The following is a 50,678-nucleotide window of genomic DNA, read 5'->3' as shown; positions in this document are numbered from 1 at the left end:
GCGGACGCGCTGCAGGTTGTTGCCGATCTCGGTCAGCGAGCCTTCGGCGACCTGGGCCAGCGAGATGCCGTCGTTGGCATTGCGGATGGCGACGTCGGTACCGCGGATCTGCGTGCCGAAGCGCTCGGAGATCGCCAGGCCGGCGGCGTCGTCCTTGGCGCTGTTGATGCGCGAACCGGAGGACAGGCGCTGGATGGTGGTAGCCAGCGAGCTGCCGCTGGTGCTCAGGTTACGCTGAGCATTCAACGACATCGTATTGGTGTTGATGACTTGTGCCATGAGGAGAGGTCCTTGAGCGGTTGCACGTGAGTTGGGTCAGACGCCCCCGACGTGCCCCGGGGGCGGCTCATGTCAGCGCTGCAACAGGCTGAGCACGTTCTGCGGTACCTGGTTGGCCTGGGCCAGCATGGCCGTACCGGCCTGCTGCAGGATCTGGGTGCGGGTCAGTTCGGCGGTTTCCTTGGCGAAGTCGGTATCGCGGATGCGGCTGCGCGATGCGGACAGGTTCTCCGAGGAGGTCTGCAGGTTGGCGACCACCGAGGTGAAGCGGTTCTGGATCGCGCCGAGGTCGGCGCGGACGCTGTTGACCGATTCCAGGGCCTTGTCGACGATCGACATCGCCTTCTGTGCGCCTTCGGCGGTGGTGACGTTCAGGTCCTTGACGAAGCTGGCTGCTGCACCGGTCAGGGTGCCGCCGTTGGTGCTGGTCTCGGTCAGGCCCAGGCCGGCGATGGTCGCGGCGGTGACGCCGGCCGGCGGGGTTGCCGCGCTGACGCCCAGGGCGAAGGTCTGGCCATCCTTGACCGAAGCCAGGCTGATGACGCCGGCATTGACCGAGGCCACCACGCCGGTTTCACCCAGCTTGTTGTTGATCGCCGCAGCGGTGGCCGAGGTGATCGACTCGCCGGCCTTCACGGTGAAGTCGCTGATGGTGACCGTGGTGGCGGTGCCGCCCGGCGGGGTGACCGAGACCTGCAGACCGGAGTAGGTGGTGTCGGCCGTGGCCTTGTCCACCGCCAGCGCGGTGCCGGTGTAGCCGTTGGCGAAGGTGGCAGCCCCCAGCGAATCGGCCTTGGCGTTGACCACGCTGTTGATGGCAATGGCCTGGCCGGCGTTGGCGCCCACCTGGAACAGCTGGCTGGTGAAGCTGCCGTCCAGCAGCTTGGTACCGTTGAAGTCGGCCTGCTTGGCCACACGATCGATTTCCGAGACCAGCTGGGTCACTTCCGCCTGTAGGGCCTTGCGGTCGCTGGCCGAGTTGGTGGCGTTGGAGGCCTGCACACCCAGTTCGCGGATGCGCTGCAGGTTGTTGCCGACTTCGTTCAGCGAACCCTCGGCGACCTGGGCCAGCGAGATGCCGTCGTTGGCGTTGCGGATGGCCACGTCCAGACCGCGGATCTGGGTGGTGAAGCGCTCGCTGATGGCCAGGCCGGCCGCGTCGTCCTTCGCGCTGTTGATGCGCAGGCCGGACGAGAGGCGCTGGATGGTGGTAGCGAGCGAGCTGCCGCTGGTGCTCAGGTTGCGCTGAGCGTTGAGCGACATCGTATTGGTGTTGATTACCTGTGCCATGGGGTCGTCTCCTCTTATATGGAACCCGTTGGTGAATGAAACGAAGCGCCGCCTGTTTTTTTGTGTGGCTGTGTGCTTCGCCGTTGCCAAATGAATAACGGCGCTTTGTCAACAACCTTTAGCCGTGAATTCCGCTGAAGCCGGAATTCGTTGCCTGAAGCTGTTTTCCCGGGGTTTTCAGCCCTGTTGCCAGTATGGAAGCGACCCCGGGAGGGGCGGTCGGGCAGGGCCTGACCAGCGCTGATGAAGGTATCGGCGAGGTGCGACCCGGCTTGATGGGCAATCACGGAAAATCGGCCGGAGATGGCCAGAGGGCCGCGTGGCGGCGGGCAGGCGCGCAAACCAAAAAGGCCGCGATGCAGGGCATCGCGGCCTTTCGGGAGTGACTCGGGCGTGGCGTCAGCGCAGCTTGTTGAACAGCGACATCGACTGCATCTGCGAGAAGATCGTCTGCGCCGCCTGCAGTGCGGTGCTCTGCAGCTGGTACTGGCTCAGCGCATCGGCGTAATCCAGGTCGCGCATCTGCGACAGCGTGGTTTTCAGGGTCACGCCATTGGCCTCGCGCATGTCCGCCGCGTTGTCCAGTGCCTTCAGCTGCGCGCCTCCCGCAGCGCGCGAATCGATCATCCGCTCCGAGGCGCGCGCCACGTCGCGCAGTGCGCTCTGCAGCTGATTCTGCTGCGCAGTCATCTGCGCGGTGGTACCGGTGTCGGCACCCAGCGCGGCGACTAGGTTGTCCATGGTGGCGAAGATGTCGCGGCTGCTGGCGGCCTGTACGCTGAAGCTGTCGCCCGCTGCGGGTGCACCCGTGATGCGCAGGCGTACACCGTTCACTTCCAGGTCGTCGCCAGCCTTGTAGGTGCCGGTGCCGGTCACGTTGCCCGCACCATCCACCACCTCGTACTGGGTGCCGGTGGTGAAGCGCACGCTGAAGCCCTGGCCGTTCCAGCTGTCGCTGCCGTCGCGGGTGATGTTGGTCAGCACGCCGTTGCCGGTGTTGCCGGCCGCGGCGCTGCCGTCAACGAAGCCGTCGCCGGTGGGAATACGCATGAAGATCTCGCTGCCGGGCAGGGCGTCGCGCACATAGGTATCGGGGCCGACTTCAACCTGGCGCTGGGTCTGGTCGCCGCGATAGACGACCTTGCCGTTGATCTTGGCAAACGGCGGGTCACCGTCGTTGGTGCCACCGAACACATAGCGGCCGGTACCATCGTCGGCGTTGGCCAGCGAAAGCAGGCCATCGCGGATCTGGTTGACTTCGGTGATCAGCGTCTTCTTGTCCGCCGCGCTCAGCGCCGGATTGCTGGCTTGGATGGTCAGATCATTGACGCGCGCCATCAGGTCGTTGACCTGCGCCAGGGTGTTTTCCTGCACGCCCAGGCGGTTCTGCACATTGCCGGCGTTGAGCTTCATGCGGTCCAGTGCGGCCAGGCTGCGGTCAAGGCCGACTGCAGTGCCGGCGGCAACCGGATCGTCCTTGGCGCTGACGATCTTGCTGCCAGTAGCAATCTGCTGCTCCAGGTGGCTGAGCTTGGCCTGCTTGGCCATCATCAGCGACACCGACTGGTTGAACATCATGCTGGTGGAGATTCGGCTGCTCATCGGCGGACGGCTCCCAGGATGGTCTGGAACATGCTGTCGGCGGTGGAGATCAGCTGCGAGGCGGCCTGGTAGGCCTGCTGCAGGCGCAGCATGTCGGCGGCCTCTTCGTCCAGATTCACGCCGGAGACCTCGTCGCGGGCTTCCTGTGCCTTGTCATTGATCACCAGCTGCGCATCGAGCGAGTACTCGGCCGAGCGGGCGGCGGCGCCGACCTGGGTGGTCAGGCCACCCAGTGCACCGTTCAGTGTCACCGTTCCGGCGTTGAAGGCCTTCGTGCTTTCCACCTTGACCAACCTGGAGGCGTTGCTGTTGTCCGACGAACCAGCCGGGGTCGGGGTGATGTTGAAGGTATCGCCCACCTTCGGCGCACCGTCCAGTACGAAGCTCCAGCCGTTGGCACTGATGGTCTGGCCAGGCGTATAGGTCTGGGGCGGGCCACCGTCGATGGTGTAGGTGGTCGCCGAGGTGAACACGATCGCCGACGGATTGCGCAGGTTCGCGTTGGCCGAATCGGTGACGGTGACGCCGCTCAGTTTGCCGGTACCGGTGTTGGCGGTGGCGGCTGCGCCCTTGACTGCGGCGGCCGCGGCAATGCGCGACGGATCGGTGATGGCCATCTCCAGGCTGCCGGCCACGCCGGCGGTGGGCTGCAGCAGGAAGCGGTCATTGGCCGCCGGGGTGCCGCCGACGACCAGGTTCACGCCGTTGATCACCAGCGGATCGGCGGCGGTGCCGGTACCGGTCAGGGGAATGCTGGCGCCGGTGTCGGCGCGGCTGGCCTTCCAGGTGGTGCCATCGAACTGCAGCACCACGTTCTGCGCGTCCAGTTTGCCCAGGTCGCCATAGGTGGCGCTGAGGCTGGCGGTTCCGGTATTGCTGTTGTTGCCGGTCACGCGCGGGCTGCCGATGTTGAAGAAGTCCCCGCCCATCTGGCCATACAGATCCACACCCTGGTGGTGGACCTGGTTGAAGCTTTCGGCCAGGCCCACCGCCAGCTTGCCCAGTTCGGCCTGCGCAGGCGTCAGCACGGTGTCGCGGAATTCCAGCAGGCCACCGATCTGGCCACCGACCGCCTTCGGGTCGAGACGGATGGTGTTGCCCTGGGTCTCCAGTGCCAACTGCAGGCGCTCGGGCTGGTAAGGATCGGCCACGGTGGTGACCTTGGTGGCCGTGGTACCCACCACCAGCGCGTTGCCGCCGGCAGTGTAGACATTCATGATGCCGCCGTCCTGGATCACCGCGGTGCCACCGGTGTAGCCGATCAGCTGGGTGATCAGCTGATCGCGGCGGTCGAGCAGGTCCGGTGCAGCCGAGGCAATGTTGGTGCCGATGGCACCGTTGATCTGCGCGATCTCCTGCGCAAGGCGGTTGACCTCGGTCGCACCGGCCAGCAGGCCGTTGTTGACCTCGCTGTTGAGATTGTTCAGGTGCGTGTTGAGCTGCACGAATCGGTTGGCCAGCGCCTTGCCACCGTCGAGCATGTTCTGGCGGTCGGCGGTGCCGGCCGCGTTGGACGACAGGCCACTGACCGAGTCGAAGAAGTTCGACCAGACGCCGGCCACGTTGGTGGCAGCATCGGAGAACAGGGCGTTGACCCGGTCGGCCATGCCCGAAAGCTGCTTCAGGCGCGCCAGCTCACCGCTGCTGTCGAGCAGGCGCGAGATCGCCAGCTGGTCGGCCGTGCGACGGATGTCGGTGATGCGGGTGCCGTTGCCGACCGTGCCGTAGCCATAGTTCTGTGGATCGGCGGTGGCGAAGTTGACCTTCTGCCGGCTGTAGCCGGGTGTATTGAGGTTGGCCACGTTGTGGCTGGTGGTCGCCAACGCTCGCTGGAAGGCGAGCAGGGCACCGGTACCGGTGGAAAGTACGCTGGACATGGTGTTCCTCAACGACGGGTGATACCCAGCGCCGCGGTCGCGGTGCTGGCGAAGGTCTGGCCAAGGCGCGAGCCGGCGTCGGCCACGGCGGCTACGGCGCGCTCGATGGTCGGGCCGCCGGCGATCGCAGCGATCTTGGCGGCGTAGCGCGGATCGGTGGCGTAACCGGCGCGCTGGAGGCCACGGGCGAAGCCCTGCACGTCGGTGCCGGCCTGCAGGGCCTGCTGGTAGCGCGGGCTGGTCTTCAGCAGGCGCACGTAGTCGGCAAAGCTCTCGGCCGCTGAACCGTAGGCGCGGAAGCTGGCGGTTTCGTTGCGGCGCACGCCATCGACATATTCATGGGTGCCGGCCGTGGCGCGCTGGCCGTTCCAGCCAGTGGCCTTGATGCCGAACAGGTTGTGCGAGGTGCTGCCATCGGCATGCTTGATGTGGCGCTTGCCCCAGCCGGTCTCCAGCGCGGCCTGCGCGACCAGGGCGCGGGCATCCACGCCCAGTTCCCTGGCCGCGCTCTGTGCGTGCTGCCAGATACTGGCGACGAAGCCCTCCGGGGTATGCTCGCCGAGCTGGGCGACCGCGGTGCGCGTGGCCAGGGCATCGGCCGGGCTCACGGCCGTGCCGCGATTGCTGGCCGTCGCCGTCCACTGGTCGCTGTTGGCGGCCCAGTCCTCGCCCTGCAGGCTGCCGATGTACGGATCCTCGGTGCCCAGCGAGCGGTGCAGGCCGCTGCTCTCACGGCCGGCGATCAGGTCCAGTGCCTGCTCCATCGGTGCCAGCGCGGCCTGCGCACCGTGCTGCGCGCCTGCGGCCATCTGCTGCAGCATGCGCACGGCCTGGCTGCCATCTTCCAGGGGCAGCGACGGTGCCGGCCTGGCCGGCGCGTTGAGCTGGTAAGCGCGGCTGGCCTTGGCCGGATCCACGCGGGTATCCAGTGCCGGACCTTCGGCGGCCTGGCCGGACAGCTGGCGGGTGATCATGCCGGACAGGCCCAGGCCCTTGCCGCGGGTCATCGCCTCGGCAATCTTCTGGTCGTACATGTCGCGGAACATCTTGTTCTCGCCGGGAAACAGCGAGTCGCCGAAGCTGGCATCGCGCATGCTCTTGACCAGCATCTGTGCGAACTGGCCTTCCAGCTGGCGAGCGACCTTGTCGATCTTCGCCGGATCGTTCTGCTGCGCCGGGTGCAGGTCGAATGCGGGATTGATGCGCATGTCAGATCACCTCAAGCTCGGCACTCAGTGCGCCGGCCTGCTTCAGGGCTTCCAGGATCGCGATCAGGTCGCCCGGTGCCGCGCCTACGGCGTTCACCGCATGCACGATCTCGTCCAGGGTGGTGCCGCCGCTGAACTTGAACATGCGGCTGCCGTCGTTGGTGGCGGTGATGGTGGACTGCGGGCTGGCAACGGTACGGCCGCCCGACAGCGCATTGGGCTGGCTGACGTTGGTGTTTTCCTGGATGGTCACGGTCAGCGAACCATGCGATATCGCGGCCGGCCCCACGCGCACCTGCTGGCCGATGACCACGGTGCCGGTGCGTGAATTGACCACCACCTTGGCCGGGGCGCTGCCCGGGGTCAGTTCCAGGTTCTCGATGCGCGCCAGCAGGCCGATGCGTGCGCCCGGATCGGTCGGTGCGGTGACGGCGACGGTCACGCCATCGATCGCGCGCGCCGCGCCTTCGCCGAATGCGTTGTTCAGCGCGGCGACCATGCGCGAGACCGTGGTGAAATCGTTGTTGTGCAGGTTCAGGGTGATGTCGCCGCCGTTGGCCAGCGGATCGGGCAGGGCACGCTCCACGGTGGCGCCGTTGGGAATACGGCCGACGCTGGGCACGTTCACCGAGACACGGGAGCCGTCCTTGCCCTGCGCGCCAAAGCCACCCACGATCAGATTGCCCTGGGCGATGGCATAGATCTGGCCATCGGCGCCGCGCAGCGGGGCCATCAGCAGCGAGCCGCCGCGCAGCGACACCGCGTTGCCGATCGAAGACACCGTGATGTCGATCGGCTGGCCCGGCTTGGCGAACGGCGGCAGTTCGGCGTGGATCGCCACGGCGGCCACGTTCTTCAGCTGCGGATTGACGTTCGGCGGCACGTTCACGCCCAGCTCGCCAAGCAGGTTTTTCAGGCTCTGCACTGTAAAGGGTGCCTGGCTGGTACGGTCGCCGCTGCCATCCAGGCCGACCACCAGGCCATAGCCCACCAGCGCATTGCCGCGCACGCCGCCGACCTGGGCCAGGTCCTTGATGCGCTCGGCGCTGGCAGGCGCAGCCATTGCCAGCAGAAGGAAGAATGATCCGTAGAGCGACGCCATGCGTCGCTGCCACGTAGAAGAGAAGAGAGCTTTCATGGCCATACTCAGAACGGCGTCAGGCCGGAATTGAAGAAGCGGCTCAGCCAGCCCATCGCGTTGGACTGCGCGACCGGGCCGCGGCCGCCGTAGACGATGCGGGCCTCGGCCACGCGGCTGGACGGAATGGTGTTGTCCTGGCTGATGTCGCCCGGGCGCACGATGCCCTGCACCTGCACCAGTTCATCGCCCTGGTTCAGCCGCAGGTTCTTCTGCCCCTGCACCACCAGGTTGCCGTTGGGCAGGCGCTGGATCACCGTGACCGTGACGCTGCCCTGCAGGCGGTTGCTCTGCGCGCTGTTGCCCTTGCCGGTGAAGTCACGCGCGCCCTTGGCCGTCGCACTGAGGATGTCCTTGCCGCCCAGGGTGACCGGCGCACCAAGGATGGACGGCGTGCCCAGGCTCAGGTTGGATTCCTTGTTGGTGGCTGTGTTGGCGCTGGTCTGCGCGGTGGTGTTTTCCAGCAGGGTGATCGTCAGCAGGTCGCCGACATCGCGTGCGCGGCGGTCCGAATACAGCTGCAGGGTCGGGCCAGCGGCGTAGATCGCACCGGCGGTGGGCGCGGCCTGCGGCGGCATGATCGGCTGGATCGGTGCCATCGCCGGATAGGGGCGCACGTCGCCCGCGATCACGCAGCCACCGAGCAGGGCGACCACGGTGCAGGCGAGGGCAGTACGGGCGAGGTTGGAAATGGGCGACATGGCGGTTTCCCGGTTGGGCCGGTCAGATCTTGTTGTTGAGATAGCCGAGCATCGAGTCGGTGGTGGAGATCGCCTTGGCATTCATTTCGTAGGCGCGCTGGGTTTCGATCATCGACACCAGCTCTTCCACCACATTGACGTTGCTGCCTTCCAGCGCACCCTGCACCACGGTGCCGAGGCCGTTCAGGCCGGGATTGCCGTTCTGTGCCGGGCCCGAGGCCGTGGTCTCCAGGAACAGGTTCTCGCCACGCGCCTGCAGGCCGGCCGGATTGACGAAGTCGGTCAGGGTCAGCGCACCGACTTCCACCGAGGCGGCGTTGTCGGCCATCTTCACGCTGATGGTGCCGTCGCTGCCGATGGTGACCGACTGCGCGCCCTCGGGAATCTGGATGCCCGGCTGCACCGGGTAGCCGCTGTTGGTAACCAGCTCGCTGTCCTGGTTGATCTTGAACGAGCCATCACGGGTGTAGGCCGAGCTGCCGTCGGGCATCTGCACTTCGAAGAAGCCGCGTCCGTTGACCATCACGTCCAGTGCGCGGCCGGTCTGCTGCTGGCCACCCTGCTCGAAGTTCTTGGCGGTGGCGACCACGCGCACGCCGGTACCCAGCTGCAGGCCGGTCGGCAGCTGCGTCTGCGCCGACGAAGAGCCGCCCGGCTGGCGCACCTGCTGGTACAGCAGGTCCTCGAAGCTGGCGCGGTCCTGCTTGAAGCCGGTGGTGTTGGTGTTGGCGAGGTTGTTGGAAACCACCGACATGCGCATCTGCTGCGCATCCAGTCCGGTTTTCGCGATCCACAATGCCTGGTTCATCTTCGGAGTCCTGTCTGGGTGAAGCCGGCCGCGCAATGCGGCCCTTGGTAGCGGGTGTGCAAGCGGTGTGCCAGCGCCGCGCCCGGGCGGCGCCGGAAATCCGTCAGCTGCCCAGGCGGAGCAGGCTGTTGGCGCTGCGCGCGTTGTCGTCGCCGTGCTTGATCACCTGAACCTGCATTTCGTACTGGCGCTGCAGCTGGATCATCTGCACCAGCGCACCGGCGGCATCGACGTTGCTGCCCTCCAGTTGCCCGCTGTGCACGGCAGTGCCCTGTGCCGGTGCGAACGGCTGGCGCGGGTCGGTGTTGCGGAACAGGCCATCCAGGCCGCGCTCGAGGCGCTCGTCCGGCGCCTGCACCACCTTGATCCGGCCGATCTGCGCCATCGTCTGCGGGCCTTCGCCCTGCGGGATGATCGAGATCGTGCCGTCGGCGCCGATCTCCATCGCCTGGTAGGGCGGAATGGCGATCGGGTTGTTGTTGTCATCCAGCACCGTGCGGCCGCCAGAGGTCACCAGCTGGCCGTTCGGCGTCACCGACAGGGCTGCGCCACGCGTATACGCTTCGCTGCCATCGCTCGCCTGCACCGCCAGCCAGGTGCCGCTCTGCAGTGCAAGGTCCAGCGGTTTGCCGGTGATGTGCTGCGCGCCGGGCCGGCGGTTGAAGCCGGCGTCGACGTGCAGCGCATCCACCCGCGAGGCAAAGCCCGGACCCTTGATCGGGAAGGCTTCGGTGTTGGCCAGCGCTTCCTTGAAGCCAGGAGTGTCCGAGTTGGCGAGGTTGTGGCTGAGCGTTCCCTGCGCCTGCAGGGAGGCGCGGGCACCGGTCATCGCCACGTAAAGGGCTTTATCCATGGGGGGAGTTCCGTGACAGGGTCAGCAGCTCATCAACGGATGTTGATGACGGTCTGGGTGATCTGGTCCTGCGTGGTGATCATCTGCGCGTTGGCCTGGAAGTTGCGCTGCGCGGTGATCATGTTGACCAGCTGCTCGGTGAGATCGACGGTGGACGCTTCCAGCGAGCCGGCCTGGATCTTGCCGAGATTGGAGGTGTCCGGCATTCCGGTGCGCGGCGTGCCTGACTCGAAGGTCTCCACCCACAGGTTGTTGCCCTTCGATTCCAGTCCCTGGGTGTTGTTGAAGGTGGTCAGTGCGACCTGGCCCAGCGGCTTGTCGTCGCCGTTGGAGTAGCGCGCATAGACCACGCCCGACTCGGACACAGTGATCTCGTTGAGCTTGCCGGCGGCATAGCCGTCCTGCTGGGTGTTGCGCAGGGCGAACTTCTCGCCGTACTGGGTCGAACCGCTGATGTCCAGCGTCATGTTCAGCTGGCCAGCGCCCGTGGTCGGGGTGAAGGTGCCGAGGCCAACCTTGCCGTTGGCCGGGGCGGTCAGCTTGCCGCTGTTGTCGAAGGTGACCGCGGTCGGGGTGCCAGCGGGCTGGCCATCGACATAGTTGTGCACGGTCCATTCGTTGGGGTTGGCGCCCTTCACGAAGTACGAGACCTGGATGTGGCTCACGCCCAGCGAGTCGTACACGGTGATGCCGCCGCTGGAGTGGTTGTAGCTGTTGGAGTCGGTCGGGTCGAACGTGGCCACGGTCGGCTGCTTGGCGTTGGCCGGCAGGGTGAAGCCCACCTTCACTTCGCTGGTCTGCTTCGGCGGGCTGTCGGTGGTCAACAGCTGCAGGTCGACCAGGCGGCCGGCATCGAAGTTGGTGCCATCGGCATTCGGCGCGAACACCTGCAGGCGCGCGCCCTGCGGATTGACCACATAGCCGGCCGAATCGGTCTGGAAGTTGCCGGCACGCGAGTACACACGCGAACCGTTCATGTTCATGGTGAAGAAGCCCTCACCGGAAATGGCCATGTCCAGGCTGCGCCCGGTCTGCTCGTTGTGGCCCTGGATGAACTGCTGGGCGACGTTGGAGACGCGCACGCCCGAGCCGGTCTGGTTCTTCGACAGGCCATAGCTGGTGGAGGCGAACAGATCGGCGAACTCGGCGCGCGACTGCTTGAAGCCGGTGGTGTTGACGTTGGCGACGTTGTTGGCGGTGACGCTCAGGTCGGTGTTGGCAGCATTGATGCCGGACAGCGAGACATTGAAGCCCATGGGATGCTCCTGGTTGATGCGGGATGTGCGGCTCAGCTGACGCGGAGCACGTAGTCGATCGGGGCCGTGCCCAGGCCCTTGAGGTTCAGGTACAGGCCGTCGGATCCGACGGTCACGCTTTCCACCGGCGCCTGCACATAGGTGGACAGCTTGGTGCTCTTGCCGGCGGTATCGACATGGTTGGCAACGATGGAATACTTGCCCGGCTCCATGCGCTTGCCGTTGGCGTCCTTGCCGTCCCACTGGAAGGCGGTTTCGCCTGCTGCCTTGGCTTCCACGCTCAGCGAGGTGACCTTGGCGCCGGTGGCATCGGTGATATCCACGGTGATGATGCCGGCCGACGGCGCGGCCACCGTGCCCTCGACGCTGCCTTCCTTCTCCAGCACCAGCTTTTCCGATGGCACCAGCACCTGGTGGCCGACCAGCGCCGCGCCACGCAGCACCTGGTCGCTGGCCATCGATTCCTGGAAGCCCTTCACCGTCTTGTTCAGATCGGTGATGCCCTGCACGGTGGACATCTGCGCCATCTGCGCGACCATCTGCGTGTTGTCCATCGGCTTCAGCGGATCCTGGTGCTGCAGCTGCTCGGTCATCAGGCGCAGGAAGTCGGCCTGGTCGAGCGTATTCTTCTTTTTCGTGGCGTTGCTGTTGGGGGCGTTCAGGCCCAGCGCGGAATAGACGTCCTGGCTGGTCTGGTTGTTGACGGCGGTGGTCATGGCGGTATCCGGTGCTGCGGGCCTCAGCGGCCCATGGTCAAGGTGGCCAGGGCCAGTTCCTTGGCGGTGGTCAACATCTCCACGCCGGCCTGGTAATTGCGCGAGGTCGAGATCAGGTTGACCATCTGCGCCACCGGATCGACGTCGGGCTGGTAGATGTAGCCATCGGCGTCTGCCAGCGGGTGGCCCGGCTCGTAGCGCTTGATCGGCGCCGCCTCGCTCTGGGTGATCTCCTTCACCTTCACCGAGGTGATGTTGGGATCGTTCTTGCTGGTGACGGCCTGGAAGATCGGCTCCAGCGGCTTGTACACGGCGTCGGCAGAACCGGCGACGGTGTCGGCATTGGAGAGGTTGGAGGCGATGGTGCTCATGCGCACCGACTGGGCCTGCAGCGCGGAGCCGGCGATATCGAAGATCGGCAGGTTGCTCATGGCTTATTGCCCCGTGATCGCGGTCAGCATGGAACGCACCTTGCTCTCGACGAAGCTGAGCGAGGCGCGGTACTCGAGCGCGGCTCGGCCATAGGCGGCACGCTCGGCATCGGGATCGACGGTGTTGCCGTCCAGGCTGGGCTGCACGCCCTCGCGCGCGATCTGGAACGGGTTCAGGCCACTACTGATTTCGTAGTGCTGCTCATGGGTGGTGGCCATCAGGCCGTTGGCATCCTGCCCCTGGGCATGGCGCAGGGCGGCATCGAAGTCCAGGTCCTGGGCCTTGTAGCCGGGCGTGTCGGCATTGCCGAGGTTGCTGGCGATCAGCTTCATCCGCTGTTCGCGCAACGGCATGGCCTGGGCGTGGACGCCCAGGTAGTCGGTAATCAGGTTGCGCACGGTGCACTCCCACGGGAACGTTGCCCGGGAAGCTGCAAGGGGTGTGCCAAATTCGAGAGGGTAGTGCCGGCCGCTGGCCGGCTCCCCGATGGATCTGCGAGTGCCGGCCGCTGGCCGGCACTACCGGATCAGTGGCCGTCAGGCCGCCATCGCCACCTTGCGCAGGCGGTCCAGCACGAAGTCAGCCAGCTCGTGCGGCGAGTACTTGGCGACGAAGGCGTTGGCGCCGACACGCTCGACCATGGCGTTGTTGAAGACACCCGACAGCGAGGTGTGCAGCAGCACGTAGAGGCCGGCCAGGCCCGGGTGGCGCCGGATTTCCGTCGTCAGCGTGTACCCATCCATGGCCGGCATCTCGATGTCGGAGATGACCATGGCATAGCGTTCGGCGGGGTTTTCGCCCGAGGCTTGGATCTGCAAGAGGTGGTCGAGAGCCTGCTTGCCGTCGGAAAGCAGGGTGGCACCCACGCCCAACTGATCCAGCACGCTGCGGATCTGCTGGCGGGCCACGCGCGAGTCGTCCACCACCAGCACCTGCAGCTGGGGGCCATCGGCGGGCATTGCCATCGCCGGATCGAGTACGGCGTCACCGCGGACCTGGGCGATATCGGCCAGCACGCTTTCAACGTCGATCACCTGGATCAGCTCACCCTGGAAGCGGGTTACCGCGGTCAGGTAGCTCGACTCGGCGCCAAGCTCCGGCGGCGGGTGGATGTCTTCCACCGCGATGTTGACGATGCGTTCGACGCCGCTGACCAGGAACCCCTGGATCGAGCGGTTGAATTCGGTGACGACCAGGTAACCCGGCGAGGTATCGGCATCGGGCTCACGTTCGGGGTGGCCGATGGCCAGGCCCAGGTCCAGCACCGGCACCGAGCGGCCGCGCACGTCGGCCACGCCGGCGAACTGGCTGGGCAGGCCGGGTACCTGGAACAGCTCCGGGCGCCGCAGGACTTCCTGCACCTTGAAGACATTGACGCCAAAAAGCTGACGTCCGCCGAGACGGAACAGCAGCAGCGCCAGGCGGTTGTGGCCGGCCAGGCGGGTCCGCTGGTCGATCCGGTTGAGCAGGTCATGGGACATGGCTGCTGTATCGGCGCGTTGGGCGCCAAACTTGAGGGCGCTCTGCCACTGCGCGCTCCGCACCGCAATTGTGGCGTCGCCCCATGTTCGACCGGGGCTCTTGTAGCGTCGAGCGATGCTCGGCTGGCTGTTGGGCGCAAAGCGGTCGAGCATGGCCTGACTCTACAAGTGCCCCTCTGGCACACCCCTTGCACGCACCTGGGCCAGCTCTTGCCGATTGAAGGAGGCGCCATGTGCCGGGTCACATCTCTATTCGCCATCGCGCTGGCCGTGGCCTCGCCGTGGGCGGCTGCCGCCGACTGGCAGCCGGTGGCAAGCATCCGCGCGGCGGCCTTGTCGACGCTGCCGGCGGGCAGCGAGGGCGAGGCCCAGGTGGCCGATGCGCTGCGCCTGCCGAAGTGCGGGGGGGCGTTACAGGTGCAGCCCACCGCCAACACCACGGTGGAAGTCAGCTGTCCGGATGCGGGCGGCTGGCGCCTGTTCGTGCCGGTAAAGGTGCGGCGCAACCAGACCGTACTGGTGCTCAACCGCGGAATCGGCACTGGAGAAACCCTCACTGCCGCCGATATCACCACTGCCCAGCGTGACGCTGCCCGGATTGCCGGCGCGGTGCTGTCCGATCCCAATGCAGCGATCGGCCGCGTCGCCCGCCGCCCGTTGCAGGCCGGAGCCCTGCTGTCGAACAACGATCTGGTGGTGCAGCGTCTCATCAAGCGAGGAGACAATGTGGCCCTGGTGTCGCGTCGCGGCTCGGTCGAGGTCCGCATTGCCGGCCGTGCGATGGGTGATGCCGGTGAGAACGAACGGGTCTCGGTCGAGAACCTGTCCTCGCGGCGGATCGTGCAAGGCACGGTCGATGCCGCAGGTGACGTAATCGTGGCGCGTTGAATTACCGCAAAATATCCCTAAAGATCACGGCCCTGCGGCCGTTATCCCTTGTGAACGGCAACTCCAGGACACCCCATGAGCCAGAAAATCGACGGCAACCTGCAGGTCCCCCAGGCACTGCGCAGCGTGACGACCCCGGCCAACAAGCCCGGTGTCAGCACCGATGCGGCGGCGCGCCCGGTCGAGGCGGCCGACAGCCTGCGCCTGACCGGCGAGGCCACCAATCTGCAGGCCATCGAGCGCGAGCTGACCACCGCCCCGGCGATCGACGCCCAGCGCGTGGCCGCCGTGCGCGAGTCGCTGCAGAACGGCACCTACAAGATCAATCCGGACGCGATCGCATCGCGCATGCTCGATCTGGACCAGCAGCTGCACGGATGACTGCGGCGATGAGCGAGCCGCTGCAGCGTCTTGCCCAGGCCCTGGACGTTGAACGCCAGGCCCTGGTCGAGCACGACGTGCACGCCCTGATCCGGGCTACCGGCGCCAAGCTGGAAGCGTTGCGTGCGCTGGAAGGCGCGCCACCGGTGGGCGAGGGCGAACAGCTGCAGGAACTGGCCGAGCGCAACCGGGCCAACGGCGTGCTGCTGTCGCGCCGCCGCCGCGAGGTGAACTGGGCGCTGCGCCAGCTCGGCCGCACCGAAGACGCCTCGGCCTACGATGCCAAGGGCCAGTCGCACACGGTCAGCATCGGCCGGCCCCTCGCCGTCGCCTGAGGCGACGGCGGTCGCATAACCCCTCCCGGCGGGCTGAAGCCCGCTGCATGACCGCGTATATTGGGCGCCTGTTCGAACGTCCCGAGTCGCCGTGTCCGCTGCCAACGCCCTGGTTACCGCCCCCCTTCCGCCGCAGCCGGTGCTGCAGGCCCTGCTTGAGCGCCTGCGCGAAGGCCTGCTGCTGTTCACCGATGACGGGCGGGTGGCCCTGGCCAATCCGGCCGCACAGAACCTGCTGGCCAGTGGCGAGGACGGCGGGTTGCCGCCGCCGCAGCGCCTGCGCGAACTGCTGCCGCCCGATGCGCTGGAACAGGCTCGCCAGCATGGTCACTGGAATGGCAGCCTGCCGCTGGGCGAGGGCGTGGTCATCGCCCATCTGTACCACCATGGTCCGGTCGGCCAGGGGCATTTCCTCGCCCTGTTCCGCCACATCGAAGGGCAGGAAGACTACGAACGCGAGCTGCAGCAGCGCCATGCCGAACTGCGCCAGGCCTACCTGCGCCTCAATGGCACCCAGGAAAAGCTGCTGCAGTCGGAGAAGATGGCGTCGATCGGCCAGCTGGCCGCCGGCGTCGCGCACGAGATCAACAACCCGATCGGTTACGTGCACTCCAACCTGGGCAGCCTGCAGGAATACCTGCGCAGCCTGTTCACCGTGATCGAAGCCTACGAGCGCGCCCTGCGCGCACCGGACCCGAAAGCGCTGATTCCGGAAATCGATGATATCCGTGACCGTCTGGATATCGATTTCATCAGCCGCGACCTGCCGCAGCTGATGGCGGAATCGCGCGAAGGCATCGAGCGGGTCACCCGCATCGTGCGCGACCTGAAGGATTTCTCGTATTCCGGCCGCGACGAGTCGTGGAAGCTGGTCGACCTGCACGCGGGCCTGGAATCGACCATCAACATCATCTGGAACGAACTCAAGTACAAGGTCACCCTGGTGCGCGAGTTCGGCCAGTTGCCCCTGGTGGAGTGCCTGCCATCGGAGTTGAACCAGGTCTACATGAACCTGCTGCTCAACGCCGGCCATGCCATCGCCGAGCGCGGCACGATCACGGTGCGTACCGGCGTTGATGGCGATCACGTTTGGGTCGAGTTCGAAGATACCGGCGGTGGCATCTCGCCGGAACTGCGCCAGCGCATCTTCGATCCGTTCTTCACCACCAAGCCGGTGGGCAGTGGCACCGGCCTGGGCCTGTCGATCTCCTACAGCATCATCAACAAGCACCACGGCCGCATCGACCTGGACAGCACGCCCGGCGTGGGCTCGCGCTTCCGCGTGGTGCTGCCGGTCAAGCAGCCGCGCTGACCGCTTCTGGCAGTGCCGGCCGCTGGCCGGCAACCTCATTGAACCCGATTTCCAGAGCAGCCGGCCAGCGGCCGGCTCTACCAGAGGGGATGGTTACCGCAATGGGCGCTCCTCGCCGCCATCTCCGCTCTCCACCGGCGCCGGGCCGGCATTGCTGCGGCGCTGTTCCTCGTACGTGCGGAACGCCTGGTGGATGTGCTTGCGCAGCTCGTCGTCGTTCCACGGCTTGGTCAGGAAGCGATAGATCGCGCCGCGGTTGATCGCATCGGTCACCGTGTTCAGATCGGTGTAGCCCGACAGCACCAGGCGGATCGTATCCGGGTACAGCATCTTCACCCGGCCCAGGAACTCGGTGCCGCTCATGTCGCTCATTCGCTGGTCGGACAGGATCACCTGCACGTCGTTGATCGCCAGCAGGTCGAACGCATCGCGCACGTTGCCGGCGGCCAGGATGCGGTAGCCGTCGCGGCGGAACAGGCGCACCAGTGAGCGCAGCACGTTTTCCTCATCATCCAGCAGCAGCAGCGTCCGGTCCGGGCGCGTCTCGGCGAAGGCTTCCGGGCGCAGGTAGCGGCGGCGCAGGGTCATGCCGGCGGCATCGGCCGACATCGGTTCGCCGAACAGGTAGCCCTGGAACACGTCGCAGTCGTTGCGGCGCAGGAAGCCCAGCTGCGCCTGCGATTCCACGCCGTTGGCGATCACGGTCATGCCCAGCTGGTGGCCCATGGCGATGATCGCGCGGGCGATGGCCGCTTCACGATTGCCGGCCGGCGCGCTCTTGATGAAACTGCGGTCGATCTTCAGCTTGTCCACCGGGTAGCGCACCAGCGCGCTGAGGCTGGAGTCGCCGGTACCGAAGTTGTCCAGGCTCAGGCTGATGCCTTCATTGCGCAGGTTGGCCAGCGTTTCGTGGACGAAATTGACGTTGTTGGTCAGCGCACTCTCGTTGATCTCCAGCGTCAGCATGTGCGCCGGTACGCCCGCCGCCTGCAGCAGTGACATCACTTCGGCGAAGAAGTTCGGCCGCAGCAGCTGCAGGGTGGACACGTTCACTGCGATGGTGAAGTCATCGAAGCCCTGGTCGCGCCACAGCCGCGCCTGCTTCAAGGCGCCTTCCAGCACCCAGGTGCCGATCTGCACGATGATCCCCAGGCGTTCGGCGGTGCGCATGAAGCGCTCCGGCACCAGCATGCCCAGGGTCGGCGACTGCCAACGCAGCAGCGCTTCCATGCCCACCACGTGGCCGTCGCGCGCGCTTACCAGTGGCTGGTAGCGCAGCTTCAGCTCGCCATTGGGAATGGCATCGACGATCTGGCGCGCGATGATGCTCTCGCTGTGCGCGCTTGGCGGGGTGTCCACCGCATGGATGCGCACGGCATTGCCGCCTTCGCGGGCGGCCTGGTACAGCGCATCCTCGGCATGGTCGAGCAGGCGCGAGGTGCTGCTGGCATGTTCCGGGCACAGGCTCACGCCCAGCTTGCCGGTCATGAACAACGTGTACGGCAGCACCGACAACGGCAGCTCCATCTGTTGGCGGATCTCCTCGGCGAAATCCTCCGGCAACGGCAGATCGGCGGTGCGCGGCACCGCGATCAGGAACTCGTCGCTGCCATGTCGCCACAACTTGCCGCGCCCGCGCAGGTAGGACTGCAGGCGCTGTGCCACCAGCACCAGCGCCTGGTCGCCCACTTCGGCACTCATGTTTTCATTGACCGATGCGAAATGGTCGATGTCCACGTGCATCAGCATCAGTGCGATGCCGCCTGAGGCTGCCTCGGCAACCATTGCCTGCAGCTCGGGGTTGCCGGCGCCAAGGCGGTCGGGAGCGTCATCGATGCTGACCGGGGGCAGGTTGGGATTCCACATGGTTCAGTATTCCGGTGAATCGGCGGCAGCCCTGCTGGCCGCCTGGTAGGGGAGGTGGACATCGACCAGGGTGCCTTCGCCATGCGCGGATTCAATCCGCACGTGGCCACCGACGCTCTGTGCGCGCTCGCGCATCACGATGAGGCCCAGGCCGCGCGGGCCGTCCGGATCGAAGCCTTCGCCGTCATCGCGGATCTGCAGGTGCAGGCCGCGCTGGCCGACATCGCGCAGCTGCAGCAGGACCTGGCTGGCGCGCGCATGGCGCAGCGCATTGGTCAGGCTTTCCTGTGCGATGCGGAAGCAGGCCTGTTCGATGCTGTTGTCGGGGCGATGCGGCAACGGCTCGATCTCGGCCAGCAGCTCCACCGGCGAGGAGCGGAACAGAACCCGCGCCTGCCAGCTGAGTGCTGCCTCCAGGCCCAGTGCATCCAGCTGCGGGGGGCGCAGCAGGGTGGAGATGTCGCGCAGTTTGGCCACGGTGGTGTCGGCCAGGCTGACGATCTGCGCCAGATCCTGCCCACGCCGCTGCGGATCGTCCTCTTCCAGCGCCGCGTGCGCCGACAGCTTGATCGCGGTGATGGCCTGGCCGATGTCATCGTGCAGGTCGCGCGAAATCGCACGACGTTCGTCCTCCTGCAGCGAGAACAGCCGCCCGGCCATCGCCTGCAGTTCGCGGTTGCTGGTTTCCAGCGCGCTGCGGATGCGCTCGGAATCACTGAGGTCGCGCACGATCAGCAGCTTGCAGTCGCGGCCACCGTAGCGCACGTCGCCCACCGCCAGGCCGGCATGGAAGCTGCGGCCGTCGCCGCGCTGCATGGCCACCACGCTGCTGTGGCCCGGTCCCAGGTGCGGCTGGCCGGCACGCAGCTGGCTGCGCACCCGCGGCAGGTCTGCGGCAGCGACCAGCGCCGACAAGGGCTCGCCCAGCAGGGTATGGCTGCCGTAGCCGAACAGGCCGGCGGCCCAGGCGTTGGCGTACAACACATGTTCGTCGGAGAGGATCACCACGCCGTCGGGCAGTACCCGCACCAGCTCGCGGAACTGCTCCTCGCGCTCGCGCAGCAGTCGCCGCGACTGCTCGCGTTCGGTCACGTCCTGCAGCGTGCCCAGCACGCGGTTGCGGCCAGCCTCATCGAGACCACTGGCGGCGCGCAGGTGCACCATCAGCGCGCGCCCGTCCATCGACAGCAGCGGCAGCAGCACGTCCACCTGTACCGGCTCGCCGGAGCACAGCTCGGCCAGCAGCTGCTCGGTCTGGGTGGCGGTGGCCGGGTCGGCCGGCACCAGCAGTTCGTCGAAGCGGTGCCAGCGGCGGGCTTCGGGCGGGCGGCGGCCGAGCAGGCGATAGACCTGGTTGGAATAGCGGCCCAGCCCGGTGGACGGGTCCAGCTCCCAGGCGCCGATGCGGGCCAGTTCGTGGGCTTCTTCCACCCGTGCCAGCGCCTGGTCGCGACGCAGCTGGGCCAGGTCCTCGGCAGTGCGATCGATGGCGATCAGCAGGCGCGCATTGTGACCGTCGTAACTGATCGCGTTGGAGCGCAGTTCCATCTGCCGCAGCGCGCCATCGCGCAGCTGCAGCTGCGCGCGCAGGATGCACAGCTCGTCGGGCGCCTCGCGGATCGCCTCCAGCTTGGCCTGCAGCGCCTGGCCCTGGCCGGGTGGCCACAAGGCGTCGATGGTCTGTTCCAGCAGCTCATCGCGCTCCCAGCCGAAAGCGGTGCAGGCGGCTGGGTTGGCGTCGAGGATCGCCAATGTGTCCAGGTCATAGACGAGGATCGGGCCGGGGTTGCCCTCGAACATCTGCCGCAGGCGCAGCTCCGAGGCCTGCTGGCGGGCGTGGGTATGCAGCACGTGCTCGGCCAGCGGGCGCAGCAGCAGGTACAGCAGGCCCGCGCTGGCCAGGGCGAAGAACGAGCCCTTCAGGCCCTGCCACAGGGCCGCCTGCTGCGGATCGGGCACCAGCGCCTGCACCACGCTGTCGGTGGAGATCATCCAGGCCAGCGCCATCACCAGGTAGCTCAACACCACCCGTCGCCGGTCACGGCTCAGCGCCTGCGCCATCCGCGGGTCGGGAACTGGGGCGTTGCCGGTCGGTTCTGCGGGCATGGACGGGGAGGGTGAAAGGGGCGCCGGTCATCTTACCCCGCAGCGTGCCGTCACCACTCAATTATCCGCCGCAGGCGCCGTTAACCACTGCGTGCCCCGCTGACGGGCGAGTCATCCGGAGCAAGATCGCGTGGACCAAGGGATCATCGCCAGCCTGCTGCAGCACCCGCTTGCGTCGGCGCTGGTCATCGTCGACCGTACCGGGCGCCCGCTGGCGGCCAATCCGGCCGCGCGCGAGCATGGCCTGCCGGCCACCGTGGCTGCCTATGCGCCAATGCTGGAAGATCTACGCCTGATGGCCGCCGATGGCGGCATCGTGCCCTGCACGCTGCCAGGCGGCCCGCGCGGCCACTACGACGGCCACCTGCGCGCCGTGCATGACGGTGCCGGCAACCTGCTGGCGTTCACCCTGAGCATTCCCGAGCCGGTGCCGGTCGATGGGGGTGGGCGCTGGGAACTGGCACTGGACAGCGCCGGTCATAGCCTGTGGGACTGGGACATCCCCAGTGACCGGGTGGCGCGCACGCCGGCGCTGGGCGACGAGACGGCCACCGAACTGCTGTCGCGCGTGCACAGCGAGGACATCGACCAGGTGCGTGCCGCGCTCGACGAGCACCTGCGCGGGCGCAGTGAGCAGTACAGTGCACAGTTCCGCTTCCGCCAGGCCGATGGCCAGTGGCGTTGGGTGCTGGATCGCGGCCGCGTGGTCGCGCGCACCGCTGATGGCCAGCCGCTGCGCATGGTCGGCACGCATACCGATATCGAGCAGCAGAAGCAGCTCGAATCGCTGCTGCAGGAGCAGCAGCTGCACCTGAGCGAGGCCCAGCGCATCGCCAGCATGGGCAGCTGGTCGTTCGACCCCAACAGCGGGCACTTCTGGTGGTCGCCGGAACTGCGCTCGCTGCTGGCGCTGGAGCACGGCGCCGTGCCCGGCCAGCGGCGCTGGCTGAAGCAGCTGCATCCGCGCTCGCGTGGCGCGTTGCGTGCGGCATGGCGGCGGCTGTGGCGCGATGGTCGTGCCGCCAATCTCGAGCTGGAGCTGACCCGTGGCCATGAGCCATCACAGCACCTGCGGCTGTGGATGCAGCCGCTGCTGGACATGGACGGGCAGCCCAAGCGCCTGCTCGGCCAGGTGCAGAACATCACCGAACAGCACCAGACCGACGCGTTGATTCGCTGGCGCACCGAACTGCTGAACCGGGTTTCCGCGCTGGGCCGCATCGGCGGCTGCGAGATCGAGGTGCAGACCCGGAGCATGCAATGGACCGAGGAATGCTATCGCATCCACGGCCTGCGCAAGGAGCCGATCACCCTCGATCAGGCGATGGCGCTGTATACCGAAGACTCGCGCGATGCGTTCGAGGCGGCGCTGGCCCGCATCGCCAACGGCGGCCTGCCCGAGCAGCTGGACCTGTGCTTCTACCGCCAGTCCGGCCTGCGTGTCTGGGTGCAGGTGCTGATCGAGCTGGATCGTCGTGACGGACTGCCGCCGCGCTTCGTGGTGCTTTTCCGTGATATCACCCGCGAGCGCGAGGCCAACGAGCGCATTGAACTGCTGGCCCACTACGACCTGCTGACCGGCCTGCCCAATCGCGTGCTGCTCGGCGAACAGACCGCCGAGGCCATCGAGGAGGCGCGTGATCGCGGCACCTCGTTGGCGATGCTGTTCATCGACCTGGACGGCTTCAAGACCATCAACGACAGCTTCGGCCACGCCACGGGTGATGCGCTGCTGAAGGCTGCCGCGACCCGCCTGCACCAGAACCTGCGCAACAATGATCTGTTTGGCCGTTTCAGCGGCGACGAGTTCATCGTCGTACTGCGCGACCTGGCTGAGCCCGAGGATGCGGGACATGTCGCCCGCAAGCTGATCGCCTCGCTGGCCGAGCCGCTGCGCCGTGGTGAGACCACGCTGAAGGTCGGTGCCAGTGTCGGCATCGCGATGCTGGGTGATGCGCAGACCGATTTCGATTCACTGCTGCGCGCTGCCGACGCCGCGATGTACGCGGCCAAGGAAGCCGGACGCAACACCTACCAGTATTACAGCCAGGACGCACTGGCCCGCATCCAGCGCAGGCTGGAGCTTGAGCACGCGCTGCACGGTGCGATCGAGCGCGAGGAGTTCAGCCTGGCCTATCAGCCGCTGCTGCATGCCCACCAGGGCGAGCCGCCGGCAATTGAAGCACTGCTGCGCTGGCATCGCCCCGGCATCGGCTATTGCAGCCCGGCCGAGTTCATTCCCATCGCCGAGAAATGCGGCGAGATCGTACGCATCGGCGACTGGGTACTGAACGAAGCCTGCCGTCAGGCAACCGCCTGGGACCGGGCTGGACTGCACTTCGACCGCATCGCGGTCAACGTATCGGCGGTGCAGCTGCGCGACCGTGGCTTCGCCGAACGTGTGATCGAGATCTGCCATGCCCACGGCTGGCCGCCGCAGCGGCTGGAGCTGGAGCTGACCGAATCGGCGCTGATCCGTGACACCGACATCCTGCGCCACTGCTTCGACGTGCTCGAACGGCACGGCGTGCCGCTGGCGGTGGACGACTTCGGTACTGGCTTCTCCAACCTCAACTACCTCAACCGCTTCCCGGTGGGTCGCCTGAAGATCGACCGTAGTTTCGTGCAGGGCATGCTGCACGATTCGGGCACGGCCGAAGTGACCCAGGCCATCGTGCACCTGGGCCACGCGCTGGGCATGAAGGTGGTGGCCGAGGGCGTGGAGACGCACCAGGAAGAAGACATGCTGCGCCGCCAGGGCTGCGACGAAATCCAGGGTTACCTGTACTCGCGCCCGCTCAGCCCGCGTGACCTGGCGCAGTGGCTGCGTCAGCAGCGTCCGTTACCGATGCGCACCGACGCCAGCAGCGAAGCAGTGCTGGTGCGCTGACCACCCGCCGCTGGTAGGTGCCGACCGTTGGTCGGCACGGTTGCCGCATGGCGTGGATCTACTCAAAGAGCCAGCATCTGGTAGTTGCCGACCTTGGTCGGCGTGCACGCTGGTTCGCCCGTTGATGTGTCCGCCGTCAGCGACGCTGCGCAAGCTCTGCGAGCACATCCAGCGCCTTGCGTTTTACCAGGCTGCCTAGCCGCCAGCCGTGCTCTGACACCGGCTCCTTCGAGCTGTAAATCTCTCCGTCGCCCAGCGGCCCCAACATCTCACGGGCTCGCCAGAACATTGGCTCCCCGTCCTCGGCCAGAACATCCAGTTCGGCAGCATCCAATGCAAGCAGGAAGTCGTGCAGGCGTCTGTCGCGGTCGATGTTGCTTGCTGGAAGAGTCAGTGTTGCTGGCGCGCATAGGTAACCTTCGTGGGGTTCAAGCGTGAGTTCGACTCCGGTTCGCTCGCCACAGATCAGCATCTGGCCGAATGGCGAGATCGCATAGACATGGAAATCATCTTTGCCCCATAGAGGACTGCCCGCCAGAAGGGCGGCGAGCACCGATTCGTACCCCGCAGGGTTCACCAAAGCCAGTCGATCATCGTGATAGCGCGCAAGACCGTCGCGCTGCCACAGTGCCAGCAATGCGTCCGTGAACCTGCCTTTCCAGAGCGTCAGCATGGTGTCAGCAACAGGCGAGCCTGGAGTACTGGTTTGCAGTTGATCCAGAAGGCTCGTCGTGAAGAGGGCGGAAGTATCGGTATCCACGACTGCCGAGACGTTCTCCGGGTGGTCCCGGTCCTCCGGACCTTCCGGCAGCAGGTTGAGAAATGTCAGCATGCTCTCGGCCCGTGCAAGCTCCAGGTTCGATTCCTCGCCCGGAATGGCGCTTGCCTTGCTTCCGGAGACAAGCAACAAGGCGCCCGTTGGAAGCTCATGCCACGGGGCTTCAAGGATCAGATAACGTCGCGGCGCCTGTTCGGCATCATCGTCAAGGATGATGACTGGCGGGCCGTCTTGCACGCACCCCGCGGACACTTCAACTGCTGCATCGATCACACCCGCTTCAGGATCGTAAGCATCGATCGGAGCGGAGTAGGGCTGCTGGAACGCTCCAAACGTCTTCAGCGCCTGCTGAAGCGCCCCAAGGGAATCGGGATCCACGGTCAATGGGACAAGGGGGTGCCGGAAGCTGCAAAGCAACTGAGAGGCAGAGAAGGGCGCTGGTCATCGGGCTGGCTTGATCTGAACCGCAATCGGCCCCTTCACGATGAAGGGCGCATGGTTCACGGTCCATGCAAACAGTCGGAAATGCTGGCATCGCGGGGCGTCATCCACGCACGGCGTGGATCTACCTTGGAAACTCCGCCTTCAACTGCATGCGCAGCGCCTCGACAATGGCCGCATAGCGCCGCTTCTGCACCAGATAGCTGGCCAGGAACAGCGGCAGTACCAGCAGCATCGGCGCCACCATCGGGCGCATCGCCACCAGTGGCAACAGCAGCAGCGACAGCATCGCCACGAACCAGCTGCACAGGCCGATCACCCGCACCTCGTGCCGCCGTGCGTTGAGCACGATGCGTCCACGCATCACCGGGAAGTAGCGCAGGCCGAAGCTCGGCGCGAAGCTCTCGCGGAACGCCATGCTGCCATCGGGCAGCGCATGGAAGGCCAGCCGCAGCCACTTGTCCTGCGGCAGGTCACGCTCCAGGCTGCCCAGCGAGAGCCGGGCCTGCATGGCCGGCGGCGCCGCGATGCGTTCGTTGAACAGGGTGATGCCCCAGCTGAAATAGCCGGCCACCCAGGCCATCAGGAGGACGGTCTCCAACAGCACGAGTGCGATCAGGGTGATGGCCATAGGTCTTCCATGGACGGGACCGGGCAATCATGCCATGCGGGATGCCCCACCCACGCAGGGCGTGGATCTACTTCAGGGCTTCGCCATCCAACCCCAGGTCCCACGCCAGCCCCAACAGCTCGTCGTCCGCCGGCGATGGCGCCGGGCGCGCGTCCGCCAGCTGCTGCAGCTCGCAGATTTCCTCGCGGGCGACCTCTTCCAGCTTTTGCAGCTGCTCACGCACGCTCGCGTTGCGCGGGCGCTCGGTGTCGGTGAGGGAGGGCAGGGCGCGGATCAGGGTCATGGTGCGCGTACAGGATGCATCCAGCGGCGGGTTACAGGCAAAGGCCCCGGACGAACCGGGGCCTTGCGGGCTGCCGGCGAGGGCAGCGGACATCAGGATCAGAACAGCTCTACCGTGCCGGCACCCATGCTCTGCTGGGCAACCGGCTTGTGCGGCGGGCGTTCCCATTCGCTGCGCAGTTCGCGCAGGCGGTTGCCGGTGCGCTGCAGGGCCGTGGCGATCTCTTCGTCGAACACGCCGCCATTGCGGTGCAGCAGTTCCTGCAGGGCCACCGCTTCGCGGTTGATCGCGGTCAGGCGGTCCAGGTGGGTGTGCACGCCGCCCAGCGCCTGGGTGGCGATGTCTTCGAACTGCAGGGCGCGCACGGCTTCGGCCACGCTGCCATCGATCGCGCGGGCGCACTCGGACACTTCGCGCATGCCGTCGCCGAGCGAGGCATTGATCTGCGCGACGTTGTCGAGCATTGCCGCCGCTTCCTGGCGCGCTTCGCGGGAACGGTCCATGTCACGCGAGGCCATGTGCGAGACCGTCTCGCGCACCTTGGCGATGGCGTCCTTGGAGCTGTGCGCCAGCTTGCGGATCTGCTCGTTGAAGGTGGTCGAGCGCTCGGACAGGTTGCGCACTTCGTCGGCGACCACCGCGAAGCCTCGGCCGGCTTCACCGGCACGCGCGGCTTCGATGGCCGCGTTCAGCGCCAGCAGGTTGGTCTGGTCGGCGATCGACTTGACGTCTTCCAGCAGCGCGAAGATGCCATCCAGGTGCTGTGCCATCTGGTCGATGTGCTGCACGGTGGTGCTGCTCTGGCCGCTCACCTGTTCCAGCGCTTCCACCAGCTGTTCCATGCGGTGGCTGGCGTGCTGGGCGAAACGGGCAACGTCGAGGCCGGCATTGCCTTCATCGCCGGCGCGGTCGACGATGCGCGACAGCGCCTGGCTCTGCTGGCGCGACTTGCGGTTCATCGCATCGAAGCTGCCGCCCAGGCTGGAGACCGCCTGGCGGATCAGGTCGCGGGCGCGTTCCACTTCACCACGCGAACCGTCGATTTCGTTGCCGACGAAGTTGCGCAGTTCGGTCAGCAGCTGGTCCTGCTCACGCAGGACACGGGCATGTTCCGGGGAACGATGCGCCTGGGCGCGGGTGGTCCACCACGCGAAGCCGAGCCAACTCAGCGTCATCGTGGTCAGGATCGCCCAGCGCAGGGCGGCCGGCCATTCGAATCCGATGGCGAAGGGGAGCAGCAGGGTCAGAGCCAGCGGGGCGGCCAGACGGATGAAAATGCGTGAGTACATGGACGTTCTCGGGAGGTGCACGGAGGATGTATCGGCCGTACCCCCTTTCTCTTTAACGTCGATGTGCCTGGAAGTGCATTCTGAATGCGCCGGTTTTCCGGCGCTTGGCGGCTTCGGGGTCTGAGCCCTTTCCGTGCCGGAAAGGGATCCGACCCCTGGGTAGGCAGCGGCGGGGTCGGATCCCTTTTCATGGAAAAGGGCTCTGACCCCACACCCTTACGCCAGCTGCCGGTCCACGGCCTCGATCATCGCCTTGCGGCCGAACAGGAAGTCCCAGTAGCTGCCGCCCAGCTGGCGCCACAGCACTGCCGAGCGCACCGCGGCCAACAGCAGGGCACGGATCTCGGCCACCACGCCGGCCTGGCCCAGGTAGTGCGGGTTGCCCTGCACCATCACCCGCGGCTTGAGGTGGCTGATGGTGTCCGCGTACAGGCTTCCCAGGCTGGCCAGCACATCCGGGTGGCCGCTGTCGCCCAGTTCGGTGGCCTGGCGCTGGGCACGCTCGATGCCCGAAGCAACCTTGTTCACGGTGGCGCCATCCTGAACGAAGCGGCGCTCCAGCTGCAGCACCGACAGCGCCAGTTTCGGCAGGATCGGATCCTGGCCCTGGTTGCGGAAGTAGTTGTGCAGCAGGCGCAGCCCGGCCTTCAGTGCATGGCGGTCACCGAACACCGCCTGCGGCGAGGACGCATCGACACGGAACACGCTGTCCACGGCGGTGCGCACGGCGGCGGCGTCGGAATGGCCGGTATCGGCGATGCGGCGTACCTGCTGCAGGGCCTGGGCAATGCCGGCCAGGGCCAGGACGCGGTCGTCGACAGTGAAACTCATGCAGCGATTACCTCAAAAGGGGAGGGGGTGGTGCGCAGGCGCTGTTCCAGCGGCGCATCGGTGGCGGCGATCACCGCGCCACCCAGGCACACATCACCGTCATACAGCACCAGCGATTGACCGGGGGTAACGGCACGCTGCGGGCGCGCGAAAGTGACCAGCACGCTGCCATCGTCCAGCACGTCGACCGTACACGGCTCATCGGGCTGGCGGTAGCGGGTCTGGGCGGTGCATTCGAAGCGTCGCGCGGGTGGCGAGCCCGAGATCCAATGCGCCGGCTCCGATCGCAGGCGCTCGGACAGCATCCATGGGCTGTCGCGGTCCTGGTCGACGTACAGCACGTTGCTGGCCACATCCTTGCCGACCACGTACCACGGTGCGGCCGGGCGGCCGCGTACGCCGCCGATGTTCAGGCCCTCGCGCTGGCCCAGGGTGAAATAGAACACGCCCGGATGTTCGGCGATCACGCTGCCGTCGGCCGGGTCAAGGATCTGGCCGGGCCTGGCCGGCAGGTAGCGGCCGAGGAATTCGCGGAAATCCCGCTCGCCGATGAAGCAGATGCCGGTGGAATCCTTCTTGGCGTGGGTCGGCAGGCCGACGTCGCGCGCAATCCGTCGCAGGTCGGTCTTCTCCAGGTCGCCGATCGGGAACAGGGTGGCCGCCAGCTGCTCCTGGCCCAGCTGGTGCAGGAAGTAGCTCTGGTCCTTGGAGCGGTCGGCACCGCGCAGCAGCAGCCACTGGTGGCCGCGCTGGGTCACCCGCGCGTAGTGGCCGGTGGCGATGCGCTCGGCGCCCAGCTCGCGGGCGGCATCCAGGAAATGCTTGAACTTCACCTCGCGGTTGCACAGCACGTCCGGGTTCGGCGTGCGGCCGGCGGCGTATTCGGCCAGGAAGTGCTCGAACACGCCCTGCCAGTACTCGCTGGAAAAGTCCCGGAAGTGGAACGGGATACCGAGCAGGCCGCATACGGCGACCGCATCGCGGCGGTCATCCTCGGCACGGCAGTCACCGCTGCCGTCGTCGGCCCAGTTCTGCATGAACAGGCCGGCCACGGCCTCGCCCTGCTGGACCAGGCGCCAGGCGGCGACCGAAGAGTCGACACCACCCGAGACGCCCACCATCACGCGCGGCGTGCTCATGCGACCTCCCGGACCAGCGAAAGCGGGTGGCGCTGGCCACCCAGGTAATCCGCCACCACCTGCCAGACCAGCGGGCTGCGCTGGCGCTCACCGGCGGCCTGCAGCTCGGCCGGGGTCAGCCACAGCGCGCGGTCGATGCCGGTGTCCAGCGGTTGGGCCGGGTCGTGCGAGACCGGGTGTGCTGCGTAGCAGAAGCGCAGGAAGGCGGTGCCGTCGCCGGCAGTCCACTGGTAGCAGCCGATGAAATGGGTCAGCTGCACGGTCCAGCCGGTTTCCTCCCGGGTCTCGCGCAGGGCTGCCTCGGCCAGGCTTTCGCCTGGCTCGAGGTGGCCGGCCGGCTGGTTCAGCACCTGGCGGCCTTCAATGGTCTCTTCGACCAGCAGCACGCGGCCGCCGTCAACCACTACCGTGGCGACGGTGGCGTGCGGTGCCCAGCGCGGGTCCGGCGTGGCGTTCAACTCAGAACTCGTCCTTCTTGGTCAGCTCCAGCTCCATCGCGTCGGCGGTGCGGATGGCCGCATCGATGGCGTCGCTGAGCTGGTCCGGGGTGGCATCGGCGTCGATCTTGACCACGAACATGGCGGTGGTGTCCTGCTTTACCCAGCCCCCCATCTTGGCGTCCTGCGAATCCTCCAGCAGGCGGTTGGCCACGGCCACCGGGAACTGCTTGGTCTTGGCGTTGTAGGCCGGCGACCAGATCTCACGGATGTTGTGGCTGCCGAAATCCTCCACCGCCGAGCGCACGTAGACCATCTGGGTGCGGTCACCCTCGACGTCGAACACCATGCGGTAGTCGCCATCCTCGTCGACTTCGTAGGTATAGCCCAGCTTGTCCAGATGGCGGGCCACGGACTTGTCGGCGCTGGTTGCGGCAGTGGCAGAGCCGGCAGCGGCCAGCGCGATCAGCAGGGCGGGAAGAAGGGTCCTTTTCATGAAGATCCTGTGAAACAGTGTTGGGAGAGGGTGCAATTGTGACGGTGGGCGTGCGTGCCGTCCAATCTGCGGCGGGCCGACGCAGGCCTGCCCGAGCCCCTATAATGGATGGATGCCCCATGAGTCCTCCACCGATTCCCAGCACGAGCACGGCGTTGCCGTAGAGCCCGCGCGCCCGGAAGTGGCGCCGCCGCCGTTCTACCAGGTGATGCTGCTCAACGACGACTACACCCCGATGGATTTCGTGGTGGATGTGCTGCAGCAGTTCTTCAGCATGGACCTGGACAAGGCCACCCAGGTGATGCTGCACGTTCATACCCGCGGCCGCGGCGTCTGCGGTGTCTTCACCCGCGAAGTAGCCGAGACCAAGGTTGCCCAGGTCAACGAGTACTCGCGGATGAACCAGCATCCGCTGCTGTGCACGATGGAAAAGGCCTGACCGGCTGCCGATTCGCGTCCGGGCACAACGATCCCGGACCCAGTGTGCCCACCAAGGTGGGCACCTACCAAAGCAGAGGCCTGTATCGATCGTGGATGGAGCGCCCCCAGCAAGGTAGGCACCTGCCAAGCGCGGGTCTCAGCTCTCCGCCAGCGCCTCCAGCGCCATCCGCGCCACCGCCTCGTCCACGTCGGCCGGGTCGCCGTCATCCCGGAACCAGACTGCCGACAGCCCCGCGCTGGCTGCGATCCAGCGCAGCAGGCGCGTGCGTTCCAGGCCGGCCAGTGCGCTGACCTGTTCCAGCCGGGCAGCAAACCGCTCCGGCCGCGTGGCCACGTGGATGCCCGGGCCACAGAGATCCGGATTGCTGAACATCGTCGTGTAGTCGAACGCACGGTCGCCCAGCAACCGCTTCGGGTCGATCGCCAGCCAGCCGCGCGCGCCGAAATCGAGCACGTTGTCGTGGTGCAGGTCGCCATGCAGGGGCCGGACCTCGCGCTCTTCCTGCAGCAACCCCTCCGCCAGTGATCTGCACTGTTCCAGCAGTGGCGGCAGCGCAGCCCTTGGCTGCAGCAGATCGGCGAACCATGTACGCAGGCAGAACAGTTCCGCTGGCGGCGCGCTCCGTGGCCGGTGCAGCCGTTGCAGGACCTGGCACAGGATCGTGGTGCAGGCCTCATCGTCGCCATCGATCGAGCGTTGCCGCAGCGAGTCGCCGCCGGCACGCTCGATCAGGATCGCCGGCCCGGCGTGGGCCAGCAGGCGGGCAGCGCCGTCGCCGTCCCACCAGCGCAGGAGGCGGTGGCTGTTCTGTTCCTCGGTTTCGCTGCTGATCTTCAGCATCGCCGGCGTGCCGGCAGCGGTCAGCACCGGCCAGAGCCGGGCATGGGCCGTTTCGATGGCCGGGCCATCACGCCGCAATCGCCAGCGGCTCAGGTAGGGTTCGCTCATGCCGGTTGAGGTCTTCTGGAGTGAACGAAGATCAAGCGTTCTGCAGTGCTAACGCCATCTGAACGCAGCAATCCGCTAGGGTGATGGAAATCGCGTAGTCAGGCCGCATATTGTTCCCATCTGCCGCCGGAGTAATCCATGTTCAGCAAAGACCTCGAACACACCATCGGCCAGTGCTACAAGCGCGCCCGTGAGGCCCGGCATGAGTTCATGACGGTCGAACACCTGCTGTTGGCACTGCTCGACAATCCGTCCGCCCAGGCCGTCCTGAAAGCCTGTGGTGCCGACGCCGAACGCCTGCGCCAGGAGCTGGAGCAGGCCATCGAGGCCTCAGTGTCGCGCCTGGCCGAAGATGACGGTCGCGATACCCAGCCGACCCTGGGCTTCCAGCGCGTGCTGCAGCGGGCCGTGTACCACGTGCAGTCCTCGGGCAAGAAGGAGGTCACCGGCGCCAACGTGCTGGTCGCCATCTTCGGCGAGAAGGACTCCCACGCCGTCTACTACCTCAACCAGCAGGATGTGACCCGGCTGGATGTGGTCAATTACCTGTCCCACGGCATCGCCAAGCTGGGCGAGGAAGGCGAGCAGCCGTCCTCCTCCTCCGACGGCGAGGGCCGCATGGAAGGCGGGGAGGGTGAGCCGAAGGGTGATGCCCTGACCGAGTTCGCCAGCAACCTCAACGAACAGGCCCGGTCCGGCCGCATCGATCCCCTGGTCGGTCGTGGTGACGAGATCGAGCGCACCATCCAGGTCCTGTGCCGTCGCCGCAAGAACAATCCGCTGTACGTGGGCGAGGCCGGCGTGGGCAAGACCGCCATCGCCGAGGGCCTGGCCCGCCGCATCGTCGAGGGCTCGGTGCCCGACGTGCTTGCCGACGCGGTGATCTATTCGCTCGACCTGGGCGCGCTGGTGGCCGGCACCAAGTACCGTGGCGACTTCGAGAAGCGCCTGAAGGGTGTGTTGACCGCGCTGAAGAAGGTGCCCAACGCAGTGCTGTTCATCGACGAGATCCACACCATCATCGGCGCCGGCTCGGCGTCGGGCGGCACCATGGATGCGTCCAACCTGATCAAGCCGGCCCTGGCCTCCGGCGAGCTGCGCTGCATCGGTTCGACCACTTTCCAGGAATACCGCGGCATCTTCGAGAAGGACCGGGCACTGGCCCGCCGCTTCCAGAAGATCGACATCGTCGAGCCGACCGTTGGCGAGACCTACGAGATCCTGCAGGGCCTGAAGTCCAAGTACGAGCTGCACCACGGCGTGACCTACTCCGACGAGGCGCTGCAGGCGGCGGTTGACCTGTCGGTGAAGCACATCGGCGACCGCCTGCTGCCGGACAAGGCCATCGATGTGATCGACGAGGCCGGTGCCCGCCAGCGCCTGCTGCCGGAAGGGCAGCGCAAGGAGCTGATCGACGTCGAGGAAGTGGAGGCGATCGTGGCCAAGATGGCGCGGATCCCGACCAAGCAGGTCAGTGCCACCGACAAAGACGTGCTGCAGCACCTGGAGCGCAACCTGAAGATGGTGATCTTCGGCCAGGACCCGGCCATCGAGACGCTGTCCTCGGCAATCAAGCTGGCCCGTTCGGGCCTGGGCAATCCGGAAAAGCCGATCGGCAACTTCCTATTCGCCGGCCCGACCGGTGTCGGCAAGACCGAGGTGACCAAGCAGCTGGCGCTGCAGCTGGGCATCGAGCTGGTCCGCTTCGACATGTCCGAATACATGGAGCCGCATTCGATCAGCCGCCTGATCGGTGCCCCTCCAGGCTACGTCGGCTTCGATCAGGGCGGCCTGCTGACCGAGAAGATCGTCAAGACGCCGCACTGCGTGCTGCTGCTGGACGAAATCGAGAAGGCGCACCCGGACATCTTCAACATCCTGTTGCAGGTGATGGATCGCGGCGTGCTGACCGATACCAACGGTCGCGAGGCCAACTTCAAGAACGTGGTGCTGGTGATGACCACCAATGCAGGTGCGGCGCAGGCCTCGCGGCGCTCGATCGGCTTCACCAAGCAGGACCACGCCACCGACGCGATGGAGACCATCCGCCGCAGCTTCACCCCGGAATTCCGCAACCGCCTCGACGCGGTGGTGCAGTTCCAGGCGCTGGGCTTCGAGCACATCCTGCGCGTAGTCGACAAGTTCCTGATCGAGCTGGAGATGCTGCTGCAGGACAAGCACGTCAGCCTGTCGGCCACGCCGACCGCGCGCGACTGGCTGGCCCACCACGGCTTCGACCCGCTGATGGGTGCGCGTCCGATGGCCCGGGTGATCCAGGACAGGATCAAGCGTCCGCTGGCCGACGAGCTGCTGTTCGGCAAGCTGGTCAACGGCGGCAAGGTGAGCATCGATGTGCGCGACGACGAGCTGGTGGTCGAAACCCAGGCCGAACCGGAGCGCCTGCTGCCGGTCACGGTGGAATGAACTGACCCCCGGCCGGTTTCGGCGGACCTGAAATGACAAGGGCGGCTTCGGCCGCCCTTGTTGTACGCGACGTCAGCGGCTGCGCTGGCGGGCTTTCTTCTTGAAGGTTGCCTCGTCAACTGGTTCGATCTGCGACACGATGCAGCGGCTGGAATCGGTGTTCAGCTGGCTGCGGCCGGCAGCGCACAGCAGACCCTGCTGGCCGTCCGTAGCGAAGCTCAGTTTCCGCGAGTAGCCTGCCGCCGAGCAGTCGTCCTGGAAATGCACGACGTGGTGGTCCTGGCCATTGCGTAGCAGGATGTTGCGCGAGGCGCCGGCGCGCACCAGTTGCTGATCGCTGCCCAGCTGGACGCAGTCGCTGGCGGCGGAAGGGGTGTCAGCGGCGCGCGCGGGCAGTGCGCTGGTGGACGCGATAACGGCGACGAGCAGAGCGGTCAGCGGGAGCATGTTCATGGCGGGGCAGGGGATGGCGATCCGGACTGGATCGGGTCCCACGATGCCGCCACGGATGCAGATGCGAATCTGCCGCAAGCAGGGCTGACCGGCGTCACGGTGAGTTCGGTCACGATGACCTCCGGCAGGGCCGGATTGCAGGCATGACAAAAGGCCAGCAACCAGGGCTGGCCTTGTCGAAATGGCGCAGCGCGCCGACCGCTTACTTCATGCGGTAGGTGATACGACCCTTGGTCAGGTCGTACGGGGTCATTTCAACCTTGACCCGGTCACCGGTGAGGATGCGGATGTAGTTCTTGCGCATGCGGCCGGAGATGTGGGCGATGATTTCGTGCCCATTTTCCAGACGAACGCGGAAAGTGGTGTTCGGCAGCGTCTCGCTGACGGTGCCCTCGAACTCGATGGAATCGTCTTTCGACATGTAGTCCTGTGCGGTTCAGAAAACGGCCACGCTGGGCCTAAGGCGCGGTATTTTACGCGTGACCGGCCCAGCTTGCAAAGTTTGTGTTAACCGCCGGCCAAATGCCGGGCTGGCAAGCGTCCGACGGCCTGTGTCCACGAGCCTTCACGGCTGTCACGGCGCACGGCCTGGCGCACGTGCTGCAGGAATTCCGCGCGCGGCAGGTGTTCGGCGCCCATCCGCAGCAGGTGCGGATTTTCCACCTGGGCGTCGATCAGCTCCCAACCCCAGCCGTGAAGCGTGGACGCCAGTGCCGCCAGCGCGATCTTGGAACCACCGCTGGCGCCACTGAACATGCTCTCGCCGAAGAACATTGACCCGATGGCCACCCCGTAGATGCCGCCGGCCAGCGACTGACGGTCCCAGACTTCGAAGGAATGGGCGAAGCCGAGGTCGTGCAACTGGCTGTAGGCCTCGACCATGGCCGGGCTGATCCAGGTGCCGTCCTGGCCGGGCCGAGGTGCCGCCGCACAGGCGCGCATCACCTGGCTGAAGGCGGTGTCCGCGCTGACCTCCCATGTACTGCTGCGCAGCTGGCGGCGGAAGCGGCTGGACAGGTGCACGCCGTCGGTGCGGAACACCATGCGCGGATCAGGCGACCACCACAGGATCGGCTCGCCCTCGCTGAACCACGGAAAGATGCCGCCTGCGTAGGCGTTGAGCAGACGCGCTGGATGCAGATCGCCACCCACCGCGAGCAGGCCGTCGGGCTGGCGCAGGGCGGTCTCGGCAGGAGGGAAGGGAGCGTCCGGCGCATCGGCCAGGCGCCAGGGCAGCTGGCGGGTCATGCCGGCATTGTAGTCGTCGCGGCCCCGCGCGAATGCCGTGGTAGATGCCAACGCTGGTTGGCTGGTCACCCGTCCGCGCGAAATGGGCTGTGCCCCAACAGCTCCTGCCGGTACCGCCGCACATCGCGCCGCTCCTGCCGGCACCACTCCTGCAGCGCCTCGGCGAAATCCGCGTCGGCCACCCAGTGCCGGCTGCGTACCAGCGTCGGCAGGAAGCCTCGCGCCAGTTTGTGCTCGCCCTGTGCGCCCGGCTCGAAACGGCTCAGCCCTTCGCGCAGGCAGTATTCGATGCCCTGGTAGTAGCAGGCTTCGAAATGCAGGCCGGGCAATGTGGCGCCACCCCAGTAGCGACCGTACAGCGTGTCACCACCGCGCAGGCAAAGTGCGCCGGCGATTGGCTGGCCTTCCTGCTCGGCCAGGAACAGCACCAGCCCACGTCCCAATGAAATGGCCAGATGGCGCAGGAAAGCCTCGGTCAGCGCCGGGGCATTGCCGTACTCAAGGAAGGTCTGCAGGTAGAAGCGATACATCGCCTGCAGGTCGGCGCGGCTGGCCTCGTCGCCATGCACCACGCGGAACGTGATGCCCTGGCGGGTGACCTTGGCCCGTTCCTGGCGGATGTTCTTGCGGTGCTTGTGGTTCATCGCGCCGAGGAACTGGTCGAATGTCGCCCAGTCACCCGGGTTCTGCCACTGGAACTGCACGTCCTCGCGCAGCAGCCAGTCATCGCCGAACAGCGCCTCGTCCGCTGCGGTGTGGAAATTGATATGGGCCGATGACACCTCCAGTGCTGGCAGTGCATCACGCAACACCGAAAGCAACGCGGTGCGATCTGAATCGTGACGGGCCAGCAGGCGCGGCCCGGTGACCGGCGAGTACGGCACCGCGCCCAGCCACTTCGGGTAGTAGTCGCGGCCATGGCGGGCATAGGCGTTGGCCCAGGCATGGTCGAACACGAATTCGCCGTGGGAGTTGGTCTTCAGGTAGCCCGGAATGGCGCCGATCAGGCGCTCGCCCTCCCACAGCGTGAAGTGCCGGGGCTGCCAGCCCCAGTCCTCGCGCAGGCAGCCGTGCTGTTCCAGGCCTGAGAGGAAGGCGTGGCTGACGAACGGGTTCTGGCCGTCGTGCAGGGCGTCCCAGTCCGTGGCGGGAATGGACTGCAGGGAGTCGAGGAAGCGGGGGGAGGGCATGGTTGGCAAGGATAGGCCAGGTGGATCACGAATGGTGTTGGCGGGGCTGGGTTGGTTTGTTTCGGTTGGAGGTGAGGAAAATTTGAATTCTCCATCCGTGTGCGCTGTGTTGCGGAATGCCTGAATGCGAAAGGACAGAGTGAGCTGCGCCGCTGGAGCGGTGCATTCACTCTCTGCATGGAGTAGCCAAAATGAACCAGAAGCTTAGCCTTGGATCCCTCTCTGTTCTGCTGTCTCTTGTTGGCGGCGGACTGTTGATCAGCCCCGCGCAGGCCGTTGACGCTCCTCGTGCGGTGGAGCAGGACACTGGGCTCGACATCCTCTTGACCCAGAAGGCGCGCGACATTCTGGAGCGCGTTCGTCTTGTGGATGGCCAGGCGCGCAGTCGCCGGGTTGAGGTATCAGCAGATATCGCCAACGGTGTACTGACCGTGGCGCTGGATCGGGACTTCCTTCCTGCCGATTACGGGCCGTCGTTCGAGGATCAGCGAAGTGAGATCAGCTTTGGACTACTGCATTGGGCCGAGCAGATGGCGCCGTTCAGTCGTGTCGTTTTTCTGTATGACGGGAAAGAGATCGAATACTACTTTCCTGAGATAAAGGCTGCGGACGATGCGGCGCGGGAAGCGGGGGAGGCGCTGCGGCGGATGCGTGGAACGCCTGGGTCCGGGATGGCATTTGTCGCAGCCGGGCATGGGTATTTCTACAGCTACAAGGACAACCGGTGGGTGACCTCAAGGGATGAATGGAATGGCGTCTCCGAGGGGCTGTTGACTCCGTCGTACGCCGCGAACCTGAAGGCAATGATCGAGCAAAGGAGCCAAATGCCTGTCGTCCGGCCGCGCGTTCAGATCACGGGGACGACTCATCCGCCGAGTGGTGAGGAGTGGTGGACCATTGCTGCGCGCTACGCAATTGCGGAGCAGTATCCGGCCGAGACAAAGATATGGAATACGTACGCCGGCAGTACGCTTTGGGATCGGGAGGAGCGTGAAGACATCAACAGTCGGCCGCTTCTTGCAAACCACCACGGCGCTGAAGTGGCGATTCATCTGCACAGCAATGGAGAACCCACGGGGGCCGCGCGCGGTACTCGTGTGATCGTGCAACCTGGTAGGCCGATGGATGCTGCCCTTGCACAGAGTGTCCTGTGCTCTATGAAGGAGCTGATTCACTCGCTACCTGAGTATGCGGCATTCACCGTCGCTCCCGCTCCGCACGCGCTGAACAAGGGGGAGAACCGAGAGGCGCACATGCCATCGATCATCGTAGAGACGGCGTTCCACACGAATCCGGATGATGCCAAGGCGCTGCAGGACCCCGTCTTCCGCTCGGCATCGATGAAAGGGGTGGAGAAGGGCTATCGCCTGTGGGCAACGGGAAAGTCGTGTGAGCCGCTGTCCGGGCAGCCGATCGCAGATGTCGACGTTCCATCCGGCGACTCGCGCGAGGTGGACGTGGCGTTTGCGGGCCATCCGCAATTCCCGATCAGCCTGATCACCCGCAATACGCTGTGCCCATCAGGGTGGAGCTGCAGCGGACGGACGGTGGTCATCGATTCGCCTGACCAGCCCAGCAGGATGCAACTCAGCTGCGGTCGCAACAGCGTGGGGGCGCTCGGCTGGGAGACGCACGTGTTGGATGCGGACGGGGTCAAGTCGCAGCCCGTGCCTCACACCGTTCGTTGTGTTGCCGATGCGGGCGGCCCTGATCGAAATGGCTTGCCTGAGAATACGGCTGCCGCAGGGATGTAACGAGAAAGGCCGACGCTTTCGCGTCGGCCATTTGCCTGAGTTGAGCATGGCTCGACTCAGCTGGCCTTGCCCTGTGCGTCCAGGTAGCGCTCGGCGTCCAGTGCGGCCATGCAGCCGAAGCCGGCCGAGGTGATCGCCTGGCGGTAGTGCTGGTCGGCTACGTCGCCGGCGGCGAACACGCCTTCCACCGAGGTCTGGGTGGCGTTGCCGCCCAGGCCCGAGCGGATTTCCAGGTAGCCGTTGTTCATCGCCAGCTGGCCGTCGAACAGGGTCGTGTTCGGATGGTGGCCGATGGCCACGAAGAAACCGTGTGCGTCGATGTCGCGGGTGCTGCCGTCCAGGGTGGACTTCACGCGAACGCCGGTCACGCCGGCATCGTTGCCCAGCACTTCCTCCACCTGGTGGTGCCAGACGGTCTCGATCTTGCCTTCGGCGACCTTCCTGAACAGCTTGTCCTGCATGATCTTCTCCGCCTTCAGGGTGTCGCGGCGGTGGACCAGGTAGACCTTGCGGGCGATGTTGGACAGGTACAGCGCCTCTTCCACGGCGGTGTTGCCGCCACCGACCACGACCACGTCCTGGTCGCGGTAGAAGAAGCCGTCACAGGTGGCGCAGGCGGAGACGCCGCGGCCCTTGAAGGTCTCTTCGGTCGGGATGCCCAGGTATTTGGCGGTGGCGCCAGTGGCGATGATCAGCGCGTCGCTGGTGTACTCGTGACTGTCGCCGATCAGCTTGAACGGGCGCTGCGACAGGTCGGCGGTGTGGATATGGTCGAAGATGACCTCGGTCTCGAAGCGCTCGGCGTGCGCCTGCATGCGCGCCATCAGGTCCGGGCCCATCAGGCCGTGGGCGTCACCCGGCCAGTTGTCCACCTCGGTGGTGGTCATCAGCTGGCCACCCTGCTGCAGGCCGGTGATGACGACCGGCTTCAGGTTGGCACGGGCGGCGTAGACGGCGGCGGTCCAACCGGCCGGGCCGGAACCGAGGATGACGAGGCGCTGGTGGCGGGAGGGCAGGCTGGTGCTCATGTAAACTCGCGAAAAGGTAGATGGGACAAGGCGCTGGCGATGTTTGCGCAGCATCCATGGCTGCTCATAGAGTGGCGGCTGGGGCAGGGCGATTCAAGCCGATGAACAGAACGCCGTCATCCAGCGGTGGTTCCGGGCCTCGGATTGCCTTGCCGGACGTCGCATAACTGAAAACTGACGCCGTCTCATTTATTATCAATCACTAACAGCGCATTCCAAAGGTATGGTCTAAGGTGGCGAAGCAGGTCCCTGAACGCTCCAAGTCGGACGACAGCAAGGCGTCACGTCGCACGGCCGCGGCGGCGACGACCGACAATCCACGCCGCCAGCGCCTCTGGCGCGATCTGGGCCTGATCGCCATCGCGCCGGCCCTGCTGTATCTGGCGGCCAGTCTGTTCACCTATTCAGCCACGGATCCGGGCTGGTCGCATACCGGATCCGTGGTCGCGCCGGTGCATAACCTCGGCGGCCGCGCCGGGGCCTGGATTGCCGACGTGCTGCTGCAGCTGTTCGGCTACATCGCTTTCCTGTTGCCGGTGGTGCTCGGCGCACTGGCGTGGATCGCCATGTTCGGCCTCAAGCGCGAGAGCAAGGGCGAGAACGATCTGGACCCGGCGCTGCGCCTGGTCGGTCTGGTCGGTTTCCTGATCGCCGGCACCGGCTTCCTGCACGTGCGCCTGTTCAGTGGCGATGTCGCCAGTGCCGGCGGCATTCTCGGCAAGCTGGTGGGCAATTCGCTCACGGTGGGCTTCGGTGCGCTGGGCGCCAACCTGTTCGTGCTGGTATTGCTGCTGGCCTCGATCACCCTGGCCACCGGGCTGTCCTGGTTCACGGTGATGGAGAAGATCGGCCGTGGCGTAATGTCGCTGGCACCGCTGCTGGAGCGCAAGAAGGAAGAAGTCAGCGAGTGGAAGCAGACCCGGGTGATGCGCGAGGAGCGCCAGGAAGTGCGCAAGGCCGACGCCGAGGTGCGCGCCAAGCGCGAGCCGGTAAAGATCGAACCGCGCCCTGAGCCGGTGATCGAGAAGAGTGATCGCGCCAAGCGCGATACCCAGATTCCGATGTTCCGTGGCGTCAACGGCGATGGTTCCGACCTGCCGCCGCTGGCGCTGCTGGATGATCCCAAGCCACAGCCGAAGGGCTACGACGAAGAGACACTGGAGACCCTGTCGCGGCAGATCGAGTTCAAGCTGAAGGACTTCCGCATCGATGCGCAGGTGGTCGGCGCCAACCCTGGCCCGGTCATCACCCGCTTCGAGATCGAGCCGGCACCGGGCATCAAGGTCAGCCAGATCAGTTCGCTGGACAAGGACATCGCGCGCGGCCTGTCGGTGAAGTCGGTGCGCGTGGTCGACGTCATCCCGGGCAAGTCGGTGATCGGCCTGGAAATTCCCAACGTCACCCGCGAGATGATCTTCCTGTCCGAGCTGCTGCGCTCGAAGGAATATGACAAATCGGCCAGCGTGCTGACCCTAGCGCTGGGCAAGGACATCGCCGGCCGCCCGACCGTGGCCGACCTGGCGCGCATGCCGCACCTGCTGGTGGCCGGTACGACCGGTTCGGGCAAGTCGGTGGCGGTCAACGCGATGGTGCTGAGCCTGTTGTTCAAGGCCTCGCCGAAAGACCTGCGGATGCTGATGATCGACCCGAAGATGCTCGAGCTGAGCGTCTACCAGGGCATTCCGCACCTGCTGGCGCCGGTGGTCACCGACATGAAGGAGGCCGCCAACGGCCTGCGCTGGTGCGTGGCCGAGATGGAGCGCCGCTACAAGCTGATGAGCGCGGTGGGCGTGCGCAACCTGGCCGGCTTCAACAAGAAGGTGAAGGAAGCCCAGGACGCCGGCCAGCCGCTGATGGATCCGCTGTTCAAGCCGAACCCGGAGCTGGGCGAGGCGCCGCGTCCGCTGGAAACGCTGCCGTTCATCGTCATCTTCATCGACGAATTCGCCGACATGATGATGATCGTCGGCAAGAAGGTGGAAGAGCTGATCGCGCGCCTGGCACAGAAGGCGCGTGCGGCTGGCATCCACCTGATCCTGGCCACGCAGCGCCCGTCGGTGGATGTGATCACCGGCCTGATCAAGGCCAACATCCCGACCCGCATCGCCTTCCAGGTCAGCTCCAAGATCGACTCGCGCACCATTCTCGACCAGTCTGGCGCGGAGACCCTGCTGGGCCACGGCGACATGCTGTACCTGCCGCCGGGCACCGCGCTGCCCGAGCGCGTGCATGGTGCGTTCGTGTCCGACGACGAAGTACATCGCGTGGTCGAGCACCTCAAGGCGATGGGCCCGGCCGACTATGTCGACGGCGTGCTGGACGAAGTGCAGACGATGGGCGACGGCGTGGTCGTCGGCGCCACTGGCCTGCCCGAGACCAGTGCGGCCGGCGACGAGTCCGACCCGCTGTATGACGAAGCGCTGCGGGTGGTCACCGAGACCCGCCGTGCCTCGATTTCCGGCGTGCAGCGCCGGCTGAAGATCGGCTACAACCGTGCAGCGCGACTGATCGAGGCCATGGAAGCGGCCGGCGTGGTCAGCCCGCCCGAGCACAACGGCGACCGCACGGTGCTGGCACCGCCGCCGCCGAAGTAAGACCCGACGTATCCCCCACGACGTCCAAGGAACCGACGCATGCTTCACCCCGTACCAAGCGCGCTGGCGCTGGCGCTGGCTGCCCTGATGGCTGCCGGCCCGGCACTGGCAGAAACCGCCACCTCCGCGCCCGCCACGGCGCCGCCATCCACCAGCGGCGATACCGAAGCCAGCAATAATTTCAGCATTGTCCGTTACCGCGCCGACTACCAGGTGCGGCCCGATGCGGGCAATGTGCAGACCGAAACCTACGAAGTCCTGCTCAAGACCAAGGCCTCCGTCGAGCAGTTCAGCCAGGTGCGGCTGAGCTACAGCGAGAAGATGGAAACGCTGGAAGTGCTCGGCGCCTACACCATCACTGCCGACGGCCAGCGCCGCGACGTTCCGGCCGACCGTATCTACACGCAGGAGAGCTACTCCAGCGCTTCGGCGGCGATGTATGCCGACCGCAAGGTGCGGGTGATCGTGTTCCCGAACCTGGCCCCGGGCACGCGCCTGTACTACCAGGTGCGCCGCACCCAGGCCACGCCGTACTTCCCGGGCTATTTCGGCCTGTGGGAGACCTTCAACGTCTTCACCGAGTACGAGGACGCCGAGGTCACCCTGAGTGCGCCGGCCAACCTGCCGATGTTCGTGGACAGCCGCGGCGTGCAGGGCAGTGACCGGCCGACAGTGAAGAATGGCCAGGCGCAATGGCGCTGGCGCTACCAGCGCCGCGAGGCGATGCCGGCGCAGAACTGGTCGGCGGCGGGCTGGGAGTTCGGCCCGAACATCATGGCCAGCACGTATCGTGACTGGTCGCAGATGGGGCGCGCCTACCAGCTCAAGGCGGGCCCGGCGGCCCAGGTGACCCCGGCGCTGCAGGCGCTCGCTGATGAGATCACCGCCGGCATCAGCGACCGCCGCGAACAGGCTGATGCGCTGTATCGCTGGGTCGCGCAGAACATCCGCTATGTGGCGGTGTACCTGGGCAACGGCGGCCTGGAGCCGAACAGCGCGCAGAGCATCCTCGACAATCACTATGGTGACTGCAAGGACCACGTGACGATCCTCGAGGCGCTGCTGGCGGCCAAGGGTATCGCCAGCTCGCCGGTGCTGATCGGTGCGGGGGGCGGCCCGACGCTGCCGAGGATTCCGGTGCTGGGCCGCTTCAACCACGCCATCACCTACATCCCCGAATTCGATCTGTACCTCGATTCGACCACCGCGTGGGCGCGCTTCGGCCAGCTGCCGGAGGGTGACCTGGGTGCGCCGGTGATGCGCACCCGCGACGCCACGCTGGCGCGCACTCCGGCCAACACGCCGGAGCGTAACGCCACCTCGATGGAAGTGCGTTTCACCTTCGACGCCAACGGCAACCTGCGCGGCGAGACGATCCCGAAGCTGGGCGAGAACGCCGAGATCGGCATGCGCGCGCAGTTCTCACAGCTCAACGCGCAGAACCGTGCGCGCGCTGAGGAGCAGATCATGGCCGCCTCAGGATTCGATGGGCGAGGGCAGCTGCAGATCCAGGGCGTACCGGTCGACCTGACCCGGCCGTTCGGCTACCGCATGGCCTTCCAGGCCGAGGACTACGCCGACTTCAGCGTGGCCGGCGGCATGGCCGTGCCGGACCCGCCGGGTGGCGAGTCGGTGCGTGGCTTGTACGCCACCGCCTCGGCGCCGGCCAACGAGACGCCTTTCTACTGCAATGCCAGCCTGCGCGAGGAAACCTATCGCCTGCAGTTCCCGGCCAATGCGCCGATCATCGCCATTCCGGCCAGCCAGCGCTTTACCAATGCCGCTGGCGAATACCGGGTGGACTGGAGCCGCGAGGGCCAGGAGGTGATCGTGCACCACCGCTTGCAGCAGAACGCGGTGCGTGGCCCCGAGGCGCTGTGCCAGCCGCAGGACTATCCGGCGTTCCGCGCGCTGTACCGCGAAGTGCGTCGCGGCTTCCGCGGCCAGGTGCTGTACGGCAAGCTGCCGGCATCTGACGGCTGAATCGCCGATGGACGTTCAGGGCGGCATAATGTCGCCCTGATCGCCCATTCATCTTCCCCCGGGCACACTGGCAACCACCTTTCCTGGCGCCCGCGCCCACAGGATTTCCGCATGAACTTCCGCTTCCGCCGTTTCCTTGCCACGACTACCCTGGCCGTCGCCTGTGCCGCTGCCGGCAGTGTCTGGGCCGGTGCCCGCGATGACCTGAAGACTTTCACCAGTGGCCTGAAGGGCCTGGATGGCCAGTTCAGCCAGCAGGTGTTCGACAGCCGCGGCAAGGTGAAGGAATCGACCAGTGGCCGCGTGGCCCTGTCGGCGCCGCGCCTGTTCCGCTGGGAATACGTGCGCCCGCACGAACAGCTGATCGTGGCTGACGGCAGGAAGGTCTGGATGTACGAGCCGGACCTGGAGCAGGTCACCGTGCGCGAGCAGGGCAAGGAAGAGCAGAACAGCCCGCTGACTGCGCTGATCAACCCGGCGCTGCTGGAACAGCAGTACGACGTCAGTGAAGAGGCTGCGCAGCGTGATGGCCTGCAGTGGCTGTCGCTGTCGCCGAAGCGCGAGACCGAAGCCAGCTTCCAGTACGCCGCGCTGGGCTTCAATGCCCAGGGCCTGGCCAAGATGGAGATCACCGACGCGGTCGGACAGCGCACCGTGATCAGCTTCAGTGGCTGGAAGCGCAATCCAGGCTTTGCTGCCGGCACCTTCAGCTTCACCCCGCCGAAGGGCACGGACGTCATCGGTAATTGACCGAGGATGCCGGGCATGACCCGGCGCCACCTGCTCCGGTGGGTGTCAACCGGCACCGCCTTGGTGGGTGTCAACCTTGGTTGACGCAATTTTGATCTGCCGGCCAGCGGCCGGCACTACCGGAATCGTCGTCACCTTGTCGCGGTACAATGTGCGGGTGGCAAGACATCGTTCAACTTCCTTCCCCGGCCCCGATCTGCTGAGCGTTGATCGGGAACATCTGCGCCCGCTGGCCGAGCGCATGCGCCCGCGCACCCTCGACGAAATGGTCGGGCAAAAGCGCCTGCTGGCGCCGGACAGCGCGCTGCGTCGCGCGGTCGAATCCGGGCGCGTGCATTCGATGATCCTGTGGGGGCCGCCGGGCTGCGGCAAGACCACGCTGTCACTGCTGCTGGCCGAGTACTCCGATGCCGAGTTCCGTGCCATCTCCGCCGTGCTGTCCGGCTTGCCGGAAGTGCGCCAGGTGCTGGCCGAGGCTGCGCAACGGTTCGCCGAGGGCAGGCGCACCGTGCTGTTCGTGGACGAGGTGCATCGCTTCAACAAGGCGCAGCAGGATGCCTTCCTGCCGCACATCGAGCGCGGCACGATCCTGTTCGTCGGTGCCACCACCGAGAATCCGTCGTTCGAGCTGAACTCGGCGCTGCTGTCGCGTTGCCGCGTACATGTGCTGGAAGCGGTATCGCCAACCGATATCGTCGAGGCGCTGGAACGCGCGCTGGGCGACCGCGAACGCGGCCTGGGCGAGGAGGGTATCGAGGTTGCGCCCGAGCTGCTGCTGGAAATCGCCACTGCCGCTGATGGTGACGTGCGCCGCGCACTGACCCTTCTTGAAATCGCCGCCGAACTGGCGGGTGGGGAAGGGGGTCGCATCACCCCGCAGACCCTGACCCAGGTGCTGGCCGATCGTACCCGCCGCTTCGACAAGGGCGGCGAGCAGTTCTACGACCAGATCTCAGCGCTGCACAAGTCGGTACGCAGTTCCAATCCGGATGCCGCGCTGTACTGGCTGACCCGCATGCTCGATGGCGGTTGCGATCCATCCTACCTGGCACGTCGACTGACCCGCATGGCGATCGAGGACATCGGCCTGGCCGATCCGCGCGCGCAGAGCATGGCGCTGGAAGCCTGGGACATCTACGAGCGGCTCGGCAGCCCGGAAGGCGAGCTCGCGTTCGCCCAGCTGGTGCTGTACCTGGCCAGCACCGCCAAGTCGAACGCGGGCTATGCCGCGTTCAACCAGGCCAAGGCCGACGTGCGCCAGAGCGGTACCGAAGAGGTGCCGTTGCATCTGCGCAATGCGCCAACCAAGCTGATGAAGGAGCTGGGCTACGGCGCCGAATACCAGTACGACCACGATGCCGAGGGGGGCATCGCGCTGGACCAGACCGGTTTCCCGGATGCGATGGGCGAACGGGTGTACTACAACCCGGTGCCGCGGGGCCTGGAGATCAAGCTGAAGGAAAAGCTTGATCGGCTGCGCGCCGAACGTGAGGCGGCGTGGGCCGCGAAGGGCCGTTGAGCTGGCTTATGTAGCATCGAGCGATGCTCGACTCCGCTCTGGACCGACCCAGCAGCACCTGCGGAAACAGCAGCCGGGCATGGCTCGGCGCTACAGGGGTAATGGCAGTCGAGTGTGGTTCGTCACCACATTGTCCTGCGGGCGCTCCTTTGGCACACTGCGCGGCTACTTTTTCAAGGATTGATGCCGTGCAGGAAATGATTCTGCCGTTGAAGCGTTATGCCCAGTTCGAGGGTCGTGCCAACCGTCGCGAGTACTGGATGTTCCAGCTGTTCCTGTTGATCGTCTCCGCCGTGCTGATGGTGCCGCTCATCGCCGGGCTGGTGATGCAGTCCGACGTGCTGGGCATCGCGTCGATCATCCTGTTCGTCGTGTTCTGGCTGGCCACGTTCGTGCCGGTCATCGCCGTCACCGTGCGCCGACTGCACGACTGCAACCAGTCGGGCTGGATGTACCTGCTGGCCTTCGTTCCGTTCGGTGGCCTGGTGATCTTCGTGTTCGCGCTGCTGCCAGGTACACCGCAGGAGAACGTCTACGGCCCGGTGCCTGCGGGGCCGTGAGACTGCGTGAGTCGAGCATGGCTCGACTTCTACAGGGCGGGAAAACGAAGCCGGCGTTTCGCCGGCTTCTTTCTTACTTGATGCTGCAGTCGCCGAAGGAAAGGTAGTCCGTTCCCGAGCTGAACTGCAGCGTGCAGCTTGCGGTGAAAGTCGCGCCTTCTTCCAGCGCGCCCAGCTTGGCCGCCTGGTGCTCGTCGTCGCTGGTCAGCCGGGCCAGGACATTGCCCTGGTCGTCGCCGGCCTCGATCAGCGGCTCGCCCGCCAGGTTGCTGGAGACGCCCAGGGCAACGGCAGTGAATGTCACCGTCTGGTTGAGTTCTTCCATGCCCAGTGACGAATTGCCGGCCTCTTCAAAGGCCTGGTAGAGCGTTGGCAGATCCTGTGCGGCATGGGCGGCCAGCGGTGCAAGCAGGCCGAGGGAAAGGGCGATCAAGGCGGTGCGCTTCAAGGTGTTCTCGCAGTCACGGGATTCATTCCCGTGGATGGTGGTCAGTAGATCCACGCCATGCGTGGATGGGTTTGGCAAAGGACAGGGCGCGGCCGGCGACTCGATTGCCCATCCATCCGCAGCCCTGCGAGGGAAGGGCGCTCCTGCGCCCCGCTGCCCGGCAAAATAGTGGATCCGGTGTTTCCGGCGCAACCGGGAAAATGAATGCATCGCGCGCGTGATACACAGCGTGACGTTTGATCGATGTGATAATCATTCGCGTTTAAGGTAGACTGCGGTCCCCTGAGAACCGGCGGCCTTGGCCGCTCCTGCCGCCACTGATGAAGCTTTTCGTCCTGCCTTCGCGCCGTGGCCCATTGGCCCGCGGCCTGGCTGCCATGATGATGGGTCTACTCCTGGCCACTCCTTACGCCCATGCGCAGCAGCGTAATCCGCTGCAGAAGATCGGCCACACCGTGCTCGACGAGCCGGCGGCCAGCTATCGCTTCGAGCGTTTCGTGGTGGACAGCCCGGACCAGCAGCGCCGTTGGCGGGTGAACCTGGCGATCCCGGCCAAGGCCGGCAAGACCCCATCCCCGGTGCTGTACGCGCTGGATGGCAATGCCGTGGCCATGGTGCTGGACCAGCGGCTGCTGGCCGAGCTGGCTGCGCGCAAGGCACCGCCGGTACTGGTGCTGATCGGCTACGACAACGACCTGCGCATCGATTCCAGGGCGCGTACCCGCGACTACACCGCGTGGATCGACCGTGCCGACGACGAGAGCGGCACGACCCAGGCCGTCGGCGGCGGCGCTGCGGCTTTCCTTGATGTGATCGAGCGCCGCATCAAGCCGGAAGTCGAGCGTCGCGCACGCATCGATACGCAGCAGCAGGCGCTGTGGGGCCATTCGCTGGGCGGGCTATTCGTGCTCAATGCGCTGTACACGCGACCTGCCGCGTTCCAGTCCTATCTGGCAGCCAGTCCGTCGCTGTGGTGGAGCCAGGGCGCGGCGCTGGGTGATCCGGAGCAGCAGTTCGTGCAGAACGTGCACGGCCAGCCGGCCAAGCTCTGGCTGATGCTGGGCGGCGCCGAGCGCGTCGGTGATCGCGGCAAGCGCGATATGAGCAACCCGCGCGTGGTTGCGCACCTGCGCCGGATCAGTGGCGCCACCCCGGATGCGGCGATGCAGTTGTCCGAGCGGCTGGGCAAGGTGCCGGGCCTGAGCGTGCAGTACCGCGAGTTCGACGGCCTCGGCCATGGCCCGATGCTGCCCGCGTCGTTCCATGCCGCGCTGCATGAGTTGTACGGCGTGACCGACCGCAGCGCCGACGATGGCGTGCCCAATGGCGGTGACAGCGCCGCCGAGTGAATCCCTTCGCACGCGCTGCCGTGCGACCCCACTACCCAGGCGAGGCTGCCGGCGTGCAGCGGCCCAGGCAACCGATGAATCCCGCGCCACGTGGCGCGGCCTACGTGTGCAAGGAGCCTGCCATGTCGTTCCGTCCGTCTTTCCGTCTCACCTCTCTCGCCGCCGGCCTTTTGCTCGCGGTGACCGCCACCGCGCAGCCGGTGTTCGATCAGCCGGCCAACGCCACCTTCAAGGGTGAGGTCGTCTCGCGCGGTGAGAACGTGGTTCCCGGCAGCACCGCCGACGTGGTCGGCCGTGGCTTCGTGCCGGGCCAGAAGGTCAGCCTGCTGCGTGGCGACAGCGTGCTCAACACGCAGCCGCTGGTGGTCGATGCCGATGGCAACTTCAAGACCCAGCTGAGCATTCCGGCCGACGCGGTGCCGGGCACCCACCCGGTGGTGGTGCGCGCCAGCCAGCCGGCTGCAGCCACCGTGCTGAAGCTGCGCGTGTCGCCGCAACTGCCGCTGTCCGGCCAGGCGCAGTTCGCCACCCAGTCCAACAAGCTGGTGCCGGGGCTGTATCAGTCCGCTTACAGCGCCGTCAGCAATGCCGTGTTCGTGACCTCGGCGGTGGGCCGTCCGCCGGTAACCCAGTCGCAGTTGCTGAAGCTGGATCCGAAGTCGCTGAAGGTGACCAGGGCGATCACCCCGGCGCAGGTGCCGGGCAGCACCAACGGCGCGGTCTATGCGGTCTACGGTGTGGGCGTGGATGACGCCAATGGCAATGTCTGGGTGACCAATACCCGCCAAAATTCGATTGCGGTCTATCGCCAGAAGGACCTCTCGCTGGTCCACCAGTTCCCTGTCGACACCGTGCCGCATGCGCGCGACGTGGTGGTCGACGGCACCCACGGCAAGGTGTTCGCTTCGGCCACGGGTGAGGACCACCTGTCGGTGTTCGATGCGAAGACGTTCAAGGAACTGCCGCAGGTGACGCTGGAGTCCGGCGTGGATGATGGCAAGTTCACCCCGATGAGCCTGGTGCTGGACGAGAAGGGCGGCAAGCTGTTCACCGTCAGCATCGGCACGCCGGAAGCGGCGGTGATCGATGTGGCCAGCGGCAAGGTCGACAAGGTCATCGACCTGGGCAATTCGATCAGCGCCTCTGGCGTGGCCTTCGACGCAGCACGCAACCGCCTGTACGTGGCCTCGCAGGGCACCGACAACCTGCTGATCGTCGATGTGGCTTCCGGCAAGGTGCTGCATGACGTGCCGGTCGGCGCCAGCGCGCTGAACGTCGCCTTCGATGATGCCTCCGGCCTGGCCTATGTCAGCAACCGTGGCGCCGGTACGATCACGGTGGTGAACGGCGACGGCAAGGTGGTGGCCAACCTCGATGGCGGCACCCTTCCGAACCATGTGCGTGCCGACGGCAAGGGCAACGTGTTTGCGGTGAACAAGTCACGTGGCGCCGAAGATCCGAAGGGTGATCGCATCACCCGCATCACCCCGAAGCAGTAAGTCACAGGGCAGGGCGGCGTGCGCGTCGCCCTGCCAGCAAGGAGAACGTCCATGAACATCGCGTCCCGTCTGCGCCCGTGTGCGCTTCCGTTGGCTGTTTCGCTGGCGCTGGCCGCCTGCAGTGGCTCGTCAACGCCGTCTGATGGCCACAAGACTGCCGAGCCGCCTGCCGCAACAGCTGCTGCCGAAACCGCGTTGCCGGCAGGCTGGCAGCGCGTGGCCGGTGCCGAGATGCCAGCGGTGCATGAACAGAGGGCCGTGCTGCCGGCCAAAGTGCATTCCGATGACGGTGCTGACATTGAAGTGTCCGACACCAGCCGGATCATTGCCGGTGGTGACGACGTCATCGCGGTGATCGAGGCGCTGGGGCTGGGCAAGCAGGTATTCGCTGCGCCAACCAACACCACCACCCAGGCCGGCCTGGCTGCCCCGCACCAGTTCCTGTTCAACCGCACCACGGGCGTGGAAGGCGTGCTGAGCCTGCAGGGCTCGCTGTTCCTCGGCAACAGCCTGCGCCGCCACACCGAGCTGGCGAAAAAGCTGCGCGAGGTGGGCGAGCCGGCGGTGGTCATCGATGACCTGCAGCCGGCGCCGGACAAGGTGCGCAAGGTCGCTGCGGCACTAGGGCTGGCCGAAGCGGGGCAAACACTGGCCACGCAGGTGCAGCGCCAGCTCGACGAGGCTGCAGCGATTGGCAAGGGCCTGGGCCATGCGCCACGACTGATCCACGTATCGGCGACCGGCG

The 50,678-nt window shown here is 66.3% G+C and carries 47 protein-coding genes (1 of these 47 cut by a window edge); 16 read left to right on the top strand and 31 right to left on the bottom strand.

Features of this window, described 5'->3' with window-relative positions; all coding sequences use genetic code 11:
• The 14 genes from ACM0O9_RS06280 to ACM0O9_RS06215 form a co-directional block, all read right to left on the bottom strand.
• Positions 1-279: flagellin N-terminal helical domain-containing protein (locus ACM0O9_RS06280; protein ID WP_495495880.1), on the bottom strand; the 279-nt coding region annotated here is incomplete at its 3' end.
• 72 nt (positions 280-351) lie between these two features.
• A complete protein-coding gene (locus ACM0O9_RS06275) occupies positions 352-1,569 on the bottom strand; it encodes a flagellin (protein ID WP_005416451.1) in 1,218 nt (405 codons plus the stop codon).
• Between the two features lie 399 nt (positions 1,570-1,968).
• Positions 1,969-3,171: a flagellar hook-associated protein FlgL gene (gene flgL / locus ACM0O9_RS06270; RefSeq protein ID WP_005416452.1), complete on the bottom strand. Its 1,203-nt coding sequence runs from the start codon at positions 3,169-3,171 to the stop codon at positions 1,969-1,971.
• Positions 3,168-5,048, bottom strand: a complete 1,881-nt coding sequence (flgK, locus tag ACM0O9_RS06265; protein ID WP_139727062.1) for a flagellar hook-associated protein FlgK — start codon at positions 5,046-5,048, stop codon at positions 3,168-3,170. The genes flgL and flgK overlap by 4 nt, the downstream gene beginning before the upstream one ends.
• Before the next feature lie 8 nt (positions 5,049-5,056).
• Positions 5,057-6,256, bottom strand: coding sequence for a flagellar assembly peptidoglycan hydrolase FlgJ (flgJ, locus tag ACM0O9_RS06260; protein WP_005416454.1), 1,200 nt, complete (start codon positions 6,254-6,256; stop codon positions 5,057-5,059).
• 1 nt (position 6,257) lies between these two features.
• A complete protein-coding gene (locus ACM0O9_RS06255; protein ID WP_032954158.1) occupies positions 6,258-7,400 on the bottom strand; it encodes a flagellar basal body P-ring protein FlgI in 1,143 nt (380 codons plus the stop codon).
• 2 nt (positions 7,401-7,402) lie between these two features.
• Positions 7,403-8,095, bottom strand: coding sequence for a flagellar basal body L-ring protein FlgH (gene flgH, locus ACM0O9_RS06250; RefSeq protein ID WP_005416456.1), 693 nt, complete (start codon positions 8,093-8,095; stop codon positions 7,403-7,405).
• A 22-nt stretch (positions 8,096-8,117) separates the two neighbouring features.
• A complete protein-coding gene (gene flgG / locus ACM0O9_RS06245) occupies positions 8,118-8,903 on the bottom strand; it encodes a flagellar basal-body rod protein FlgG (RefSeq protein WP_005416457.1) in 786 nt (261 codons plus the stop codon).
• 103 nt (positions 8,904-9,006) lie between these two features.
• Positions 9,007-9,756: a flagellar basal body rod protein FlgF gene (locus ACM0O9_RS06240; RefSeq protein ID WP_049412405.1), complete on the bottom strand. Its 750-nt coding sequence runs from the start codon at positions 9,754-9,756 to the stop codon at positions 9,007-9,009.
• Between the two features lie 32 nt (positions 9,757-9,788).
• Positions 9,789-11,012 (bottom strand): flagellar hook protein FlgE, encoded by a 1,224-nt coding sequence (gene flgE / locus ACM0O9_RS06235; protein ID WP_005416459.1) that lies wholly within the window; start codon positions 11,010-11,012, stop codon positions 9,789-9,791.
• 32 nt (positions 11,013-11,044) lie between these two features.
• Positions 11,045-11,728, bottom strand: coding sequence for a flagellar hook assembly protein FlgD (locus ACM0O9_RS06230; protein WP_005416460.1), 684 nt, complete (start codon positions 11,726-11,728; stop codon positions 11,045-11,047).
• A 23-nt stretch (positions 11,729-11,751) separates the two neighbouring features.
• Complete coding sequence (flgC, locus tag ACM0O9_RS06225; protein WP_005416461.1) at positions 11,752-12,159, bottom strand: flagellar basal body rod protein FlgC; 408 nt, start codon at positions 12,157-12,159, stop codon at positions 11,752-11,754.
• Positions 12,160-12,162: 3 nt separating this feature from the next.
• A complete protein-coding gene (gene flgB, locus ACM0O9_RS06220; RefSeq protein WP_005409576.1) occupies positions 12,163-12,558 on the bottom strand; it encodes a flagellar basal body rod protein FlgB in 396 nt (131 codons plus the stop codon).
• Positions 12,559-12,696: 138 nt separating this feature from the next.
• Positions 12,697-13,641: a chemotaxis protein gene (locus tag ACM0O9_RS06215; RefSeq protein ID WP_005416462.1), complete on the bottom strand. Its 945-nt coding sequence runs from the start codon at positions 13,639-13,641 to the stop codon at positions 12,697-12,699.
• Positions 13,642-13,872: 231 nt separating this feature from the next.
• On the opposite strand from ACM0O9_RS06215, the gene flgA reads away from it, so the two are divergent.
• The 4 genes from flgA to ACM0O9_RS06195 all read left to right on the top strand — a co-directional run bounded on the left by flgA (position 13,873) and on the right by ACM0O9_RS06195 (position 16,557).
• A complete protein-coding gene (gene flgA / locus ACM0O9_RS06210) occupies positions 13,873-14,529 on the top strand; it encodes a flagellar basal body P-ring formation chaperone FlgA (protein WP_005416463.1) in 657 nt (218 codons plus the stop codon).
• A 75-nt stretch (positions 14,530-14,604) separates the two neighbouring features.
• A complete protein-coding gene (flgM, locus tag ACM0O9_RS06205; protein ID WP_005409579.1) occupies positions 14,605-14,910 on the top strand; it encodes a flagellar biosynthesis anti-sigma factor FlgM in 306 nt (101 codons plus the stop codon).
• Positions 14,907-15,245 (top strand): FlgN family protein, encoded by a 339-nt coding sequence (locus tag ACM0O9_RS06200; protein WP_014037132.1) that lies wholly within the window; start codon positions 14,907-14,909, stop codon positions 15,243-15,245. The genes flgM and ACM0O9_RS06200 overlap by 4 nt, the downstream gene beginning before the upstream one ends.
• Positions 15,246-15,336: 91 nt before the next feature.
• Positions 15,337-16,557, top strand: a complete 1,221-nt coding sequence (locus tag ACM0O9_RS06195; RefSeq protein ID WP_053496680.1) for an ATP-binding protein — start codon at positions 15,337-15,339, stop codon at positions 16,555-16,557.
• 93 nt (positions 16,558-16,650) lie between these two features.
• On the opposite strand, the gene ACM0O9_RS06190 is transcribed toward ACM0O9_RS06195, so the two are convergent.
• A complete protein-coding gene (locus ACM0O9_RS06190; RefSeq protein WP_065196741.1) occupies positions 16,651-18,423 on the bottom strand; it encodes an EAL domain-containing protein in 1,773 nt (590 codons plus the stop codon).
• A gap of 3 nt (positions 18,424-18,426) precedes the next feature.
• Positions 18,427-20,529 carry a sensor histidine kinase gene (locus ACM0O9_RS06185; protein ID WP_414604229.1) on the bottom strand — a complete coding sequence of 701 codons (2,103 nt, stop codon included), beginning with the start codon at positions 20,527-20,529 and terminating at the stop codon, positions 18,427-18,429.
• A 130-nt stretch (positions 20,530-20,659) separates the two neighbouring features.
• Here ACM0O9_RS06185 and ACM0O9_RS06180 point away from each other — a divergent pair, with 130 nt between their 5' ends.
• Entirely contained in the window at positions 20,660-23,419 is a 2,760-nt protein-coding gene (locus ACM0O9_RS06180; RefSeq protein ID WP_049461077.1) for a bifunctional diguanylate cyclase/phosphodiesterase, read from the top strand.
• 136 nt (positions 23,420-23,555) lie between these two features.
• On the opposite strand, the gene ACM0O9_RS06175 is transcribed toward ACM0O9_RS06180, so the two are convergent.
• The 8 genes from ACM0O9_RS06175 to ACM0O9_RS06140 all read right to left on the bottom strand — a co-directional run bounded on the left by ACM0O9_RS06175 (position 23,556) and on the right by ACM0O9_RS06140 (position 29,744).
• Complete coding sequence (locus ACM0O9_RS06175; RefSeq protein WP_139727064.1) at positions 23,556-24,575, bottom strand: GAD-like domain-containing protein; 1,020 nt, start codon at positions 24,573-24,575, stop codon at positions 23,556-23,558.
• Positions 24,576-24,762: 187 nt separating this feature from the next.
• Positions 24,763-25,269, bottom strand: coding sequence for a hypothetical protein (locus ACM0O9_RS06170; RefSeq protein WP_049461081.1), 507 nt, complete (start codon positions 25,267-25,269; stop codon positions 24,763-24,765).
• Positions 25,270-25,336: 67 nt separating this feature from the next.
• A complete protein-coding gene (locus tag ACM0O9_RS06165; protein ID WP_414604230.1) occupies positions 25,337-25,552 on the bottom strand; it encodes a hypothetical protein in 216 nt (71 codons plus the stop codon).
• A gap of 98 nt (positions 25,553-25,650) precedes the next feature.
• Positions 25,651-26,841, bottom strand: a complete 1,191-nt coding sequence (locus ACM0O9_RS06160; RefSeq protein WP_005416472.1) for a methyl-accepting chemotaxis protein — start codon at positions 26,839-26,841, stop codon at positions 25,651-25,653.
• Positions 26,842-27,057: 216 nt separating this feature from the next.
• Positions 27,058-27,672 carry a high frequency lysogenization protein HflD gene (gene hflD / locus ACM0O9_RS06155; RefSeq protein ID WP_005416473.1) on the bottom strand — a complete coding sequence of 205 codons (615 nt, stop codon included), beginning with the start codon at positions 27,670-27,672 and terminating at the stop codon, positions 27,058-27,060.
• The gene (gene mnmA / locus ACM0O9_RS06150; RefSeq protein ID WP_005416474.1) at positions 27,669-28,811 is read right to left on the bottom strand and encodes a tRNA 2-thiouridine(34) synthase MnmA; all 1,143 of its coding nucleotides are present in this window, start codon (positions 28,809-28,811) and stop codon (positions 27,669-27,671) included. The genes hflD and mnmA overlap by 4 nt, the downstream gene beginning before the upstream one ends.
• Positions 28,808-29,269 (bottom strand): NUDIX hydrolase, encoded by a 462-nt coding sequence (locus ACM0O9_RS06145; RefSeq protein ID WP_049460786.1) that lies wholly within the window; start codon positions 29,267-29,269, stop codon positions 28,808-28,810. Before ACM0O9_RS06145 ends, mnmA begins: the two co-directional genes overlap by 4 nt.
• 1 nt (position 29,270) lies before the next feature.
• The gene (locus ACM0O9_RS06140; protein WP_005416476.1) at positions 29,271-29,744 is read right to left on the bottom strand and encodes a hypothetical protein; all 474 of its coding nucleotides are present in this window, start codon (positions 29,742-29,744) and stop codon (positions 29,271-29,273) included.
• Positions 29,745-29,856: 112 nt separating this feature from the next.
• Here ACM0O9_RS06140 and clpS point away from each other — a divergent pair, with 112 nt between their 5' ends.
• Entirely contained in the window at positions 29,857-30,183 is a 327-nt protein-coding gene (clpS, locus tag ACM0O9_RS06135; protein WP_414604231.1) for an ATP-dependent Clp protease adapter ClpS, read from the top strand.
• Positions 30,184-30,321: 138 nt separating this feature from the next.
• On the opposite strand, the gene ACM0O9_RS06130 is transcribed toward clpS, so the two are convergent.
• Entirely contained in the window at positions 30,322-31,134 is an 813-nt protein-coding gene (locus tag ACM0O9_RS06130) for an APH(6) family putative aminoglycoside O-phosphotransferase (protein WP_414604232.1), read from the bottom strand.
• 138 nt (positions 31,135-31,272) lie between these two features.
• Between ACM0O9_RS06130 and clpA the strand changes: the two genes are divergently transcribed.
• Positions 31,273-33,558: an ATP-dependent Clp protease ATP-binding subunit ClpA gene (gene clpA / locus ACM0O9_RS06125; RefSeq protein WP_065178564.1), complete on the top strand. Its 2,286-nt coding sequence runs from the start codon at positions 31,273-31,275 to the stop codon at positions 33,556-33,558.
• Between the two features lie 72 nt (positions 33,559-33,630).
• Here clpA and ACM0O9_RS06120 read toward each other — a convergent pair whose 3' ends face one another.
• From ACM0O9_RS06120 to ACM0O9_RS06105, 4 genes are all read right to left on the bottom strand, one after another.
• Entirely contained in the window at positions 33,631-34,089 is a 459-nt protein-coding gene (locus tag ACM0O9_RS06120) for a hypothetical protein (RefSeq protein ID WP_342354623.1), read from the bottom strand.
• Between the two features lie 124 nt (positions 34,090-34,213).
• Positions 34,214-34,432 carry a translation initiation factor IF-1 gene (gene infA, locus ACM0O9_RS06115; protein ID WP_005409596.1) on the bottom strand — a complete coding sequence of 73 codons (219 nt, stop codon included), beginning with the start codon at positions 34,430-34,432 and terminating at the stop codon, positions 34,214-34,216.
• An 86-nt stretch (positions 34,433-34,518) separates the two neighbouring features.
• Complete coding sequence (gene aat / locus ACM0O9_RS06110) at positions 34,519-35,259, bottom strand: leucyl/phenylalanyl-tRNA--protein transferase (RefSeq protein ID WP_188238617.1); 741 nt, start codon at positions 35,257-35,259, stop codon at positions 34,519-34,521.
• A 65-nt stretch (positions 35,260-35,324) separates the two neighbouring features.
• On the bottom strand, positions 35,325-36,449 hold the full coding sequence (locus ACM0O9_RS06105) for a GNAT family N-acetyltransferase (RefSeq protein ID WP_049460779.1): 1,125 nt from the start codon (positions 36,447-36,449) through the stop codon (positions 35,325-35,327).
• A gap of 191 nt (positions 36,450-36,640) precedes the next feature.
• Here ACM0O9_RS06105 and ACM0O9_RS06100 point away from each other — a divergent pair, with 191 nt between their 5' ends.
• The gene (locus ACM0O9_RS06100; protein WP_188238616.1) at positions 36,641-38,203 is read left to right on the top strand and encodes an N-acetylmuramoyl-L-alanine amidase family protein; all 1,563 of its coding nucleotides are present in this window, start codon (positions 36,641-36,643) and stop codon (positions 38,201-38,203) included.
• 56 nt (positions 38,204-38,259) lie between these two features.
• Here ACM0O9_RS06100 and trxB read toward each other — a convergent pair whose 3' ends face one another.
• Positions 38,260-39,231 carry a thioredoxin-disulfide reductase gene (trxB, locus tag ACM0O9_RS06095; RefSeq protein WP_188238615.1) on the bottom strand — a complete coding sequence of 324 codons (972 nt, stop codon included), beginning with the start codon at positions 39,229-39,231 and terminating at the stop codon, positions 38,260-38,262.
• A 233-nt stretch (positions 39,232-39,464) separates the two neighbouring features.
• Between trxB and ACM0O9_RS06090 the strand changes: the two genes are divergently transcribed.
• The 5 genes from ACM0O9_RS06090 to ACM0O9_RS06070 all read left to right on the top strand — a co-directional run bounded on the left by ACM0O9_RS06090 (position 39,465) and on the right by ACM0O9_RS06070 (position 46,637).
• A complete protein-coding gene (locus ACM0O9_RS06090) occupies positions 39,465-41,825 on the top strand; it encodes a DNA translocase FtsK (RefSeq protein WP_005416487.1) in 2,361 nt (786 codons plus the stop codon).
• A gap of 39 nt (positions 41,826-41,864) precedes the next feature.
• Positions 41,865-43,808, top strand: coding sequence for a DUF3857 domain-containing protein (locus ACM0O9_RS06085; protein WP_065184880.1), 1,944 nt, complete (start codon positions 41,865-41,867; stop codon positions 43,806-43,808).
• A gap of 111 nt (positions 43,809-43,919) precedes the next feature.
• The gene (lolA, locus tag ACM0O9_RS06080; RefSeq protein ID WP_414603700.1) at positions 43,920-44,558 is read left to right on the top strand and encodes an outer membrane lipoprotein periplasmic chaperone LolA; all 639 of its coding nucleotides are present in this window, start codon (positions 43,920-43,922) and stop codon (positions 44,556-44,558) included.
• 241 nt (positions 44,559-44,799) lie between these two features.
• Positions 44,800-46,077, top strand: coding sequence for a replication-associated recombination protein A (locus tag ACM0O9_RS06075; RefSeq protein ID WP_235649576.1), 1,278 nt, complete (start codon positions 44,800-44,802; stop codon positions 46,075-46,077).
• 188 nt (positions 46,078-46,265) lie between these two features.
• Positions 46,266-46,637, top strand: coding sequence for a DUF805 domain-containing protein (locus ACM0O9_RS06070; RefSeq protein ID WP_026346975.1), 372 nt, complete (start codon positions 46,266-46,268; stop codon positions 46,635-46,637).
• 73 nt (positions 46,638-46,710) lie between these two features.
• On the opposite strand, the gene ACM0O9_RS06065 is transcribed toward ACM0O9_RS06070, so the two are convergent.
• Positions 46,711-47,085, bottom strand: coding sequence for a hypothetical protein (locus ACM0O9_RS06065; protein WP_005416493.1), 375 nt, complete (start codon positions 47,083-47,085; stop codon positions 46,711-46,713).
• Between the two features lie 320 nt (positions 47,086-47,405).
• On the opposite strand from ACM0O9_RS06065, the gene ACM0O9_RS06060 reads away from it, so the two are divergent.
• From ACM0O9_RS06060 to ACM0O9_RS06050, 3 genes are all read left to right on the top strand, one after another.
• Entirely contained in the window at positions 47,406-48,434 is a 1,029-nt protein-coding gene (locus tag ACM0O9_RS06060) for an alpha/beta hydrolase (protein WP_235649577.1), read from the top strand.
• Between the two features lie 122 nt (positions 48,435-48,556).
• A complete protein-coding gene (locus tag ACM0O9_RS06055; protein WP_414603702.1) occupies positions 48,557-49,933 on the top strand; it encodes a YncE family protein in 1,377 nt (458 codons plus the stop codon).
• A 51-nt stretch (positions 49,934-49,984) separates the two neighbouring features.
• Positions 49,985-50,678, top strand: the 5' portion of a protein-coding gene (locus ACM0O9_RS06050; protein WP_065178574.1) for a heme/hemin ABC transporter substrate-binding protein. The gene runs 353 nt beyond the window's last position; the window shows 694 of its 1,047 coding nt (coding positions 1-694); its start codon is at positions 49,985-49,987; its stop codon lies off the right edge, out of view.

The organism is Stenotrophomonas sp. FR012, from assembly GCF_047520565.2.
GTDB lineage: Bacteria > Pseudomonadota > Gammaproteobacteria > Xanthomonadales > Xanthomonadaceae > Stenotrophomonas > Stenotrophomonas sepilia.
The sequence above is the reverse complement of the archived record's forward strand: the minus strand, read 5'-3'. Positions and strand labels throughout refer to the sequence as shown.

Bases quoted from the DNA above. Each gene is read 5' to 3' on its own strand.
- flgJ (WP_005416454.1), bottom strand. From the start codon at position 6,256: ATGCGCATCAATCCCGCATTCGACCTGCACCCGGCGCAGCAGAACGAT.
- ACM0O9_RS06170 (WP_049461081.1), bottom strand. From the start codon at position 25,269: ATGGCCATCACCCTGATCGCACTCGTGCTGTTGGAGACCGTCCTCCTG.
- aat (WP_188238617.1), bottom strand. From the start codon at position 35,259: ATGACCCGCCAGCTGCCCTGGCGCCTGGCCGATGCGCCGGACGCTCCC.
- flgC (WP_005416461.1), bottom strand. From the start codon at position 12,159: ATGAGCAACCTGCCGATCTTCGATATCGCCGGCTCCGCGCTGCAGGCC.
- ACM0O9_RS06055 (WP_414603702.1), top strand. From the start codon at position 48,557: ATGTCGTTCCGTCCGTCTTTCCGTCTCACCTCTCTCGCCGCCGGCCTT.
- infA (WP_005409596.1), bottom strand. From the start codon at position 34,432: ATGTCGAAAGACGATTCCATCGAGTTCGAGGGCACCGTCAGCGAGACG.
- clpS (WP_414604231.1), top strand. From the start codon at position 29,857: ATGCCCCATGAGTCCTCCACCGATTCCCAGCACGAGCACGGCGTTGCC.
- lolA (WP_414603700.1), top strand. From the start codon at position 43,920: ATGAACTTCCGCTTCCGCCGTTTCCTTGCCACGACTACCCTGGCCGTC.
- ACM0O9_RS06140 (WP_005416476.1), bottom strand. From the start codon at position 29,744: ATGAAAAGGACCCTTCTTCCCGCCCTGCTGATCGCGCTGGCCGCTGCC.
- ACM0O9_RS06085 (WP_065184880.1), top strand. From the start codon at position 41,865: ATGCTTCACCCCGTACCAAGCGCGCTGGCGCTGGCGCTGGCTGCCCTG.
- ACM0O9_RS06075 (WP_235649576.1), top strand. From the start codon at position 44,800: ATGCGCCCGCGCACCCTCGACGAAATGGTCGGGCAAAAGCGCCTGCTG.
- ACM0O9_RS06060 (WP_235649577.1), top strand. From the start codon at position 47,406: ATGAAGCTTTTCGTCCTGCCTTCGCGCCGTGGCCCATTGGCCCGCGGC.
- hflD (WP_005416473.1), bottom strand. From the start codon at position 27,672: ATGAGTTTCACTGTCGACGACCGCGTCCTGGCCCTGGCCGGCATTGCC.
- flgG (WP_005416457.1), bottom strand. From the start codon at position 8,903: ATGAACCAGGCATTGTGGATCGCGAAAACCGGACTGGATGCGCAGCAG.
- flgH (WP_005416456.1), bottom strand. From the start codon at position 8,095: ATGTCGCCCATTTCCAACCTCGCCCGTACTGCCCTCGCCTGCACCGTG.
- ACM0O9_RS06185 (WP_414604229.1), bottom strand. From the start codon at position 20,529: ATGCCCGCAGAACCGACCGGCAACGCCCCAGTTCCCGACCCGCGGATG.
- ACM0O9_RS06200 (WP_014037132.1), top strand. From the start codon at position 14,907: ATGACTGCGGCGATGAGCGAGCCGCTGCAGCGTCTTGCCCAGGCCCTG.
- clpA (WP_065178564.1), top strand. From the start codon at position 31,273: ATGTTCAGCAAAGACCTCGAACACACCATCGGCCAGTGCTACAAGCGC.
- trxB (WP_188238615.1), bottom strand. From the start codon at position 39,231: ATGAGCACCAGCCTGCCCTCCCGCCACCAGCGCCTCGTCATCCTCGGT.
- ACM0O9_RS06160 (WP_005416472.1), bottom strand. From the start codon at position 26,841: ATGTACTCACGCATTTTCATCCGTCTGGCCGCCCCGCTGGCTCTGACC.
- ACM0O9_RS06230 (WP_005416460.1), bottom strand. From the start codon at position 11,728: ATGACCACCGCCGTCAACAACCAGACCAGCCAGGACGTCTATTCCGCG.
- flgL (WP_005416452.1), bottom strand. From the start codon at position 3,171: ATGAGCAGCCGAATCTCCACCAGCATGATGTTCAACCAGTCGGTGTCG.
- ACM0O9_RS06255 (WP_032954158.1), bottom strand. From the start codon at position 7,400: ATGGCCATGAAAGCTCTCTTCTCTTCTACGTGGCAGCGACGCATGGCG.
- ACM0O9_RS06190 (WP_065196741.1), bottom strand. From the start codon at position 18,423: ATGTGGAATCCCAACCTGCCCCCGGTCAGCATCGATGACGCTCCCGAC.
- ACM0O9_RS06130 (WP_414604232.1), bottom strand. From the start codon at position 31,134: ATGAGCGAACCCTACCTGAGCCGCTGGCGATTGCGGCGTGATGGCCCG.
- ACM0O9_RS06100 (WP_188238616.1), top strand. From the start codon at position 36,641: ATGAACCAGAAGCTTAGCCTTGGATCCCTCTCTGTTCTGCTGTCTCTT.
- flgK (WP_139727062.1), bottom strand. From the start codon at position 5,048: ATGTCCAGCGTACTTTCCACCGGTACCGGTGCCCTGCTCGCCTTCCAG.
- flgA (WP_005416463.1), top strand. From the start codon at position 13,873: ATGTGCCGGGTCACATCTCTATTCGCCATCGCGCTGGCCGTGGCCTCG.
- flgM (WP_005409579.1), top strand. From the start codon at position 14,605: ATGAGCCAGAAAATCGACGGCAACCTGCAGGTCCCCCAGGCACTGCGC.
- ACM0O9_RS06240 (WP_049412405.1), bottom strand. From the start codon at position 9,756: ATGGATAAAGCCCTTTACGTGGCGATGACCGGTGCCCGCGCCTCCCTG.
- ACM0O9_RS06105 (WP_049460779.1), bottom strand. From the start codon at position 36,449: ATGCCCTCCCCCCGCTTCCTCGACTCCCTGCAGTCCATTCCCGCCACG.
- mnmA (WP_005416474.1), bottom strand. From the start codon at position 28,811: ATGAGCACGCCGCGCGTGATGGTGGGCGTCTCGGGTGGTGTCGACTCT.
- ACM0O9_RS06275 (WP_005416451.1), bottom strand. From the start codon at position 1,569: ATGGCACAGGTAATCAACACCAATACGATGTCGCTCAACGCTCAGCGC.
- ACM0O9_RS06165 (WP_414604230.1), bottom strand. From the start codon at position 25,552: ATGACCCTGATCCGCGCCCTGCCCTCCCTCACCGACACCGAGCGCCCG.
- flgE (WP_005416459.1), bottom strand. From the start codon at position 11,012: ATGGGCTTCAATGTCTCGCTGTCCGGCATCAATGCTGCCAACACCGAC.
- ACM0O9_RS06215 (WP_005416462.1), bottom strand. From the start codon at position 13,641: ATGTCCCATGACCTGCTCAACCGGATCGACCAGCGGACCCGCCTGGCC.